The organism is Stenotrophomonas sp. NPDC077420, from assembly GCF_044543385.1.
Classification (GTDB): domain Bacteria; phylum Pseudomonadota; class Gammaproteobacteria; order Xanthomonadales; family Xanthomonadaceae; genus Stenotrophomonas.
Map to the genome: position 1 here is coordinate 1 of NZ_JBITVZ010000021.1, position 57503 is coordinate 57503.

Genomic DNA, 57503 nt, shown 5'->3' on the forward strand with positions numbered 1-57503 from the left:
CTGGGATATCTATCACCCAACGAATATGCCAAACGATTGAAAGCCGCCGGCTGACCACGTGTTTCTTGGCGTCCGATCTCAAGGGGCAGGTTCAGGAGAACGAAAATGCTTGTACAGAGACGGGAGACTCAAGTCGCCTCTATGGGCAAGCTTCAGCGTAGGCAGCGTGGATGGGTAAAATTTGTCCATCGTTAGTGTCCTCCCCGCGTACCGGTCGCCCCACGCATGAGCCATTCGCGCCACTGTGAGTCGTTTACGGCATAATCCATACCTATCGGTCCAAGCAATCGGACGGCCAGGTGTGGCACCAAATGGAACGGTGGACAGAAGAGCAATTGCAGGCCTCGGTTGATGGATACCTTGACATGCGAGCCCAAATCGTCAACGGCATTAAAGTCAACAAGGCTCAGACCTTTCGAGACCTGGCCGAGAAGTACGGCAAGGATGAGGCAGCTTGGGCCCGGAGGTTCGGAAACGTCTCTCAGGTGATGGACGAGCTCGGATACCGCCTTATCCCAGGGGTGCGGCCACTGGCTAACGTTGGCGCCAATGTGTCCAAGGCGCTGGTTGGGATGATTCAGGCGCGCATCGGCTCTAGCGAGGCCGGGCTGGCGGATGCCAGCGTGCGCGCCGAGCTCGTTGAGCGCGAGCGCGAGCTAGAGGCAAACAACGAGTTCTCACCGAGTGGAGCCGACGATCAACGTTGGCGGGTGCTTCGGAGCGTTGTTCAGCGCCGTGGCCAGCCGGCTTTCCGCAAGGCGCTCATTGAGATCTATAGCGGACGCTGCGCCGTGACGGGCTGCGCCGTGGTTGATCTGCTCGAAGCCGCGCATATCTACCCATACCGAGATGGTGCTACCAACCATCCTAGCAACGGGCTCTTGCTCAGGGCGGACCTTCACACCCTCTTCGATCTTCGCCTCGTGTCGGTTGAGCCAGAGACAATGGTTGTGGTCGCGAGCCCTTCCTTGTATGCAACGGAATACGCGCCCTATTTCGGTACGGCGCTGGCCGAGAGATCCGCAGGCGCCGTGGACGTTTCCCTTGAGTCTTTGCGCTGGCACCGGCGACAATGCAACTGGTGACCCGGCCTCATGTCTCACACCACGGGTTGCTCCGATTTGACCCCGACGCGGGGAGCATCGTGAGTGCCACTTCCAACAGGTCAACGGCCTGTCGAATTGTGTCAACCCGCGATACGGGGCACGGGTTACCGGCGCGGGGCTCCATTGCCGTATACAATGCCCGTGCGCAGGGGCAGAAGATCTGAGCTCGCAGCATAACTGAATACTAACCATAACGCGAAGCGGCCGGTCTTCCTTCATTGCCTACATCACCTCTATCTCCAATGCAGGCAGCAGATTCGAACGCCCGACAGTCCTGTGCCTTGGACAGTACGCTTGCCCTCAGCTCCCAGCGATGCAGCGTTTTGACTGCAAGCGAGCTGGCTGAAGACATCATTGCAGCATGGGAGCGCACGCAGCATGCAGTGCGTACGGGCGGAAAGGATGCACTTAGGGCCATGCACGTCAGGGCAAAGCGGAACGACCAAGGTGTGCACCTTCCCGGCCTTATAAAAGACTACGCCGCACTTTCCAGTTATTTCCCAGAGCCGAGCAACATTGATCCGCGGCGGATTGATGTCGAGCTCGTGGAGGTCGGAGAATCTCGAACTCTTGAGGGCAGATTGTTCCGTCTACTGAGAGGATACTGGTCCATGCCATTCTCAAAGGGATACGGACGCCGTCTACGCTTTCTTGTCATGGACAGGTACCACAACGCTGTTATCGGTCTAATTGGACTTCAATCCCCAGCCGCTGACTTAAAGTGTAGGGATGAATATTTACGCGCGGGGGGATATGGGAAGCTCGCGACGATAAATCGAACTTTGGATGCATACACAATCGGCGCGTCGCCATCCTATTCGCAATTAGTTGGGGGGAAGCTCGTCGCCGGACTTGTTCATTCCGAAAAGATTAGACACGCGTACCTTCGAAAGTACTGCAGTCCAACGGAGCATCATGACAACCGAGACGCCGGCCTACTGGCGGTCACCACTACGAGTGCGTTTGGGCGCAGTTCGATCTATAATCGCTTGAAGCACCACGATAGAATTCTTGCTAAACCTTTGGGCTTTACAAAGGGCTTCGGCACTATTCACCTGGAAGAGTTATATCCACATATAGTTTCGCACCTAAAGGACTGCGGCCGCCATGTGCCCGCGGGCTTTGGTAACGGCCCGAAGGTGCGATGGCAAAATGTAGCGCATGCGCTGGATGAACTCGGTATATCTAGACGATACTTGAGCCATGGCGTCGAGCGGCAAGTATTTATCTTTGAGTTTGCCAAAAACCTGCAAGAGGTCAATGCCCATGGCGCGCAGCCGAACCTTTTAAGCTTTGACGATAAAAATTGGGCTGAGTTTTGGCTTGAACGATGGTGCCTTAGGCGGAGCGAGAGTCGTGTCGACACTCAAGAGTTTTCGGTAAAACAGCGCATGGAGACTGCACTGCGCCAGTTTTCCTCAGTACTTACCTCTCAATCCAAAGCTTAGGCTCAAAAATACTAGGACACCAGAAAGGATGGCGGCGATGTTGTTGCTGGATGACCAGTCTTGCCCCTTCCACATGGCAGAAGTGGCAGCGCCAGCGGCAGCAATCGACGCAGCAACTGGCAGGATCCAACCTACCCTTACGGGTATGTCGTGTCTCGAAAGCGTCAGCGGCTTTCTGTCGGCCGCGGCAATAGGAGCGACATTGTCGGCCTGAAAAGTCACGACGCGAATTGATAGATGACCCGGCACTGGTCGAAACGATGCATCGCAGGCTAGCTGCATGGACTTCACGTCGCGCCTTGAGTCAACACGTATGCGGCGAGACGTAATCATGCGCATGGCCGGGCACGACAGCTCCACCAAGACTTCACCAAGAGGGTTGACGAACTGGTCAAACTTTGGATTGCATTTGGTATGAATGTCCCACCCAAGCTTGGCCCCGCCCTCCACCACTAGTTCGCCCGATGCAGCCAGGCGGCCAAATTGACTAGATTGCGACCTCATCGCATACAGGAATGGAACGCGCGCCGACGGGTCAATAGAGAAGAGCGCATCTGCCGCACGCTCCCACCCTTCGACGGACTGATCCACTAAGACACTGCCTGGACAGGAAATTAGTAGCTGAACATAGTGCCCCCCAGCAGACGCGCCAGCTGCCAGAGATGCAGGAAGCTGCTTTGATACCTCCCTTACTGCCGTCCATACATAATTTCCTTCCGCCGCATAGCCATCAAGGCAAACGTCAAGGCTAAGGATTTCACCATCCGCGGAAGCAGAGCAGATGCGAGCGACACGAAGAGGTCGATATTGGGAACTTCCTCCAATCTCAGCACCAAGAACTAGCAACACATGCGCTTCGTTAAGTCCCGAATCCCTAGCCAAGTTCCAGACTTCGGAAGAGGTGTAGCGCTTCCTGTACCTAAGCAAAATCCGTGCACCTCGCGGTAGACCTATCATCTGTATCGCATCATCGACGAAGCGTCGATGGCCAAGTGTAGTTATACACAGAAGCACTTTGGCCTGATCGCGGACTACACGAGACCATGGCAAGCATTTGGTGAGGGACTGCATCATGGGATCCGCAATGAGCCTATGGAGGCAATCGAGTTGAGTGTCGAGCCCAGGTCCACGAAGTGCAGCTGATGTAGCTTACCCACTCCTTTGGAGTACGATTTTGCGTTGAAAGACGCCGGGCGGGCGGTCAGCACGGACACTTCACTCCTCGCAGCCGCTGCGAGTGCGACACCAACCGCCTGCAGTTTGCTTCCCATATGAGCAATTGAAATGTTTCGACCGGACAACGTGTCGATCCTAGAAATCAACAAGCGCACGGTGTCTGCATAGTCCAGGGTATCGCAGACCGCCATATCGTCAGGCCTTATTCCACCTTCCTCACCTGGCTCACCGTCCCTCCCTTGGAGCCTCCTAACCAGATCCTCTACGGCTCTGCGTGTATGCTCCTGTCGCCAAGTGTGCTGAGAAGCTGAAGTTGCGGGGCGCACCCAGAATAGGTTGTCCTCTGATCCCGTGATTGGACCAACGTTGAGATGCGCAAGACAGGCTTCAAGTCGATCGGTATACATGGAGGGAATTGCTATTACCGATGCCGGTAGATGATCATGGTGATGTCCAGTAAAGGAACCGTAAAGGGGGTCACTGCTAACACCAGACTCGCGCTGTATCGTGACCCGCGACTCTCCATCTATCTCCGCCGGGCAGTCATAAATCTCAGCCTCTGCGTAAGTCACTGTAAGAGCAATATGTCCCGCTGCCTTAACGAGGGCCGACATCGCGGCAACGATCATTGTGGAGGAAGCACCACTTATATCAAGCAGCACGCGAGTACTCTCCCGGGACAACTCACGCACTGCGTAGTCGATCGCATAGCTCACGTTATAGGGATCATCCGCGGAGAACTCTACGACTTCGTATCCAATTGAAGTTAAGACTGGCTCCAACTGACAGTATCTCGCAGAGTTGTCGTCCGCGTTCGTCCGGTATCTTCCAACTAGGATCTTCTGAATTCTTCCCACATCACCGCTGGCGATTAGTCCTGGCACAGCGAGCACGCGCTCTTCGAATCCTGCTGCGAGGATTAGAATATCGATTCCACAATCAAAATCCTCGAGTGCAGAAAGCGTCGGCAAGCCGTGAATGCACTCGTCAGCTTTTACGGTGCGAACGGTGAAGCTCTTTCTGTCACGATTCATATCGCCTCAGCCAAAAAGGTCTATTATTTTCGCGGGAGTGCGGTATCGGGCGATAACTGATTCCGCCCAACGTTCAGGCATGGTCAAAAACTCGACAAAATCTTCCACGCGAACAATCTTAAGGTGATTTTCGCGGATTAAGGAAGTGCCAAAGCTGGGAAGTAAGGAGCTTCGCACCTGCAACCTGACGATTCTCCTCCCGGCACCCTCTTTTCCTCTGCTTTCCAGGTTCTCGTGGAAAACGGCACGACGGACGAGTTCTTTATACAGTGAGTAGAGCTCGCCTGTAGCGTCAACACGGCGAAGTTCTGAACTAACCGAGGCCCCTTCCGGAAGAGTCCATTCTATTCGGTACTTCCTATTAGTTGGAGACTCCTCACCTGTCGACTTTGAGTCGAATTCGATCAGCAACCTAGCCGCCAAATCACCAAAGGCCGAGAGAATAGCACCCATCTCCTTTCCATATGGAGAGAAGCTCTGGACACGCGCCCTAAGTCCCTTAGAGACTCTCACAATTGCATTGTGCTGGACCTGATTGGATATCCTCGTCGTTGTCCCCGGAGCAATCCCTGAATCGGCGAACATATTGCTTACAATATGAAGAACGGTAGCAACGTCTCCGCTCCATGCATTGGACAGCACATCCAGTCCATTGTAATGAGTCTGTTTGCCTCTTCGATTGAATTTGATTGCCTCTGCAAGTTTTGGGTCAGTCTTGTAGGAGCTCTCTCCAATCAGAACGGCTGACGTGCCGGCGTACTTCGCGGCCTTCAATCTTCGATCCAGCATATCTGACACAAATTTCTTTCGGCCGGGAGGAAGCATTTCCAGGCAGTCAGTTCCTGCATCGATCTCAGTATACTCGCGCGTGCTGTCTACGCGCGTTCCGTGGAATGTGGATGGATCGAAGCCATAAGGCTCGCTCGACACCTTGAACATCAAGGATGGAACTCTTTGGAAGACGATCTCATTCAAGATTTCTTGAATTGGCCTTGAGATGCGATGTTCAGTGTAGTCATCCAAGAGAAAAGTGATCTTGTAGTGTTGTAGTGGCGGTAACTCTGCAACGATCTTCGAGCAGAGATCTCGGAGAAAAGTCGCGCCCGTACCCAAACCACCTCCCGGGCCTCCGCGCATCTCTTGGGCAAGCGAAAACCTCAGGCGCTCAATACTGTCAGCACATGACTGAAACATCTCCATGCCACTGACGTGTATTCGCCTCAGCTCGGAGCCTAGCGCATTCTCAAGAAACTCTCCTATGCGCCGCTTCGCCTGGTCATTTATTCCAAGGCATTTCGAGAAATCCTCAGCACTCGCGGCGCTGGCGAGGGATCTCATTAGCTCGCGCGCGGCGACCAAATTGAAGTAATCGATGATCCGCGGCACGTACGCTTCAACCCTATCTGGCTCGTGACTAATCCAGATGAGGTCATGACTTAGGTCACTGGAGCAGCCAATGTAGACCCCGAACATCTTAGCCTCAGTCAGTATCTTCGCGGATGAAGTCTTTGACGTGATATGTGTCTTCGTAGCCATGTGACGAAACACCATGGACTTTCCACAACCTCGCGGGCCAACGAGAACGCACGGATTCGGCCTTTGAACCAGCGATATCCACGGAAGATGACGAACAAATAGTTCGAGCAGTATGGCATCGTCTACGAGGTGCTCTGCGCTAATAGCCTCCATAGGATGGAAGACCGTTTCCGCTCGAGGCTCAATTGTGATAAGTGCTTCTGCGCGCTCTATTCTCCTTACGTAGTCACCACGATCAGGGAACTTTCTCGATGGCTCGTCAGCCAGGTCATGAATGAACTCCTTGAAGCTCTTTATAAAGAGCGGGTACTGAGATGCCAGCAGTCGGTTTGAGTGGAGGGCATTGTGAAGCTGGACAAGGCACCTGGCTGACAGGGACCAATCGTCGTCCTGCTTCGTGGTGGCCCGATCGATTTCCTTCATGCTTCCCAGGTCGATAATTCTCAACCTTACGACGGCTTTGGATGGATTAATGGACGCTATGGACTCATCCGGGCTTTCCAGCATTAGATTGCCAAGATTTAGGTCATCGTGCTTATAGCCCTTGTCCTCCATGACGAGCACGGCGGTCAGTAGGTCCTTGGCGACGGCAGCAACCAGCCCAGGAGTGATTTCATTTGGAGAATCCTCGATCATCTCCTGAAGTGTTACGCCATCAAGCCACTCGCTAACGAAGCACACCCACCTAGTGGAATCCCCGTGTCTTGGCTCACCCTCAAAGCGGGAGACACTGCCAAGCAGCTTTGGTAGAAGTATCAACTCGCCGAGACCACGGAGCTCGCGCGCGAACTCCAGCTCCGTAAGAGGAGTGGTTGACTCATAATCCTCTGGAATACATAGCTTCGCGGCGTACAAGTCTCCAGAGTGGATATCCTGGACCTTAAGGACAAAGCCCTTTCGACCTCGTCGCCCTTTCTTTAGAGGCTCGACGACGCCATCGCTATTTCGATCTAGAACAAGGTACTCACGAAAGGTCCCATCGCGCATCTCTACAGCAAGCATCTCGGGAATCACCGCCCCATTTGCAAGCCAGGCAGTAGTTTCTGGATCGAGTTCCGGACCATAGTTATACATGCATGCGCTCCATTTGTTGTTGCTATCCTCAGCGGGACTTAGATCCGCTGTTTTTGTGACCAAACGCAGATAGGCCGGAGTCCGTCTCGCTTAACACGATAGAACAACCCGAAGGCCTTACTCCTCAGCTTCACTAGCCTCCCCCAAAATCGTAGACTTCGTTGCGCCCCGATCCCTACGACTTGATCAGGAGCAAGTGTATTACTTAGTCCGGCGTGCACTCTGGGACTTTAGCGCATCTTTACCAGCTGGATGAAACTAACGTTGGCTTGGCAATATTGCACCCACTCCCGGTAGCCTTGAGTTAAGTGGCGACTGCCATCGCCTGGTGAGCCAGCTGCCCGAGGCTGTTGTCGGCAAAAAAAAGGCGACCTTTAGGTCGCCTTTTTTTGATTTGCATCAAACCCCAACCGGATTAGCCTTCTCAGGATCAATCTTGTACTGCTTGATAGCCCGGGCCACATCCTTCCCGGTCATCTTCCCGTCCTTGGCCAGTGCCGCAATCGCGGCATGCGCGATGTAGTACCGGTCCACTTCGAAGAAGCGACGCAGGTTCGCACGGGTATCCGAACGACCGAAGCCATCCGTACCCAGCACGGTGAACGTAGCCGGCACGAACGCGCGGATCTGGTCCGCATACGCACGCACATAGTCGGTCGCGGCAATCACCGGGCCCTGGCGATCTTCCAGCAGCTCGGTCACGTAGGCCTTGCGCTGGGTTTCTTCCGGGTGCAGGCGGTTCCAACGTTCGGCGTCGAAACCATCGCGGCGCAGTTCGTTGTAGCTGGGGCAGCTCCAGATATCGGCGGTAACGCCGAAGTCCTTCTCCAGCAGCGCGGCCGCTTCAATGGCTTCGCGCAGGATGGTGCCGGAGCCCATCAGCTGCACGCGCAGCTCGTTCTTCTTCGGCTTGCCGGCGTCGGTGAGCAGGTACATGCCCTTGACGATGCCTTCGGCCGCACCTTCCGGCATTTCCGGGTGGGTGTAGTTTTCGTTCATCAGGGTCAGGTAGTAGTACTCGTCTACCTGGTCTTCCATCATCCGCTTGGTGCCGTGCTGCAGGATGACCGTGACTTCGAAGCCGAAGGTGGGGTCGTAGCTGCGCACGTTCGGGATGCCACCGGCAGCCAGATGGCTGTGGCCATCTTCGTGCTGCAGGCCTTCACCATTCAGCGTGGTGCGGCCGGCGGTGCCGCCGAGCAGGAAGCCGCGGGTACGCATGTCGGCAGCCTGCCAGGCAATGTCGCCCACGCGCTGGAAGCCGAACATGCTGTAGTAGATGTAGAACGGCAGCATCGGCACGTTGGACACCGAGTAGCTGGTACCGGCGGCCATCCAGGAGCTGATGGCGCCCGGCTCGCTGATGCCCTGCTGCAGCACCTGGCCGCTCTGGTCTTCGCGGTAGAACATGAGCTGGTCGGCGTCGACCGGCTTGTACTTCTGGCCGAACGGCGCGTAGATGCCGATCTGGCGGAACAGGCCTTCCATGCCGAAGGTACGGGCTTCGTCGGCCACGATCGGCACGATGTGCGGGCCCAGTTCCTTGTCGCGCAGGGTGATGTTCAGGCTCTGCACGAAGGCCATGGTGGTGGAGTAGCTGCGCTCGCCGCTGCTCTTGAGCAGGCGCTCGTAGGCTTCCAGCTTCGGTGCGTTGAAGCTCTTGGTGGCCTTGCGGCGACGCTGCGGCAGGTAACCGCCCAGTGCGGCGCGGCGCTCCTGCAGGTACTGCACTTCCGGCGAGTCCGGGCCCGGGTGGTAGAACGGCACCTGGCCGTCCTTGAGCTGCTCGTCGGTCACCGGAATGTTGAAGCGGTCGCGGAAGTGGCGCACCGCTTCGTCGTCCAGCTTCTTGGTCTGGTGGGTCGGGTTGAGCGCTTCACCGGCGCTGCCCATGCCGTAGCCCTTGACCGTCTTGGCCAGGATCACGGTCGGCATGCCCTTGGTGTTCACCGCTTCGTGGTACGCGGCATACACCTTGTGCGGGTCGTGGCCGCCACGGTTCAGGCGCCAGATGTCGTCGTCGGAAAGACCGGCCACCATGGCGGCGGTTTCCGGGTACTTGCCGAAGAAATGCTCGCGCGTGTACGCGCCGCCGAAGGCCTTGCAGTTCTGGTATTCGCCGTCGACGGTTTCCATCATCAGCTTGCGCAGCACACCGTTGGTGTCCTTGGCCAGCAGGGCATCCCAGTAACCGCCCCACAGCAGCTTGATGACATTCCAGCCGCCGCCACGGAACACGCCTTCCAGTTCCTGGATGATCTTGCCGTTGCCGCGCACCGGGCCGTCCAGGCGCTGCAGGTTGCAGTTCACCACGAAGATCAGGTTGTCCAGGCCTTCACGGCCGGCCAGCGCGATGGCGCCGAGGGTTTCCGGCTCGTCGCTCTCGCCGTCGCCGATGAAGCACCACACCTTGCGGTCGGACTTCTCGATCAGGCCACGGTTTTCCAGGTAACGCAGGAACTGCGCCTGGTAGATGGCAGCCAGCGGGCCCAGGCCCATGGACACGGTGGGGGTCTGCCAGTAGTCCGGCATCAGCCACGGATGCGGGTAGCTGGACAGGCCGCCGCCGTCGACTTCCATGCGGAACTTGTCCAGCTGCTGCTCGTCGATGCGGCCTTCCAGGAAGGAACGCGCATAGATGCCCGGGGCGCTGTGGCCCTGGATGAAGAGCAGGTCGCCGGGGTGGCTGTCGCTGGGGGCGCGCCAGAAGTGGTTGAAGCCCACATCGTACAGGGTGGCACCGGAGGCGAAGCTGGCGATGTGGCCGCCCAGGTCGCCCGGCTTGCGGTTGGCGCGCACCACGGTGGCCATGGCGTTCCAGCGGATGATGGAACGAATGCGCCATTCCAGTTCGGCGTTGCCCGGGCTCTTGGCCTCCAGGTTCGGCGCGATGGTGTTCACGTACTCGGTGGTGGGAGAGAACGGCAGGTAAGCACCCGAACGACGGGTGAGTTCCACCATGCCTTCCAACAGCTGATGCGCGCGCTCAGGGCCCTCGACATCAATAACGGCCTTCAGCGACTCGATCCATTCCTGGGTTTCCACAGGATTCGGGTCGTTGTTCAGCACCTCGTTCAACCAGTTCATTAGCGCTCCCATGACCGCACGCACGCGCGCGACTGTTTTTGATTTCTAGCCGCAAAGTGTAGCGCACCAATGGGTTTGCTTACTTCGCTACGGGTGCGTATGGAAGGGGTGGCGTTGTGTCTTGAGGACATAGGGCGACAGTGGAGCGCGTTGTTTTGGGGGTTCCACGGGGGCTTCAGGTTGATGCGTGGGCGGCTTTTGGGGCGGCTGGGTTGGCTAGCGCTGTCATTGGGGGCGTGGAACCTGGGGAGTGTTCTACCTGGGGGACGAACCGTTGTGGTGGCGGCGGGCCGGTTCGAACGAGGCCAGGTCTGGCTGGGTGCGGTCCTTTCGGGGTCAACGACTGCTGAACGTGCGCGCAGTCACGCATGGCGTGACCCTACACCGGCAGTCTTTTTCGATATATCGTTATCGCACTTCATTCGATATATCGAAATGACTGCTCCGCGTGATCTGGATGGGCCTGCCCGTCCGCTTACCTCCCGCCCGCTCAGCCGGGGCGACCTGCGCCTGCTGGTGCTTTCGCTGCTGGCGGCGCAGCCGCGCCATGGCTATGAGCTGATCCAGTGCATCAGCGAGATGTTCGTGCGGGTGTATACGCCCAGTGCGGGCTCGATCTACCCGGTGCTGGGGCAGTTCGAGGCCGCGGGCTGGGTGACGGCGCTGGAAGAGGCCGGGCGCAAGCGTTATGAGCTCACGGCGTTGGGCCAGGCCGAGCTGGCGGCGCAGCGCGAAGAGGTGGACGCGGCGATGCAGCGAGTGCGGTACAGCGCGCGCATGATCGCCAAGGCCAACCTGCCGCCGGTGGTGCGCGATGCGATGCGTGAGCTGAAACAGGCGCTGGCCCTGCACCACGCGCGTTGGCAGGACGACAACGCGGCGGCGGTAGCGCAGGCGCTGGGCGAGGCCGCTGCGCGGATCCGCGCGTTCGGGCGCTGATCTTCCCCTATTCCTTTCGACCCCGCCCGCTTCGCGCCAGCCAGGTCTTTCCCCCATACGCCGCTGCGGCGGCTTTGAAACAGGTACATCGCCATGGCTTTGCATGAAAACAAACTGGTGCGCCACACCGTGAAGTTCCGCCCGCTGGAGGTGCTGCGCACCGAGGAGATCAGCCCGTGCATGCGCCGGGTGATCGTGGGCGGTGAGGCGCTGGAAGGCTTTGAGTCGCCTTCGCCGGATGACCACGTGAAGCTGTTCTTCCCGAACGAGGAAGGCCAGTTCGTGGTGCCGACGATGACGCCGGAGGGTCCGCGGTATCCGGAGGGACAGCAGCCCTCCCCCGCGCGCGATTACACGCCGCGCTGGTGGGATCTGGAGAGCAATGAGCTGGCTATCGACTTCGTGATGCACGGGGACGGGGTGGCGTCGCGCTGGGCGGCAAATGCGCAGCCGGGCCATGCGATTGCGGTGGGTGGGCCGCGTGGGTCGCACATTACGGCCGATGATTTCGATACGTATGTGCTGTTTGGCGATGAGACCGCGCTGCCGGCGATCGGGCGCTGGTTGGAGACGCTGCCGGCGCAGGCGCGGGCGGAGGTGTATATCGAGATTCCGGAGGCTGAGGATCGGCAGGCGCTGCCTAAGGATGAGCGGATCCGGGTGTCGTGGTTGGAGCGGAATGGGTTTGATGCGGCTACCAGCACGCTGCTGGAGGATGTGCTGACCGATTTCGAGGAGCCGGAGGGCGATACGTTCTACTGGATTGCCGCCGAGTCGCGCCGGGCACGGATGATGCGGAAGTACATCGAGGGACACCTGGGCGTGCCGAAGGAGTGGATCCGGTCGAAGGGGTATTGGAAGGCGCATGCGGGGCATGAGGGGGATTGAGGCGCGCGCCGTTGGCGCCCGCACGACCAACGGTCGTGCGCTACCGCGGTGGGCGGGTTCCCCCGGCCATGGGTGGACCGTTACCGCGAATGCGTGGGCCGGTCCCCCGAACATGGGGGGCCGTTAACGCGAACGCGTGGGCCGGTTCCGCCGAACATGGGTGGCCGCTACCGCGAATGCGTGGGCCGGTTCCGCCGAACATGGGTGGCCGCTACCGCGACCGTGGTGGCCGGTAGCGCCGGCCGTTGGCCGGCCGTGGGAGACCCGACGGAGGGCAGCCCCGCCCGCGCCGCTGTGGTTTCGGTGTTTGGGACGATGGGACCGGCCAACGGCCGGCGCTACCGGGTGGGGGCCGGCCCCGGTGGGTTCCGGCGCTGGGTGGGCAGGCGTTACCCGTACGCTGCAAACATGCGGTTGCCCGCACACCCGGTAGGTCACGACCGTTGGTCGTGACCCGCCCCGTGCGACAATCGCGTTTTGCCCGGCCCACTTTCGATGCAAGCAGCTTCTCTTCCGGCCCTGGCCGACCTGATCGCGCGCCTGGAGCGCGCTGATGCCGCGCTGGATGCCACGCTGGCTACGGCCGCGCCGCAGGCGACGGTGCCGATGCGCGAGGCGGTGCTGCCGCTGGCACGGGCGCAGCTGGCGCTGCTGCAGGCCAATGCGGATATCACGCTGGTGGCCGATGAGCTGCGCCGGTACCAGAAGTACGCGCTGCCGGGGAAGCCGAGCCTGCAGATCGTGCAGCTGCGCAAGCAGCAGGGCGCGGTGAAGCAGACGGCGTTGATTGCGCGGCAGAATTTCGCGCAGGCCACGCATGCGTTCCTGCGGGAAAGCGGGTTGGCCGCGCCGGCGCGGCGGTTGCCTACGGATTTTGCGAGTGGGTGGTTGGCGAGGATTGCGGTGGGTTGAGTTGGTTTTCGTTTTGCATGAAAAAACCCGCCGATGGTTGGCGGGTTTTTTTGTTGTTGCGGGCTTCGGTGGGGTGCCGACTGACAGTCGGCACTACCCCGTCCGTAGCCGTACGCCGTAGCCGTTTGCATCAGCCGGGTGCATCAGCCGCGTGCATCAGCCGCATACGCCGGCTGAGTACCCGCCGCTCAGGCGGCCGGCTTTTCGCCGGTGGCTTCGGTGGTGATGCGGATGTTGACTTCGTCGCTGACGTTCGGGGCGTAGGCGCCCACGCCGAAGTCGCTGCGCTTGAGGGTGGTGGTGGCGTCGAAACCAGCCGCCGGCACCTTGGCCATCGGGTGCTCGCCACCGCCGTTGACGGTCACGTCCAGGGTCACCGGCTTGGTGATGTCCTTGATGGTCAGGTCGCCGGTGACCTTCAGCTTGTTGGTGCCGGCCGCTTCCACCTTGGTGCTCTTGAAGGTGGCAGCCGGGAACTTGGCGGCGTCGAAGAAGTCGGCGCTCTTCAGGTGTTCGTCGAACTTGGCGGTGAAGCTGTTCAGGCCGGTCAGCGGCAGCTTCACTTCCACGGTGCTCTTGGTCACGTCGGCGGCGTCATACACCAGGGTGCCTTCGGCCGAGCCGAAGTGCGCGGTCGGGTGCGAGAAGCCGAAGTGGCTCCACTGGGCCAGCACGTCGGTGTGGCTCGGGTCGAGCTTGTAGGTGCCCGAGGCGATCTGGATGGCGTCGGCAGCCGGGGCAGCGGCCGGCGCAGCAGCCGGTTCGGCCGGGGCGGTGGCGGCAGCGGCCGGGGTGGCGTCGGCAGCCGGGGCGGCGGTGTCTTCAACCGGCTTGGAGCAGGCGGCGATGGCCAGGGTCAGGGCCAACGGCAGCAGCAGTTTGCGGGTCACGGTCATGGCAGGTCTCTCTCTCTCGAATGGGAAGGGAACACAGGAAGGGGTGCAACAGCCCGTCCGCAGGGACGGGCCAAGGATACCGGCCAGGCGGGTGCTCACCCTTCAGGCCGTCACTGCGCGACGTCGAGAACGGCGCCAGGCCGCTCTCTCCGGCGGAAACGCTTAGACGATGCGGGCCGCTTCGTCGAAGGACAGGCGAGGCAGGCGCGGGAACAGGCCCGACGAATCACCGTACCCCAGATTGACCAGGAAATTCGACTTGATGGGGGTGCCCTTGAAGAAGGCGTCGTCCACCTTGGCCGGGTCGAAGCCGCTCATCGGGCCGGCATCCAGGCCCAGCGCGCGCGCGGCCAGGATCAGGTAGGCGCCCTGCAGGCTGCCGTTGCGGAACGCCGATTCGTGGCGGCCTTCGCGCGGGCCGTCGAACCAAGCCTTGGCGTCGGTGTGCGGGAACAGGTACGGCAGCTTTTCGTGGAAGTCTTCGTCGAAGCCGATGATCACGGTGACCGGCGCGGCCAGGGTCTTGTCGTGGTTGCCTTCGGACAGGGCGGGGGCCAGCTTGGCCTTGGCTTCGGCGGACTTCACGAACACGAAGCGCGCCGGGCTGCCGTTGGCGGCGGTGGGGCCCCACTTCAGCAGGTCGTACAGCGCCTTGAGCTGGTCGTCTTCCACCGGCTTGTCGAGGAAGGCGTTCTGGGTACGGGCGGTACGGAACAACTGGTCGAGCGCAGCATCGTTGAGCACGTTGGACATGAAGCCTCCGGTAGAAAGGGAATCCTGTTCACCGTGCGCTACCTTAAAGGGCAGCGGCAGCCGGCGAAGGCTCGCAGTGTAGAGTGTCGCGACTGTTGCAACACCCAGCCTTATTGAAACGAATTAATGCCACACGTGAAACGATGGAGTCCGCCCTGGACGATCACTGACGGCCGCGCCGGCAATGTCCGGCAGGCGGTGGCGCTGGCCACGGCACTGAAGCTGGGGGTGCATCGGCCGCTGGTGCTGGTGCCGCGCGCGCCGTGGAAGTGGGTGGCGCCGCGCTGGCTGCCGGGCATGGCCGGGGGCTATGGCGAGGCATTCGCGTCATTGACTGCGCAGCCGCCGGAGCTGGCGGTGGGCTGTGGCCGCCAGGCCGCCGGGGCGCTGCGCGAACTGCGCCGGCGCGGCAGCACGGTGGTGCAGATCCTGGACCCGCGGCTGGGCACGCGCCATTGGGACCTGCTGGTGGTGCCCGAACACGACCGCCTGCGCGGCAGCAACGTGCTCACCCTGCTGGGCAGCCTGAACCCGGTGGACGATGACTGGCTTACGGTGGGCCGTGCGGCATTTGCCGGTTTCGGCGAGCTGCCGGGGCCGCGCACGGCGCTGCTGGTGGGCGGGCCGACCCCGCACGCGCCGTGGCATGAGCCGGACATGGTGAAGGTGTTCCAGCAGCTGGCCGAGCAGCTGCGCGCGGAGGGCGGCAGCCTGCTGGCCACCACGTCGCGGCGCACGCCGCCGGCACTGGTGGGCGTGCTGCGCAGTGCCTTCGCCGATGTGCCGCATGTGATCTGGGGCGATGGCGGCGACGGGGTGAATCCGTACGCGGGGCTGCTGGGATGGGCTGATCGGGTGGTGGTGTCTCCCGATTCGGTGAACCTGCTTTCCGAAGCCTGCGGCACACGCTTGCCGGTGGCGGTAGCGCTGGAACAGCAGGCGCAGGGGCGCATGGTGCAGTTCCAGCAGGCGCTGCGCGCACGTGGGCGCCTGCAGGAGCGCTGGCTGGACTGGAGCTACCCGGGCCCGATTGAACCGCTGCGCGAAACCGGGCGGATTGCCGGGCAGGTGCGCGAGGCGTTGGGTATCCCTGCCTGACGGCGGTGGGTGCGTGGCTGCTGACGCGGCGACGATGCGGTAGATTCGAGATTCACCAGGGAAGGAGGATGTGCATGCGTAGTGCAGCGTTGGGCGTGATGGTCATGGTGATGGCTGGGTGTTCCAGCATGCCGACCGGGCAGGACGCGGTGTCGTGGAGCTGCCACAAGGAGCTCACCGCGTATCGCAACCAGCCGCCGCGGACGGACGCGCAGAAGAAGGAGCGCTGGCCGGAGGATCCGCCGGTGCCGGTGAGCGAGCCCTGTGCGCGGGAGTTGAGCCGGTGAATGGGGTGATTATGCGAGGGGGTTGGGTCTGCGATGACACCCATGGGGTGTCACTACGCCTCACCCCTACCGTTGGTCGGCACACTGCCTGATACGGCTATGATGCCGGCGCGGCCCCGTACCGCCGGAGAGTGAACTGCAATGGACCTGCCCTGCCCCGCACCGCCCATCAAGCGCATCGCGCTGCCTGCACTGCTGTGCGCCGTGCTGTGGCTGGCCGCGCCATTGGCGCAGGCGCAATCGCAACAACCCGAGTGCCTGCAGCGTCATCCGACCCCGGCCGCGCTGGCATCGATGTTCGATGTGGCGCAGCGCGCCGATGAAGCGCTGGAAGCGCTCGACGACGTCGATGTGGTCATCATCGCTCGCGGCGGCCAGGACCTGAGCCGGTACGGCCTGCGCCACAGCCACCTGGCCTTCGCGGTGCGCGAGGACGATGGCAACTGGCGCACGGTGCATCTGCTCAACCACTGCAAGTCATCCGAATCCACGCTGTACCGCGAGGGGCTGAGCAACTTCATCGGCGAAACCGGCACGCATACCGACCTGCGCGTCGGCGTGCCGACGCCGGCCGTGCGCGCGGCATTGAAAGCGATGCTGACGCCGCCTGCGATCCAGGCCAAGGCGCTGCACGAACCGCGCTACAGCGTGGTGGCCTACCCCTTCAGCGATGCGTACCAGAACTCCAACCAGTGGGTGCTGGAGGTGCTGGCGGCGGCGATCGCGCAATCCCGCGATGGCACGTTGCTGGTGCGACGCGCGCAGGTGCAGACGTGGTTGAAGGAGCAGATGTACCAGCCCAGTTCGTTGCATATCGGGGTGGGCAAGCGGCTGGGGGCGCGGTTCTTCTCGGCCAATGCGGCCACTACCGACCACCCGGCCAGCGAGCGCGTTTCCGGGAATTATTCGGTGGTAACGGTGGAATCGGTGTTTGATTTCCTGCAGGCGCGCAAGGTGCTGGCGCAGGAGCTGGGTGTGGCGCATGTGCCGGTGGCGGGAATGGCGGCGCCCAAGCCGTGACGATTTTTCGCGATGCCGGCATGCTGCCGGTACCGCCTTTGCAGAAGGAGTTGGCATGAAGCGTTATTCGATCCTGGCCGTGGCCCTGAGCGTGGCCATTGCCGCACCGCAGGCCGGTGCGCAGCACTTCACCCCCAGCCAGCAGTCGGTGAGCTACGCGGCGCTGAGCGCTTACGTGAGCATCGCGGTGGTTACCGCGCCGATCTGGCTGACGGCGGCGGGCTTCAAGGGGTCGGCGAAGGGGTCGGAGCGGCGCAGCGCGGCCAAGGGCAAGGGGCCTGGCGCCGCGGGCACGAAGGCCGGTCCGTTGCCGCCGCTCACCGTGGAGACGGTGGAGCGGCAGGCTGATGGTGCCTACCAGGTGGCGTTGAAGAACCCGGAGGCGCCTGACGACCTGGCCGTGGTGCAGTGGCCGGCGCGCGACGACAACCCGGCGCAGGTGCTGAAAACTGGCGATGTGCTGGCCTTCACGCCCACCGAAGCCGGTGCCGGGTGGATGGTGGCCGATGCGCAGGGCACGGCGCTGGCGTTTTTGCCCACGACCGATGCAGCGGCGGGTAATTCCAGCGAGCGGTGGTAGGAGAGCAGCCGGGCAGAGCCCGGCTCTACAAGGGTTCATTGCGTCGGGTTGGTCCGTGAGAGGGTTCGTTGCGTCGGGCCGATTTGTGAGATGAATCATTGGGTCGGCCTGATCCATCATGTGAATGGCGCGGGGTGGCTGCGGGGGCGCGGAGCGGGGATAATCCGCCGCTTCCCTGCCCTGCCCCTGGTACGCCATGACCGCGCGCCCCGACATCGTGTTCGCTCCCTTGACCCCGCGCTCGCTGCTGCTGGCGGTGCTGGCCATGGGCGCGGTGGTGCTGGGCTCGAACGTGCTGGTGCAGTACCCGATCAACGATTGGCTGACCTGGGGCGCCTTCAGCTACCCGGTGGCGTTCCTGGTGAGCAACCTGATCAACCGCCGGTTTGGTCCGGCGGCGGCGCGCAGGGTGGCGTGGGCGGGGTTCGCGCTGGCGGTGGTGCTGTCGATCTGGATCGCGACGCCGCGCATTGCGGTGGCCTCGTGCCTGGCGTTCATTGCCGCGCAGCTGCTGGACATCACCGTGTTTGATCGGTTGCGGCGCGGGCACTGGTGGCGCGCGCCGATGGTGGCGACGACCTGCAGTGCGACATTGGATACGACGATCTTCTGGAGCATCGCGTTCGCTGGCTCCAGCCTGCCGTGGGTGAGCTGGGCAGCGGGCGACCTGGCGGTGAAGCTGGCGATCGGCATGTTCCTGCTGGCCCCGTTCCGGGCGTTGCTGTGGAAGATGGCGCCGCGCACGGCGTGAGCATCCACGCCGGGCGTGGATCTACGGGGCTGGGTTGAACGGCAGTTCGGCCGCTTCGCAGGCCGCGGTGATCACGCGCTGCGCTTCTTCCAGGGCAGGCGTGGGCACTGCCAACCGCGGCCGTCTGTCCAGGGTGCAGGCCAACCCCACGTCCAGCAACGCGGCGTGCGCTTCGTGCAGCGCCTCGCGGGTGCCGCCCGGCAACCAGGCAATGCTGGCGAGCTGGTCGATCAGGCTGGGGGTGTCGCGCGGTTCCACTACCTGCGGGTGGCTGGCGGCGCTGTCGAGCACCCCGGTCTGCAGCAGGAACTCCAGATCCACGATGCCGCCGGCGCCCTGCTTCAGGTCCCAGCGCGCGGCGTCACTGCGGTCCAGTTCGGCGCGCATGCGCCCGCGCATCTTGATGACGTCGGCGTACAGCACCTCGCGTTCGCGCGGTTTGGCCAGGGTGGTGGCGCGGATGCGTTCGAAGTCGGCCAGCAGGCTGGCGTCGCCGGCGATGCCGCGTGCGCGCACCAGCGCCTGGTGTTCCCAGGTCCACGCGCGCTCGCGCTGGTACTCGGTGTAGCTGGCCAGCGAAGACACCAGCGAACCCTTGCCGCCGTCCGGGCGCAGGCGCACGTCGATGTCGTACAGGCGGCCGGCGGCGGTGACCGCGCCAAGCAGCGCCATCACCTTCTGCGCCAGCCGCGCGTACCAGCGGCCCGGATCGAGCGGGCGCGCGCCGTTGCTGCTGTCCTGGTCGGCCGGGTGGTCGTGCAGGAACACCAGATCCAGGTCCGAACCGAAGCCGAGCTCCAGGCCGCCCAGGCTGCCGTAGCCGATGATCGCGAATCGGCCGCCGGGCACCTCGCCGTGCGCGCGGCGCATGTCCGCATCGGCCATCGCCAGCGCGGTGACCACCACCGCCTGCGCCAGCTGCGCAAGCTGGCGCGTGCTGTCGACGGCGCGCTGGCGGCCGTCCAGCGTGGCCAGGGCCATGCGGAAACTCAGGGCGAGGCGGGTTTCGTTGAGCAGGCGCAGCGCGGCCTCCGGGTCGTCCACGGCCAGCGCGGCATCACACTCGGCCTGCATCGCGTCGGCGTCGGGCATGGGGCCGGAGACACGCACGTCGAGCAGTTCGTCCAGCAGCAGCGGGTAGGCGGCGATGCGTTCGGCCAGCAGCGCGCTGCGCGCGAGCACGTCGACCAGGCGCGAGAGCGCGCTGGGTTGTTCGTCCAGCAGCGCCAGGTAGCTGGTGCGGCGGAGGATGGCCTGCAGCAGGCCGAGCACGCGCTTGAGCGCGGCGTCGGGCTGCGGCGAGCGGGTGGCGGCGTGCAGCAGGGCGGGCAGCACGCGGTCCAGGCGCGCGCGGGCGGTGTCGCTGAGCGATTTCACGCCCAGCGACTGGGCGAAGTCGCGCAGGGACTGGTCGGCACCGTGGGGGTCGTGGAAGCCGGCGTTGGCCAGTACTTCGGCATCGCCGCGGTCGGGCATGCCGCGCCAGTAGTTGGCCAGGGCGTCCGGGGCGGCCTGCCCGGCGCGCGGGGCCAGCAGCGCGGCGAATTCGGTGCTCACCCGCTCGCGCTGCACATCCAGCGCGGCCACCAGCGCGTCCCAGTCGGCGTAGCCCAGCCCCACGGCGATGCGCAGGCGGTCGGTGGGATCGGCGGGCAGCGCGTGGGTCTGGGCGTCGCGCAGCATCTGCAGGCGGTTTTCCAGCCGGCGCAGGAAGCGGTAGGCGTGCAGCAGGTCGTCGCCGTCCTGCGCGGCCATCTGGCCGCAGGCGACCAGCGCGGGCAGCGCGTGCAGCAGGCGGCGCTCGCGCAGGCTGGCTTCGCGGCCGCCGCGGATGAGCTGCAGGGCCTGGGCGAGGAACTCGATTTCGCGGATGCCGCCGGGGCCGCGCTTGATGTCGTCGAACATGTCGCGGCGCGAGACTTCGGCGGTGATCGCCGCCTTCATCTCGCGCAGGCCGTCGAGCGCGGTGAAGTCGAGGTAGCGGCGGTACACGAACGGGCGCAGGGACTGCAGCCAGGCTTCGCCGGCGGCGATGTCGCCGGCGACGGCGCGCGCCTTGAGCCAGGCGTAACGCTCCCAGTCGCGGCCTTCTCGCTGGAAGTACTGGTCCATGCCGGCGAACGACAGCGCGACGCGGCCGGCGCTGCCGAACGGGCGCAGGCGCAGGTCGACGCGATGGCTGAAGCCGTCCACGGTGGTGTCGTCGAGCAGGCGCGCCAGGCGCTGGCCAAGCCGGGCGAAGTATTCCTCGGCCGCCAGCGGGCGCGGGCCGTCGGATTCGCCGCCCTGCGGGTAGGCGTAGACCAGGTCGACGTCGGAACTGAAGTTGAGTTCGCCGCCGCCGAGCTTGCCCAGGCCGAACACCACCAGCTGCTGGGCGCTGCCGTCGGCGGCGCGGACCACGCCGTGGCGGGTGGCGAATTCCTGCTCCAGCGCGGCCAGCGCCAGGCCCAGGCAGTCCTCGGCCAGGCGCGTGGCCCCGGCCAGGGTGGCGGGCACGTCGTCCAGGCCTTCCAGGTCGCGCCAGATCAGCCGGGTGGAGCAGGCAGTGCGGTAGCGGCGCAGGCGCGCCGGCCAGTCCGCGGGCTGCTGCGGATCGAGTTCCGGAAGTGGCAGCGGAGGGCAGTCGTTTTGGGTCAATTGCGACAGGAGTGCGGGCTGTCGGCACAGGGTGTCGATGGCGAAGTCGCTGGTGACCGCGAGCAGGCGCAGCTGGGCCAGGACCGGTTCCGGCGGCGGCCACGACCCTGAGTCGTTCAGGCTGAGCGCAAGGCGGGCGATCGCGCGGTCGACCAGGGGGACGAGGGCGGTGGGGACGGCATCGGCGGAAATCGGCATGCAGGGATTATGCATGGGGCCGTGGGGGGTCGTCGGGCGATGATCCGTTCCGTGGGACACGCATGGCGTGTCATCGCGGTGCCAGATACAGGAAAAGCCACGCCATACGTAACTGCGCAGCCCCGGCAACCGCAGATTCCACGAACTCCACCTACACACCGAACGGATCGACGGCAACTGGAACGATGAATAGCCCCTTCCCCAAAATCCAGGCATAAAAAAGCCCGCTTGCAGCGAACTGCCAGCGGGCTCTGCTCCCTCCCCCACGTCGGGATGCAGGGCGATCTTCTAGGCTCCGCGAACAACTTGCACGCTGCACTGCAAAACAATACTGGCGGGTACAGATGCCATCATTTAACTGAATAGGAAGGCATGGTCCCGAATAACGCCATTCCACCTTGGTCGCACCCGGGATCGGGGTGGTATGGCGGATAATGAATATCCCCCACAAAACGTAGCCGTCATGTCCGTTGATCGCATTGCCAACGCGCGTCTGCGCGACCGGGTCGTTTCGGCCGAGGCCGCGGCGGCGCTCATTCAGCCCGGTGAAACCGTGGCCATGAGTGGTTTCACCGGTTCTGGTTATCCCAAGGCGGTACCGGTCGCCCTGGCGCAGCGCATCGAGGCGTTCCACGCCGACAACCTGCCCTTCCAGATCAGCCTGATGACCGGCGCGTCCACCGCGCCGGAACTGGATGGCGCGCTGGCAAAGGCCGACGGCATCGCCATGCGCATGCCGTTCCAGAGCGACCCGGACGCGCGCAACCGCATCAATGCGGGCCTGCTGGATTACATCGACATCCATCTCAGCCACGTCGCGCAGCATGTGTGGTTCGGGTTCTACGGCGAGATCGATACCGCGGTGATCGAAGTGTCGGCGATCCGCGAAGACGGTTCGCTGGTGCCGTCCACCTCGGTAGGCAACAACAAGACCTGGCTGGACCTGGCGAAAAAGGTGATCGTGGAGGTCAACGACTGGCAGCCGGCCGGCGTGGACGGCATGCACGACATCTACTATGGCACCGCACTGCCGCCGCATCGCAAGCCGATTCCGCTGATCCACGGCAATGACCGCATCGGCGAAACCGCGCTGCGCTGCGACCCGGACAAGATCGTCGCGGTGGTGCGCACCAACGGACCGGACCGCAACAGCCCGTTCAGTCCGATCGACCAGACCAGCGAGCAGATCGCCGCCTACCTGATCGAGTTCCTGAAACACGAGGTGGCGCGTGGGCGCCTGCCGGCCAACCTGCTGCCGTTGCAGAGCGGCGTGGGCAACATTCCCAATGCGGTGCTCGCCGGCCTGGCCAAGAGCGGGTTCCGCGACCTGAGCGCGTTCACCGAGGTGATCCAGGACGGCATGCTGGACCTGCTGCGCGATGGCGTGCTGAGCTATGCGTCGTGCACGGGCTTCGCGCTGAGCCCGCAGGCCAATGAGACGTTCAAGGAGCACATCGATTTCTACCGCGAGCGCATCATCATGCGTACGCAGGAGATCTCCAACCATCCCGAGCTGGTGCGCCGGCTGGGCTGCATCGGCATGAACGGGATGATCGAGGTGGATCTGTACGGCAACGTCAATTCCACCCATGTGATGGGCACGCGGATCATGAACGGCATTGGCGGGTCCGGGGACTTCGCGCGCAATGGGTTCCTGTCGGCGTTCCTGAGTCCGTCCACGGCGAAGAATGGCACCATCTCGGCGATCGTGCCGATGGTGAGCCATGTGGACCACACCGAGCACGATGTGTCGGTGATCGTGACCGAACAGGGGCTGGCGGATCTGCGCGGATTGCCGCCGCGCAAGCGTGCGCGTGCGGTGATCGACAACTGCGCGCACCCGGCGTTCCGCGATCAGTTGAATGATTATTTCGAACGCGCCAGCCGGGACAGTTACGGCAAGCACACCCCGCACCTGTTGCCGGAGGCGTTGTCGTGGCACCAGCGGTGGTTGGATACGGGCACGATGAAGGTGTGATGGAGTGAAATGAGAACGCCGGGAATTCCCGGCGTTTTTTTTTTCGCAGCGCACGTTGGCACGAAATCGAGCGCCTGAGGCCATGTACCGACCAACGGTCGGTACCTACCGGGGGTGGCGCGTTGAGGCCATGTACCGACCAACGGTCGGTACCCACCGGGGGTGGCGCGTTGAGGCCATGTACCGACCAACGGTCGGTACCTACCGGGGGTGGCGCGTTGATGCCATGTACCGACCAACGGTCGGTACCTACCGGGTTGGCGTGTTCCGGTAGGCCACGACCGTTGGTCGTGGCGCATGCACGCCATCACCTGCGCAGGCTGTCCAGCGATTCCTGCTGCAGGCGCTCGTAGATGGCGAACTCGTCTTCCACCTTCTTGCCCAATGCCTGCTCGAAGGCATCGCGGTTGGCGTGCGCGGCGTAGGCGCGCTGTTCTTCGCCGCCCAGGTTGGACTGGAAAATACCTGCCGCGCTGACCGGCAGGAAATCTTCGTAGACGATCGGGTCGGCACTGGCCAGGCCGGCGGCTACCAGTGCTTCGGCCGGCAGGTCGGCCACGGCCGACGGATCGGCCCGACCGGCGTCGGTGAGGGCGTAACGGTAGTAGCCCAGCCCTTCGCGGCGCAGGGTGTCGTGGTCGTCCGGGAAGCCGGCGAACGCCGCAGCCAGGCGGGTCGGGTAATCCTGCCCGGTGCTGCCGGCGCCGCCGGCGTCGCGCGCCTGGGCCAGCAGCTGGTCGTACAACGCGCGTCCCTTCGGGGTGAGGGCCAGGCCGCGCTGTTCAATTTCGCCGAAGCGCGCGGTATGGGTGCCGGCATCGCCGCCCTCGCCGTGCGGGAAGTTCACCGCTTCCTCCAGCGCCTTGAAGCTGGTCTGGCGCAGCAGGATCGGGCAGCGACGCGGCGGCGGACCTTCGACCACGGCCTTGGCGTCGATGCCACGGGCGAGCATGCCAGCTTGGGCGGCGTCGATGTCCAGCGTGCGCGGGGTGAGATGGTTGATGTGCGGGCCGCGGAAGCTGACCACGTCGGCCACCAGCCGGTGCGCGTTGCTCAACGCGTTGTAGGTGGCCAGCGAGACGGTGGCATCGCTGTGCCAGCGGAAGGTTTCCAGTGCGGCCAGCACGAAGCGGCGGGCGTCGGTTTCGCCGAGGCCACCGTCGCGCTCGGCCTGTTCGATCAGGGCCAGCGCGTCGTCGGTGAAGATGCGGCGGCGCGCGAGGATGCGTGCGGCCTCCTCTCGCAGCGTTTCGTCTTCGATCAGTTCCAGCCGCAGCAGCGAGGTGAACACGCGGAACGGATTGGCGGCCAGCGCCAAGGCGGTGCGCGGGCGGAACGCGGTGGAATGCACCGGCACGCCGGCCACGGAGAGGTCGTAATAGCCGATCGGGTGCATGCCCATCACCGCGAACAGGCGGCCCAGCGTGGCCAGTTCCTCGGCGGTGCCCACGCGGATGGCGCCGTGGCGTTCCTGGGCCAGCCGCGCGCGTTCGTCATTGCGCTCGAGCTGCGCGGCCAGGGCCGGGTTGTCGGTGAGCACGGCGTCGTTGATCTCGGCCACCAGGTCGACCAGGGTGCCGTACAGCGGCACTTCGGTGCGGTACATGGTGGACATGGCCTGGGCGAACAGGCTGCGGATATCGTCGGGTGAAACGAAACGGTCGGCGCTCATCACGTACTCGGCACTGGAACACGAAAGGGAAAAGCAGGCGCGTATTGTCGCGCAGCGGAGCGGAGCCGGCGAGGTGCAGAGCAACATGCGGGCGGCGTTGGAGACCGGTACCGCATGACCACGATCACAAGCAAAACCCGATCTCGCCGGAGGTCATGCCGTCGTCGAATGCGGGCGCCATGGCGGCGGTGGTGCGGCGGCCTGCGTCAGCGGTCGCGTCGGGTGGCGGCGTCGGTGGCCGCCCGGTCGCGCTTGGCGCGGTCGCCGAGCTGGCCTTTCAGGGTGGCGTCCAGCGTTACCGGGCGGTCCCAGTGGTCGTGGCTGGCCACGATGGCGTGGCGCAGGGCGCGCCAGTGCAGGTTGGTCGGGGTGACCGGCATGTCGGCGACGACGTCGGCCCAGCGCTTGGGCTGCCCTTCTTCCGGGACCGCCTGCGACCACGCTTTGACGCTGTCGCGGCAGGAATGTTCGGTCACCTTGCCCCAGAAGCAGCCGAAGTAGATATCGCCGGCCTGCCAGCCGTGGGTGTAGAACAGCGCGGCGATGTAATCGCGCGATACGCCGGCGTAACGCGACACTTCGTCGAGGAAGCTCTCCGGGTAGCGTTCGGCATAGCGGTTGATGTCCTGCAGCTGGGTGTCGACCCAGGCATCGCCGGTGGCGACCTGGTAGGCGTCCGATTCCTCGGCGGTCTGCTGCGCGGCCGCCAGCAGCGGCAGCCACAGCAGCAGTGCAACCAGCAGCAGGCGCAGGCGCTTCACCTCAGCCGCCTGCCGCCTTGGCTTCGATGGCGCGCAGGGCCTGCGGCCAGTCGAAGGCGGTAGGCGCTTCCACCATGCGCGGCTCGTCGGCGGCCACACCGTGCTGGGTTTCATGCGCCCAGGTCAGTGCATACGGGGTGTGGATACCCCAGCCGCCGAGGGTGACCACCGGTTCGATGTCCGACCGCAGCGAGTTGCCGACCATGACGAAGCGCTCCATCGGCAGGTCGAATTCTTCCAGCACGCGCGCGTAGGTTTCCGGGTCCTTTTCGGACACGATCTCGATGCGCGGGAACAGGTCGCGCAGGTTGGCAACCTTGATCTTGGCCTCCTGGTGGAACAGGTCGCCCTTGGTGATCAGCACCACCGGGTAGTCGCGGGCGATCTCGGCCACTGATTCGCGTACGCCGTCGATCAGCTCGACCGGGTGGCGCAGGGTTTCATGGCCGATGTCGAGGATCAGCTGCAGGTCGCGCGCGGCGATCTTCTGTTCGGTGATTTCTATGGCTGCTTCGAGCATCGAGAGGGTCATGCCCTTGACGCCGTAGCCGAACACGCCGAGGTTGCGCTGCTGTACATCGAGCAGGTGGCGCGCGGTGGCGGTGTCGTGCACGTCGATGTAGCGCGCCAGGATGTTGAGGTATTCCAGCTCGGCCTTGCGGTAATAGTCCTCGCTCTTCCACAGCGTGTCGTCACCGTCAAAACCAACCAGACCAATGGCGCCGTGGGGCGTGGGCAGGGAGGTCATCATCGGGGAAGGATACCAAGCCGAAAAGAAGGAAGGGCGGCCCAAGCCGCCCTTCCTGACCGTTCACCGTTGTGCAGCGGTTTCAAGGTTGCTGCTCGGTTATCGGCTTCGGATGGTTTTGCCGACTGACAGTCGGCACTACCGGGGGCGGCGCCACCCGGGGCGGAGTGACCCGGGGCGGCGTGACCGGGGGCGGCGCGGACGCGTGGTGGGTCAGCGCCCGGGGGGCGTGGACGGCGTCCGCGCCGTGGTTCAACGGCCCGGGGCGGCGTTGCCGCCGGCGGCGGCGCCCTGCTGGGCGGCTACGTAGGCTTTGTACTCGTCCGGGGTGAGCTTGCCGTCCTTGTTGGTGTCGGCCTGGTCGAACACCTGGGCAACGCCGGCGTTCACCTGGGCCTCGGTCTTGCTGATGGCGCCGTCGCCGTCGGTGTCGACGCTGGCCCAGGTCTGGCCACCGCCGCCACCGGCCTGCGCGGAGGCCTGGGCGGCCGCGCCGCTCGCCGCGTCAGCCGCGTCGCTTGCCCGCGCCGCCGACTGCTGGGCCTGCGCGGCCTGGGTCTGGGCCTGCGCTGCACTCTGCTGGGCGGTCTGCGCCATCGCCGGAATGGCCAGCACACTGCCTGCGGCGACGATCAGGGCGATCAGGGGCTTGCGGTTGCGAATAGTCATGTGGGTGGTCTCCTTTGGGGATGGTGCGCGGCTCGTTGTTTTCCGCACGGCCCCACACTGCCAGCCCGTTTGTGAATCGATCTTGCGCGCCGATCGGCGCCCGCACGCGCTCTTAACCACCGCTACGCAGCGCTCCATTACCGCACTGGTTACGTACGGGTGAGCGGTTGGTAAGACGCCCATTCAATGACACCGGATTTAACCGGATGCGAACGAAATCTCACTCGTTGCTGGCGCTTTTTTCGCCTGAGCGCGAACTGAACATAAGCCAGCCCAAGGCCACACCGCCCAATGCCCCGGCCACTTCCAGCACCACGCGCGAGCCCAGTTCGTTCGGGTCGTGGATCGTGGCCAGGTACAACCGCGCGTACAGCGGCGACTCCAGACGCACGATGCCCATGTAGAACAGCTTCCATGCATCGATGACGGTGGAGACCACCACCGCGATGACACTGGCCCAGCCGACGGCATGGCCCAACGACCAGCCCGCCCACCGGCAGAGCCACTGCCACAGCGCGTACACCAGCAGGCCGACCAGCAGGGCGATCAGCCCGGCTTCCAGCGTGCCCAGCAATCCAAAGTGCAGCGGCAGGTTCATCGTGGTCCAGGCAGTCGGTGAGCGCGCATTGTAGCGGCGCACCGGGCCGCGACGGGCGGCAGCTCAGCGCACCGGCACGTCGAAGGCGGTGCGCGGACCCGGCTCGGGGGTGAGGGTGAAGTGCCACCACTCCTGCGGGTAGTTGGCAAAGCCCCGGCGCTGCATGGCCTGCAGCAGGGTATGCCGGTTGCGGTGCTGATGTGGGGTGGCCTCGGGCGCGTCGGTATGCGCGCGCGGACCGAAGAAGTCGAAATCGGTGCCCATGTCGACCGGGGTGCACGGGTCGCTGCGACAGTCGAGCAGGCCGAGGTCGACGGTGGCGCCCCGGCTGTGGCCGGAGGTTTCGGCGATGTAGTCGCCCAGCAGCGCCGGCTTGTCCAGGTCGGGGTAGTGGATGGCCTTGCGCGACTGCTCCCGTGGATCGTGGGCCCAGGCCACGAAGGCGCGTACCGACTGCGCGGGGCGGTAGCAGTCGAACAGTTGCACCGCGTAGCCCTCCGCGCGCAGGTCGGCGTCGACCTGGGCCAGCGCGGTGGCCGCCGGGCGCAGCAGGAAGCACTTGGGTGCGTCATAGCCCGGGACCGGGCGACCGGTGAAGTTGTTGGCGGTGGCGTAGCGCATGTCGAGCCGGATGCCAGGAGCCAGCTGGGTGATGTCGACCAGGCCGGCCTGTCCAGTGGTGCGTGCCGGGGCGATCTTCACCGCCTGCGCGCTGGCCTGCACCGCGCCGAGCAGGCTAAGGGCAATCGCCGATGCGAGTGAAATGCAGGTCCTGGAAGTCATAGCTGAAGTCGATATCCGGATCGATCGCACGCAGGGTGAGCGTGGGCGGGCTGCCCGGCTGCACCTGCAGCCAGGGTTCGGCGTCTGCACCGAGCGTATCCCACTGCACCAACCAGCGCATATCGACCTGCATCACGGTGCCACGCAGACGCGGTGATTTGTCCACGCTGAAGCGCAGGGTGTCGTGCTCCGGGCAGAGACGGGCCTGGCCGAGCCAGGGGTCGCGATACAGGCCTTGTACGGCTAGGCCCTGCGCGGCTGCGGAATGGCCGGCGCCGCTCAGCCACGCAGGGCGTGGCGCTACGCGTTTACGGGCGGTGGTGTCTGGGCGCACGTGGCCGGCGGCGTGGCGGTGGGCCGCTTCGGCCTGGAGCTGTGCGGCGTAGCCGGCGACGGTCTGCTGCTGCGCCGGTGCGGTGAAAGACTTCAGCGCGGTCTGCATGAGCACGGTGCGGGCGTCTTCGCCTTCGCCGTTGATCAGGATCACCACGCCGACCTTTCGGTCGGGCAGCAGCGCGAGCGAGGAATACATGCCCGACAGCGTGCCGGTGTGGGCGACCTTCCACTGCCCGTCCATGTCCGACAGGCGCCAGCCGTAGCCATAGGCGGAGAAATGCGCGTTGTCCCAACGGCGCTGGCGTTCGCCGAGCGGCATGGGCATGTGCGCGGTCCACAGCGCGCGGCGCTGCGTGTCGCTGAGCCAGTCCGGCACCAGGCCGGGATCGAGCAGCACCTGCATCCAGCGGGTCATATCGCGCAGGCTGCAGCGGATGCCACCGGCCGCCAGGGAGGTCAGGTCCGGGGCGATCTCGGCATCCGGGTTGACCACGACGTTGCGCCCCTCGCGCGGTGCGTGTGGCTGGGCGACGTTGCCTACCTGGGCCACCGACCACGTACCGGCCTGGCAGCGGGTCATGCCCAGTGGCTCGAACAGTTCCTCGCGCAGCAGCTGGTCATACGGTTTGCCCCCGGCGGCGGCGGCTACTTCACCGGCCACCACGTACATCAGGTTGTCGTAGGCGTAGCCGCTGCGGAAGCTGGTGACCGGCTTGAGGTGGGCCAGCCCGGCGATGATGTCGGCGCGGGTGAACGCGTTGGGCTCGGGCCACAGCATCAGGTCGCCGGCCCCCAGGCCCAGGCCGCTGTTGTGGATGAGCAGGTCGCGGACCTGCATGTGTTCGGTGACCCACGGGTCATGCATGCGGAACTGCGGCAGGTGCTTGATGACCGGGTCGTCCCACTTCAGCGCGCCGCGGTCGACCAGGCGCGCCAGCACGGCGGCGGTCATCGCCTTGCTGTTGGAGGCGATCTTGAACAGGGTGTCGGCGTCGATGGGCTCGCCGCTGCCGGCGCGGCGTTCGCCCCGCGTGCCGGTGAATACCACCTCGCCGTTGTCGACCACGGCCATGGCGATGCCGGGAAGAGGGTAGTGCTGGACGGTGGCGTGGAGCATGGGGTCGAACGTTGCCGCGGGTGAGGCGTGTGCGGACGCAACGGTGAACGGGAGCAGCAGAAGGAGCAGTGAGCGATGCAGGGTTGGCATGGGGGTTCCAGAGCGTGCCGACCAACGGTCGGCACCTACCGGGGGAAGGCGGGTGGCCAGCACCCGCCTTCCGGTCAGAAGTTCCAGGTTGCCATCAGCTGGGTGTAGCGCGGGGCCTGCCAGCGCGTGCCGGTGTTGAAGGTGGTCTCGCGGTACTGGCCCGGCTGGGCTTCGTAACGCTGGTGCACGTTGATGACGGTCTGGTTGTTGAACAGGTTGAACACCGACAGCCGCACGCTCAGGTCGATGCCCTCCACCGGCAGCCGCCAGGTGACGTTGGCCCCCATGGTCCAGGTCCACGGCAAGCGGCCGTACGCCCCGCGCGGGGTGTATTCGAACTGGCGCTGGTCGTACGGGCCGGAACAGTTGGCCACGCACAGCCAGCCGGTGCCACCGCCACCGCTTTCGTTGGAGGTGCTGCCGCCGGCCACGGTGTCGCCCGGCCACATCACGCCGAAGGCGGTGATCGGGCCGCCGGACTGCACCTGCAGGGTGGTGCCGAACGACCATTGCTCGTTGAGGGCGTACGCCGCGCGCAGCTTGAACTGGTGGCGGAAGTCATTGAACAGCACGCCGTAACGTTCGTTGTTGGACGGGTGGTCCCAGTGCTGGACCATGCCGGTGTCGCCATACCCGGTATCGGAGTTGACCGGCCCTTCGAAGTTGCCGTCGCTGCGCGACCACAGGTAGGAGGCGTTGAACAGCCACTTCTCGTCCCAGCCACGGTCGAGCTGGAATTCCAGCGCCTTGTAGGTGCGCTTGGGCTTGGAATAGCCAACCACTTCGCCACTGCCGCCCTTGCGGTAGCCGCTGTTGGCGGTGTCGATGGTGATCCAGCCTTCGGTGGCGCAGCCGATGCTGGAATCGCCCCAGATGGTCAGGCTTTCACCCGGGTTGGCGATCGGCCACAGGGTGGTGCCGGTCGGGCCGCACGGCGTGTAGTTCAGGCGCAGGTCGTCCAGCGCGCGGTCCATGGTGCGGTAGGTGGCATTGACGCCCCACGACCAGGCCTGGTTGATCATGCTCTGGAAGCCGAGGATGTATTCGTCCTGGTAGACCGCCTTGAGGTCGCGGTCCACGCTCTGGCGCAGGTCGGCCGCACCGGTGTTCATGCGCGTGTCGACCGGGCCGATCTGCTGGCCGATGATGGGCGCCGCGTACGGCGCGCCGGTGACCGGGTTGGCCTGCTGCTGCCAGCCATTCAACACGTAGTAGGAGTATTCGTCGGTGAGCCCACCGGCGAAGTTGACATTGATGTTGTTGGTGACCGGCAGGTAGTAGCGGCCGGCGTTACCGAACAGCTTGGTGGTGGCGTCGCCCTTCACGTCCCAGGAGAAGCCCACGCGCGGCGCGATCAGGTCGTCCATCTTGATGAAGGCGTCGCCATCGGCGGTGCGGTTTTCGAAGCGGTCCCAGCGCACGCCCAGGTTGAGCATGAGGTTGGGGGTGATGTTCCAGATGTCTTCGAGGTAGAAGGCGTTGGCTTCGGTTTCGAAGGTGCCGCCGGACACGCGGTTGCGGGCGCGCAGCATCTCGGTAACGCCTGCTGGCACGTAGGCGCCGGCGCCGTCCCACACTTCATCACCGGGGCGGGCCACGTAGGCGGTGTAGGCGAGCTGGGTCGGGCCCGGGTAGCGGGTGGCCTGTTCGGTGGTCATCAGCTCGCGGTCCACGCCGAAGCGCAGCAGGTGGCGACCCAGCTGCCATTCGAAGTCGAGGCGGGCCACGTCGCGGGTGTCGTCGCGCTCGGCGACGGCCGCACCGGTGGGATGGCAACCGGGGCGCAGGCCGTTGAGCTGGCCCAGACGCGGGGCGTAGCTGGCGTCGGTGAACACCGGGCTGCAGGCTTCATCCAGCGAGGAGAAGGTGAACGCGCGCTGGTTGTTCTGGCCGACCATGGCGCGGGCGGTAAAGGTTTCGCCGAAATGCCCGGTATAGGTGGCCGAGTAGTTGCGGCCGCCGGTCTCGGTGACCGAATCGCCGCCCCAGGCGCCGATCTGGTTCTCGTCCCAGTCGTAGTTGTACGAGCCGTTGGTGACGTCGCCCTCGTCGGAGAACGCCAGCAGCGCCAGGCTGTGGTTGTCGGTGATGTTCCAGTCCAGCTTGGCGCCCCAGAAGCCATTGTCAGCTTCATTCTTGAACCAGGTCAGCGCGTCGTTGGAGGTGTTGTGGCCGCTGTCGTTGCGGTCTTCGTACATCGCAAACAGGAACAGCTTGTCCTGCACCAGTGCGCCGGAGCCCCACACGTTGGTCTTGAAGAACGAGCTGTCGTCGCGGCTCGCGTAGGAATGCAGGGTGCCGTCGCGGTGGAAGTGGTCGCGGCCGCTGGAGCGCCAGGCGCTGGGCTCGGCGGTGATCTCCACGCCGCCCTTGAGCTCGTTGCTGCCCGAGCGGGTCACGGCGTTGATCACGCCGCCGGTGGAACGGCCGAACTCCACCGAGTAGCCACCGGTCTTGACCTGGAACTCGTTGAAGAACGCGAACGGGGCACTGGAGAAGCCGCGTCGGGTGTACATGTCCGTCACGTTGAGGCCGTTGATGAACACGGCGTTCTCGGCCACCGACGAGCCGGCGAACGACAGGCCGCCGAACGTGGAATTGCCACCCACCACGCCGGGGGCGAGCAGCGCCACGGCGGAGAGATCCTGCGCCACCGGCAGGCGCTGCAGCTCCTGGCGGTTGACGTTGAACGAGGTTTCGGTGGTGGACACGTCCACCCGGTTGACCACGCGCGTGCCCACCACCTGCAGCGCGTCGAGGTTGACCACCCCACCGCTGCTGCCCAGGTTCACGGTGGTGGTGCCGCCGATCGCCACGCTGACCGCGACCGGCTCACCGAGCGGCTGACCCTCGCGGCTGAGCTGCAGCTGGTAGTCGCCCACCGGCAGCTGGCCGAGGCGGTAGCTGCCGTCCGCGTTCGCGGTGACCGTGCGGGTCTGCCCCGTACTGGTGCTGACCACGGTGACCTGGTCGCCGGCACTGGCACGGCCGGCGACGGCGCCGCTGACGGCCTGCGCCACCGCCACCGTAGGCAGCAGGCTGCCCAGGCACGCCCCCAACGCGACGCACAGCGCCGCCCGCTTCAAACCGTTCGCTTTCATTCCCTGCTCTCTCCTTCAAGGGTGAAATCACTGATGTTGATGGGCGACGTCACCCCACCAACGGTGGGGTGCTACCGCGCCGTTGCCGGCGCGACGTGCGACTGGAAGTCGTAATTCCATTGATCGAAATACAGGTTGCCGCCGGACCACTCGACTTCACCGCGCTGCGAATCGACGGTGTCCGAGCGCGGATGGCGCTTGGCCGGCTGGAATGGCTGCTGGAAATCGTCGTTGAAGGCGATGCGGTAGGCATCGAGCCCACCGAAGTAGAAGTCGCGCAGCGCCGGGTCGGCGCTCTTCAGGCGGCCGGTGGTGACATCCATCGGCACCCAGCCATACGGGGCCAGGTACAGCGCGCCCCAGTCATGCAGGTTGTTGTAGCCCACCGCGTCATCGGAATAGACCATGCCGGACTGCCAGCGCGCGGGAATGCCGTTCAGGCGAAGCAGCGCAATCAGCAGCAGCGTCTGCTGGCCGCAGTCGGCATGGCCGGCGTGCAGGGCGTAATCGCTGATGTTGGAAATGGTGGAATATTCGCGTGCACCGGCCCACGGGATCTGGTCCACCGCGTCGAACAGCTTCTGGGCGATGCGGTACGGGTTGGTTTCATTGCCGACCACGCGCTGTGAGAACGCACGCAACGCCGGGGTGAACACCACGTGCGGTGGCTGTTCGGCCAAATAGGGTTGCAACGCCGCATCGGCCGGCGTGGGCAGCACCTTGGCCGGATCGATCTCAACGTGGCGGGCGTAGACGGTGACGGCGTAGCGGATCTCGAAGCGGGTCGGCTTGCCGGCCACTGCTTTCTGCTGCAGATGGACGGTGCGCTGCTGGGCTGCTTCGGGCGCGATCAGTGCGCCACTTTTGGGGCCGATCCAGCTGATGTCTTCCTGCTGGCCGGGAATGGCCCGTGGGTAAGGAATCCATGCCTGCAGCAGTTCGTCGGCGGGCACGGCATCGGGTTTGACCGTGATCGACTGGGTGACTTCCACACGGCGCGGCACCACGCTGCGGGCGCCGCTGGCCTTGGCCGCCGCGATCACTTCTTCATGGTGCGGGGCGAGGTTCTCGTACGGGCCATCCACCGGCAGTGGGACGTTGGGTGCGCGGCGTGCCTTGGCTTCGGCGCTGACCCGGAACAGGTTGGCCGGCGCGCGCTTGAAGTAGCGGCGTTCACCGTCGATATCCAGGTGTTCGATCAGCCCGGCGGCATCCCAGCGCGCGAACTCGTCATCGCGCAGGTCCGGGATCTGCTTGCGCACCAGCGCCTTGGCGGCCGCTTCGTCGAGGGTGAAGTCCAGCCGCATGCGGCGCATCCGCTCGCGCTGGAACGCAAAGGCGGCGCGTGCGTCTTCACTGAGCGCGGGGTCGTGGATGGCCGCAGCGATGCGGGCATCGGCAGCGGCAAAGTCGCCGTGGTCGATCTGCGCCACCACCGCATCCAGCGCCGGCCCCTGCGCCCCGGCCGAGGCAATGCCCAGCAGCAGGCACGCCGTCGCGGCGCGCCGGGCGAAGGTCGAGGCAGAACGCGGTTTGCGTATGGGCAGATCCACGGCGACACTTCCCAGGTGCAGGTGGTAATCGCTGTGTAACACGGGCCTGACAGGTGGTCAATAATTTATTCTTGCTTTCGCTGGAAAAAGGAATAAATATTCCTGACGCTTTCGAGGAGGGTGACCGCTCCATGATCCAGGCTTCCCCCCGCCGCCCCGTGCGGCCTGCGTGGCCGGCGCGTGCCCTGCTGGCGGCGCTGATGCTGTTGCCCGCCGGCGCGACCTGGGCCGACGCGCCCTTTGCGCCGCCAGCCGCCTTCGGCGGCGTGACCGGGTTGCGCGAGGCCTACCTCGACCCGGCGTTCTGGGCGGCGCGGCTACCCGATGCCGACCGGGTGATCCTGGATCGCGCCGGCATTGCCGCGCAGAACACGCGGATGCGCGCTGAAGACGACTCCATCCATGACCTGCGCGCGCTCCCGGCCCGGCTGACGCGTGCGCGGGTGCTGGCCGACATCCAGGCGCTGTCGCGCTGGCCGACGAAGCCCTTGTTCGGCGAAGACGAGCAGCCGATTCCCGCCAGCGCGCGCACCGCCATCGAGGCCAACCTGGCCCTGGCGTCCATTCCCGCCGAGCGGCCGCTGCAGTACGGGCTGGTCACCCACCGCGCGGCGCTGCGTGCGTTCCCAACCGCGCTGCGGGTCTTCACCGCGCAGGGCGACACCGATATCGACCGTTTCCAGGAATCGGCGCTGTTCCCCGGCGACGCGGTGGCGGTGCTGCATGAAAGCGCCGACGGCCAATGGCTGTTCGTCACCAGCGAGCGCTATTCGGCGTGGATCGAGAAGCGCTTCGTCGGCATCGGCAGCGCGGACACCGTGTTCGGCTACGGCCAGCACGGTCCTTACCGGGTGGTGACCGGCGCCACCGCCTTCACCGCATTCACCCCGGAAGAGCCGCGCGTGTCGCGGCTGCAGCTGGAGATGGGCGTGCGCGTGCCGGTGCTGGCCGACTGGCCGCTCAACCAGACCGTGAACGGCCAGCAGGCGCACGCCGCGCACGTGGTGCAGCTGCCGGTGCGCAATGCCGATGGCACGCTGGCGCTGGTGCCGGCGCTGCTGCCGCGTTCGCAGGACACCGCCAGCGACTACCTGCCCCTGACCCCACGCAACGTGCTCACCCAGGCGTTCAAGTTCCTGGGCGAGCGCTACGGCTGGGGCCATGCCTACGACACCCGCGACTGCAGCGGCTTCGTTTCGGAGATCTACCGCAGCTTCGGGGTGCTGGTGCCGCGCAATACCAGCGCGCAGGCGGTGAGCCCGGCGCTGGACCGCATCGCCTTCAGCGACAAGGACGGCAAGGCCAGGCGCAACGCGGCCGTGCAGCAGCTGGAAGTGGGCGACCTGGTCTACATTCCCGGCCACGTGATGGTCACCATCGGCCAGCTGGACGGGCAGACGTGGATGATCCACGACACCGCCGGCGGCAGCTGGTTCGGCGCGGACGGCCGCCGCGTGCAGGCCCACCTCAACGGCGTGTCGGTCACCCCGCTGCAGCCGATGATGGCCAGCGACACCGTGAGCTACATCGACCGCATCACCAACATCCAGCGCATCCGGCCAAAGACTCCTTGATGAAAATCACCGACATCGAACTTGGCATGCTGCGCGTGCCGCTGAAGACACCGTTCAAGACCGCACTGCGCACCGTCGACACGGTGGAAGACGTGGTGGTGCTGGTACGCACCGACAGCGGCCATACCGGCTATGGTGAAGCCCCCGCCACCGCGGTAATCACCGGCGACACCCACGGTTCGATCATCGAGGCCATCGACCGCTTCATCAAACCGCGCCTGGTCGGCCAGGAGGTGGCCAACCTCAACCGCATCTGCGCGCTGATCCAGTCGTCGATGGAGCGCAACACCAGCGCCAAGGCGGCGGTGGAGATCGCGGTCTACGACCTGTGGGCGCAGCTGCACGATGCGCCGCTGTACCAGATGCTGGGCGGTGGCGACCCGGTCATCACCACCGACATCACCATCAGCGTGGACTACATCGACAAGATGGTGGCCGATTCGCTGTCGGCGATCGAGCGCGGGTTCGAGTCGCTGAAGATCAAGGTCGGCAAGGACATCGGGCTGGACATCGAACGGGTCAAGGCGATCCACGCCGCGGTGCAGGGCCGCGCGCTGCTGCGGCTGGATGCCAACCAGGGCTGGACCGCCAAGCAGGCGGTGCACGCCATGCGCAGCCTGGAGGAAGCCGGGGTGGTGCTGGAGCTGCTGGAGCAACCGGTGAAGGCGGCCGACATCAGCGGGCTGAAGTACGTGACCGACCGGGTCAACACGCCGGTGATGGCCGATGAGAGCGTGTTCAACCCCGGCCAGGTGTTCGACCTGATCCAGCAGCGTGCGGCCGACATCATCAACATCAAGCTGATGAAGACCGGCGGACTGTCCAACGCGATCCGGATTGCCGACATCGCCGCCATCTACGGGGTGCCGTGCATGATCGGCTGCATGATCGAATCGAGCATCAGCGTGGCCGCGGCGGTGCACCTGGCGGTGGCCAAGAGCGAGATCATCACCAAGGTGGACCTGGACGGCCCGTCGCTGGGGCAGTTCAACCCGGTCACCGGCGGGGTGCAGTTCAACGAGTCGGAGATCACCATCAGCGATGCGCCGGGGCTGGGCATCACCGAGGTGCGGGGACTGGAAATGCTGAAGCCGCCGCGCTGGTAACCTGCTTTCGTGGCGCCACGTCTGTCGTGGCGTTGGTGCACCCGGATTCATCCCAGCCACGCAGGCGTGGCTCTACTGGAAATGATGCGCTGTCCATGCCGCCCCTGGTGAAAATCCGCTCCGAGCGTGACCACATGTCGGCGATCGAACGCCGCATCGCCGACTTCATCCTGGACAACGCACACCTGCTGCGCGACTACTCCTCGCAGCAGCTGGCCAGCGCGCTGGGGATCAGCCAGTCCAGCGTGGTCAAGTTCAGCCAGAAGCTGGGCTTCAAGGGCTACCCGGACCTGAAATACTCCATCGGCCAGGCGGTGGCCCGCGCCGGCAACGGCCCCGGCGCCCACCCGCCCACCGCGGCACCCGCCAACGATTACGACCAGCTGGCCGAACGCCTGCGCCTGAGCCGCACCGCTGCCGACGAGGAAACCCGGCTGGCCAACCCGCAGGCGGATGTGGAAACCATCGTGCAGCTGATCGACGGGGCGCCCAAGCTGTTCGTGTACGGGCTGGGCGACGATGGCCTGTACGCGCGGGAGTTCGCGATGCGGCTGTCACTGCTGGGCATGCTCACGGGGCACCACGCCGACCCGATCCTGATGATGGCCAACCTGTCGGCGGCGCGCCCGGGCGACGTGCTGCTGGTGTTTTCCGAGTTCGGCAAGCTGCCGCAGCTGTTCCAGCTGTCGCGGCAGTTCCAGGACATGGGGGGCAAGGTAGTCTCGATCACCCGCCACAGCGCCAACCCGCTGCGCGCGCACGCCGACGCGGCGCTGGTGGTGTGCGCGCACGACCCGGCGCCGCACGTGGCGCAACTGTTGTACCGTTCTGCCTTGCAGTCGCTGCTGGACTTCGTGTTCGTGCTGCTCTGCCACGCCAACCCGGACCGCCACCGCCAGCTCGGGGTGAACCTGGAACGGATCGAACACCTGATCGACACCTGATTCCCGGAGTGTGCCCGATGCTGTCGTTGCTGCGTTCCGCTGTTGCCGCCGTGCTGGTTGCCGGCACCCTGCCCGCTGCCGCAATGGCCCCGCCGCCCGTGCCGCTGGTGCAGAACACCCGCCAGATGATCGTGGTCACCACCGACGGCTGGGACGCCACCCGCGGCTCGCTGCAGGCCTACACCTATGCCGATGATGCCAAGGGCTGGCAGGCGGAAGGGGCGCCGTTCGCGGTCGCGGTGGGCCGCAACGGCAGCGCCTGGGGCGTGGGCCTGCGGCCCAACCCGACCGACGAAGGCGCGCAGCAGCCCGGCGACCCGATCAAGCAGGAAGGCGACGGCCGCAGCCCGGCCGGCATGTTCTTCCTGGGCACTGCGTTCGGGTATGCCGCCAAGGCGGAGACTGCCCTGCCCTACCAGCCGATGCTGGCCAGCTCCTACTGCATGGATGTCCCGGATTCGAAGTACTACAACCGCATCGTCGATGCCGAGGTGGTCGGGGCGGAGGCGGTGGAAGGCTCCACTGAACCGATGCGGCTGGACCTGCACAACCAGGGGGACGTGCGCTATCGCGAGGGCTTCGTGATCGAGCACAACCCGGGCGGCGAAGCGGGCAAAGGCAGCTGCATCTTCGCCCACCTGTGGCGCTCGCCGGGCGAGGCCACCGCCGGCTGCACGGCGATGCAGCCCGAGCACATGCGCGCCCTGCTGAAGTGGCTGGACCCGGCGCAGAAGCCGATCTTCGTGCTGCTGCCGCGCGCGCAGTACCAGCGCCTGCAGCGTCCATGGGCACTGCCGACGCTGCCGCCGCGGTCCGAGGCGGCGCGATGAGCGCGCCGCCCGAACCGCAGCTGGAACGTGCGGTCAGCCGTTGGCAGATCGTGGGGCTGTCGATCAACGATGTGATCGGCAGCGGTATCTACCTGCTGCCGGCGGCGACCGTGCTGCTGCTGGGACCGTTCAGCCTGTGGGGCGTGGTGGCGGCGGGCATCGTGGTGGCGCTGCTGGTGCTGTGCTACGCGCAGGCGGCCAGTTACTTCGACGAACCCGGCGGCAGTTACCTGTATGCGCGGGAGGCGTTCGGGCGCTTTGCCGGGTTCGAGATCGGCTGGATGATCTGGCTGACCCGGATCAGTTCGGCGGCGGCGCTGAGCAACGCACTGGCCGATGCGGTGGCACGGTTCTGGCCGTGGGCCGGTCACGACCTGGGCCGCGTGGCGATCATCGTGGTGTCGCTGGGGTTCCTGACCGCGGTGAACGTGGCCGGGGTGCGCTCGGCCGCACGCACCGGGGTGGTCCTGGTGGTCGGCAAGCTGGTGCCGCTGCTGCTGTTCGTGGCGATCGGCGCGTTCTACGTGGACACCGACCTGGCGTTCTCCGGCACGCGTCCGGACCCGCACGACCTGCAGCGGATGGGCGAGGCGGCGTTGCTGCTGCTGTATGCCTACGCCGGGTTCGAGAACATCCCGGCCGCCGCTGGCGAGTACCGCAACCCGCGCCGGGATATTCCGTTCGCGCTGATCACCATGATCATCACGGTGACGGTGATCTACGGTGCGGTGCAGTTCATCGCCCAGGGCACGCTGCCGGGGCTGGCGCAGTCGGCTACGCCGCTCGCCGATGCCGCGGCCGGATTTGGCGGTGAAGCGCTGGCGCTGATCCTCACGGTAGGGGCGACGATCTCGATCCTGGGCACCAACAGCAACACGATGATGATGGGGCCGCGCTTCCTGTTCGCGCTGGCCCGCGATGGCTACGGGCCGAAGCTGCTGGCGCAGGTGCACCCGCGCTTCCGCACGCCGGCCGCGGCGATCGTGACCCAGGGCCTGATCGCGCTGGCGCTGGCGTTGTCCGGTTCGTTCGTGCAGCTGGCGCTGTTGTCGATGACCACGCGCCTGTTCGCCTACATCGGCACGGCGGCGGCCGTAATCGTGCTGGCGCGGCGCTTCCGCGACCGGCCCGGCGCGCTGAAGCTGCCGGGCGGCCCGCTGATTCCAATCCTGGCGCTGGTGTTGTGCCTGGCGCTGTTCGCCAGTGCCAGCTGGCAGAACATCGCTGCGGCCCTGATCGCGTTCGCGGTGGGCGCGGTGATCTACCTGTTGCCGCGCAAGCAGGAAGGGTGACTAACGTCACCACGTTCCTTGATCCAGCATTCACCCCACGCGCCCACCGCGTTAACCGGCCCCCGGGTACGTTGATGCCTCACCCAACCGGAGCCCCACATGAGCCCTGACTACCAGATTCCCGGCCGGGTGCCGGAAGACGGCGTGCCGCGCGAAGCGGTCTCGGATTACTGGCGCGAGCGCTTCAGCGCCGAGCCGTACTACGAAAGCACCCTGGCATTCGAAGACTACGAGCCGGCCTATTACCTCGGCTACAGCTCGCGCCACAGCCGTACCCGCGCCGATGAAGTGATCGACGCCTACGAGCAGGTGGAGGCGGAGCTGGAATCGCGCTGGGCCCGCGAACAGGCCACCAGCAAACTGACCTGGGCCCAGGCCCGCAACGCGGTCCGCCGCGGTTGGGACGAATCCACTGCCCTGCACCAGGCCCACCTGGACAAGGGCGTCCCGCGCGGTACCTGACCCAGCGCGCGCGTGGGTTACTCCGCGCGCGGAATCGGCGGAACCTCACGACCACCCGCGGCCATCAGGTCGCGGGTGTTTTTCTGCACCGCGACCGCGCCGAACAGGCTGAGCGCGAAGGCCATGCCGTAGAACCCCTTTTCGCTGAGCAGCAGGGTGGCGTTCCACAAGCCCACCAGCAGCAACAGCAACGACACCAGCAGCGCGAACCAGCACAGCGCGTAGTACAACCCGCTGACCGGAATGCCTTCCACGCGGTCGCGCACGCTCTTCTGCAGCGATACAGCCGCGAACAGGCCAAACAGCAACAGGGTGAGGTAGTAGCCCTTCTCGTTCAGCGCCATGTCGGCGTTGAACAGCCCGACCAGATACGCCACGGCGCCCAGCAGCAGTGCGGTCCACGAGGCGGCGATGAACGCCGGAGACGGTTTGGTGACCTGGTCTTTCATTGTTCAAACTCCGTTTTGATGGCGCCGTGCGCCAGCCGTCCCCCGGACAGCTGGCGCCTACGGTAGCCGATCCTCGGGCACCCGCCTACCGGGGGTGACGTATGGTCCACGCCCCGTTGATGGCCATGGTGTACAACACCGGTTGGCCATTCGCGTCCCCTTTCGGAGATTTCCCATGACCCGCCGCCTGCTGCTCACCCTTGCCCTCGCCGCCACCCCGGCCCTGTTCACCACCGCCTGCGTGGCCGCCGATGCCCCCGGCGCCGCTGCCGCGCCCGCGCTGGAGAAGGCGCAGTGGCCGTTCACCGCCACCGCGTTCGCCACCTTCGACCAGCCCTGGGCGATGAGCTTCCTGCCCGACGGCAGCCTGCTGGTGACCGAAAAGGAAGGCAGGCTCAAGCATTTCGACGTCGCCACCCGCAAGAGTGCGGAGATCACCGGCGTGCCGAAGGTGGCGTACGGCGGCCAGGGCGGTTTCGGCGATGTGCTGCCGCACCCGCAGTTCGCCACGAACAAGCTGGTGTACCTGAGCTACGCCGAGGAAGGTGAGAACGACACGCGCGGCGCCGCCGTGGCCCGCGCCAAGCTGGTGCTGGCTGCCGATGGCAGCGGCACATTGGAAGACTTCAAGGTGATCTGGCGCCAGACGCCCAAGGTGGAGGGCAAGGGCCATTACGGCCATCGGCTGGCGTTCGGGCCGGACGGCAAGCTGTGGATCACGTCCAGCGAACGCCAGAAGTTCGATCCGGCGCAGGACATGTCCGGGAACCTGGGCAAGATCATCCGCCTCAACGACGACGGCAGCGTACCGGCCGACAACCCGTTCGCGTCGAAGGGAGGCGTGGCGGCGCAGGTGTGGTCGCTGGCCCACCGCAATGCGCTGGGCATCGCCTTCGATAAGCGCGGCAAGCTGTGGGTGCATGAGATGGGCCCGGCCGGCGGCGATGAGTTGAACCTGATCGAGCGCGGTGCCAACTACGGTTATCCGATCGTGTCCAACGGCAACCATTACGACGGGCGTGACATTCCGGACCACAGCACGCGCAAGGAGTTTGCGGCGCCGAAGGTGACCTGGACGCCGGTGATTTCGCCGGCCGGGTTCATCATCTACAGCGGCACGCTGTTCCCGCAGTGGACCGGCAGCGGCTTCATCGGGGGGCTGTCGTCGACCTCGCTGGTGCGGGTGGCGTTCGACGGTGACAACGCGCGGGAAGCCGAGCGCTTCCTGATGGGCGAGCGTATCCGCGAAGTGGAACAGGGCCCGGATGGTGCGATCTGGCTGCTGGAAGATGGCAGCAAGGGCAAGCTGTTGAAGCTCACTCCGAAGGGGTGAGGAGCGTGCCGACCAACGGTCGGCACCTACCGCGTTGTCATGCGGGGTCGGGGTGCCGACCAACGGTCGGCACCTACCGCGGTGGCATGCGGGGTCGGTGTGCCGACCAACGGTCGGCACCTACCGCGGTGGCATGCGGGGTCGGGGTGCCGACCAACGGTCGGCACCTACCGCGGTGGCATGCATGGTCGGCGTGCCGACCAACGGTCGGCACCTACCGCGGTGGCATGCGTGGTCGGTGTGCCGATCAACGGTCGGCACCTACCGCGGTGGCATGCGGGGTCGGTGTGCCGACCAACGGTCGGCACCTACCGCGGTGGCATGCGGGGTCGGCGTGCCGACCAACGGTCGGCGCTACCGGTTGCGGTCACCTTGCGGTCATCTGGTAGTGCCGACCGTTGGTCGGTACGCTCTTGGCATCAGGCGCCGATATTGTTGACCTTCACCTCGGTCTTCGTGCACTCCTTGTCCAGGCACTTGCCGTTGATCCACACCTCGCCCTGGCCCAGCATCACGCCCTGCCAGTTGACGAACAGGGTGTCGAACGTCTGTTCGGCGATCAGCTTGGCCAACGCCGGGGTCACGATCCTGTCGTAGTCGCGCTGGAAAGCGGCGGCATCAGCCACCTGCTGGTTCTTGCCAGCAATGGTGACCCGCACCGGGTAACGCATCAGGCCGGCCACCGCGGCGCGGTCCCCTGCGGCAACACCGCGCTGCAGTTCGTTGAACACACTTTCGTACGGGGCGGCATCCCCCAGCAGCTTGGTGATGCGCTCGCGTGCGCCACCCTCGGCGTCGGCAGATGCATCCACAGGCGTCGCCGCCGAATCGGTGCCCGCTACCGGGGGAGCCGTATCCGGCGTGGTCGCCGTGCCCGGTTCCACCGCATCAGGTGACAATCCGGCCTGCGGCGCATCCTCGGCGGCCGTGGGCGTAGTGACCGGCGGCGATGTCGAGGGCGCCGCCGCTTCGTTGGCCGGCGGCGTGGGCTGGCTGCACGCCGCCAGCATCAACGTGGGTAGCAGGATCTTGATCAGGCGCATGCACGGCTCCGTCGATATCTCGAAGATGCCAGCGTAGCCCGTAGGGCGTGCAGCACCCATGACGGCAGTGCCAGGCCCTGCCTGGCCACCGCGCGGTGTTGGATCGCCGGGCAGGGCCCGGCGCCAGGTCACTTGGCCAGCAGCTCGAAGATAACCGGCTCACCGGCGGTGGACGACGCACACACCCACACATCGAACTGGCCCGGCTCGGCGCGGAACACGCCGTCGCGGCCGGTGAAGCCGAGCGCGTGGCGGTCCAGCGTGAAGCGCACGTCGGTGCTTTCGCCCGGCTGCAACGCCACCTTGCGGAAATCCTTGAGTTCACGCACCGGCCGCACGCGGCTGGCCACGCGGTCGTGGATGTACAGCTGCACCACTTCCTCGCCGGCCACCGCACCGGTGTTGGTCACGGTGGTGGTGATCTCCAGCGTGTCATCCCAGCCCAGCGTGGCACTGCCCAGCTGCGGGACGCCATAGGCAAACGTGGTGTAGCCCAGGCCGTGCCCGAATGGGTACAGCGGCGCGTTCGGAATCTCGCGCCAGCGCGCCTTGAATTCCGACATCGTCGGCAACTCCGGGCGACCGGTGCGCGGGTGGTTGTAGAAGAACGGCTGCTGCCCCGACACCTGCGGGAAGCTCACCGGCAGGCGCCCGGACGGGTTGTAGTCGCCGAACAGCACGTCGGCCACGGCCGGGCCGGTCTGGGTGCCCAGGTACCAGGTGACCGCCACCGCGTGCGCGTTGCGCACCGCGCCCTGCAGCGCCAGCGCGCGACCATTGCGCAGCAGCACCACCAGCGGCTTGCCGGTCATGGCCACCGCTTCGGCCAGCGCCTGCTGCGCGGGCGGCAGGGTGATTTCCACGCGCGACTGCGCTTCACCGCTGTAACGCTGCGGTTCGCCCAGCGCCAGCACCACCACGTCCGCACGCAGCGCGGCTGCCACAGCCTGTTCGATACCGTCCTGCACGGCTGCTTCAAGATCACAGCCCGGCACGATTTCAAGCAGGCTTTCGTCGCTGATCGCCGCGCGCACGCCGGCTTCCAGGGTGACGTAGCGCTCCTTGTCGCCGAACAGCGTCCAGCAGCCTTCGATATTGTCGCGGTCCTGCACGAACGGACCGATCAGCGCGATCTTCTGCCCGCTCTTTCGCAGCGGCAGCACGTTGTCGTCGTTCTTCAGCAGCACGATGGAACGGCGCGCGGCATCGCGCGAGAGTGCATCGTGCGCGGCCAGGTACGAGGTGTCGGCTTCGCGGGCCAGGTCCAGCGAACGGTACGGGTCGTCGAACAGCCCGATCGCTTCCTTCAGCGTGAGGATGCGACGCACCGATTCGTCCAGCGTGGCCATCGGGACCTCACCGCGTTCGACCAGGTCCGGCAGGTGCACGGCATAGAAGCCGCTCTGCATGCTCAGGTCCAGGCCGGCGGTGAATGCCTTGGCGGTGGCATCGCGGTCATCGGCGGCGTAGCCGTGCGCCACCAGCTCCATGTCGGCGGTGTAATCGGAAATCACCACGCCCGGGAACTTCCACTCACCGCGCAGGATGTCGGTCAGCAGCTCGGCGTTGGCACTGGCCGGCACGCCGTTGATGTCGTTGAAGGAGGACATCACGGTGATCGCACCGGCGTCGAACGCAGCCTTGAACGGCGGCAGGTGCACGTCGCGCAGGGTCTGCGGCGAGATGTCCACCATGTTGTATTCCATGCCGGCCATCACCGCGCCGTAGGCGGCGAAATGCTTGGGCGTGGCCAGCAGCGCGTCGGCCGCGCGCAGGTCCGGGCCCTGGAAGCCGCGCACCCGGGCGGCGGCGAACGCGCAGCCCAGCACTACGTCTTCGCCGGCACCTTCGGCACCGCGGCCCCAACGCTGGTCGCGGGCGATGTCCACGGCCGGTGCGTAGGTCCAGTGCAGGCCGGCAGCGGTGGCTTCCACGGCGGTGGCGCGCGCGGTGCGCTCGGCCAGGTCGGGTTCGAAGCTGGCCGCTTCACCCAGCGGGATCGGGAACACGGTGCGCATGCCATGGATGACGTCGGCGGCCAGGATCACCGGGATGCGCAGGCGGCTTTCTTCCAGTGCCACCTGCTGGATGCGGCGGCCGGCTTCCACGCCCACGCCGTTGAACAGCGAGCCCACCTTGCCTTCGCGCACCTGCTGCAGCACCTGGTCGGCGTTGCTGACGTTGGCTTCCGGGTTCACGTCCGGCGCGAACGGCCGGACCATGTCCGCGAACACACCCAGCTGGCCGACTTTTTCTTCGACGGTCATCTGGGCAATGAGGGTTTCGATGCGATCGGAGGCCACCGGCGGTCCTTATGAAAACGTTTACAAGGCCGGGATTCTAGCGTTCCCACGCCCCTTGTGGAGGATTTTGGCGTTCATTTTTCATCCCCGAGGGGAAATTCCGGTGCCGACCAAGGCAGCACCGGAGGGCACAGGAGCTTACTCCGAGGCGACCCGCTGCTGCTGGGCCGCCATCAGCATGGCATCGCTGGAGGCCTGGAACACGCGCAGCCCGAACGCCGGCAGGATCGCCAGCAGGTGGTCGAACACATCCGATTGGATGCCTTCGTACTCACCCCAGGCGGTGGTGCGGGTGAAGCAGTACACCTCCAGCGGCAGGCCTTCGGTGGTGGGCTGCAGCTGCCGTACCAGCAGCGTCATGTCCGTATGGATGCCCGGATGCTGGCGCAGGTAACGCTCCACGTATGCACGGAAGGTGCCCAGGTTGGTCACCCGGCGCGCATTGACCGCGGCCATGCCCCTGGCCTGCAGGCCGGTGTTCCACTGCGCCAGTTCGGCCTGCTTGTCGCGCAGGTAGTCGCCCAGTACCGCGAACTGCTGCAGCCGCGCCAGCATGTCCTCGTCGACGAATCCCACGCTGTGCTGGTCCAGGTACAGCGCGCGCTTGATCCGGCGTCCGCCGGCTTCCTGCATGCCGCGCCAGTTCTTGAACGACTCGGTGACCAGCTTCTTGGTCGGAATGGTGGTGATGGTCTTGTCGAAGTTCTGCACGGTGACGGTGTGCAGGGCGATGTCGATCACGTCGCCGTCGGCGTTCTGGCTGGGCATTTCGATCCAGTCGCCCAGCCGCACGCGGCCATCGCCGCTGATCTGCACGCTGGCCACCAGCGACAGGATGGTGTCCTGGAAGACCAGCATCAGCACGGCGGTGGCGGCACCCAGGCCGGTCACCAGCGGCCCCAGCTTGACCCCCAGCAGGGTGGCGACGATGGACAGGCCGGCAACCACGAAGACCACGATCTTCACGACCTGCAGGTAGCCCTTGATCGGCTTGTTGCGGGCATCGGGGCGGCGCTCGTACAGCTCGTTGGCCGCATCCAGCGCGTGCGAGACCGCCAGCGCGACGGTCAGCACCGCCCAGGCCCGGCAGGCGCCGATGACGAAGTCCACCAGCTGCGGCGGCAGGTCCGGCACGATCCGGATGCCGGCGGCGATGACCATGCTGGGCACCACGTTGGCCAGCCGCGAGATCACCCGCAGGTTGCTGCCGCCCTCATGGCCGGCGCCGTGGCCCGGCAGTCGCCGCACCAGCCGGCGCAGGCCGCGCAGCAGGATGCGCTTGGTGACGAAGTTGGCCAGCCATGCGGCCAGCGCCAATCCGCACAGCACGATGGTGGTGTAAGCCCAGGGCCAGGGTGCGAGGGTGTCCTGCAGGTTTTCCAGGAGTTGTACTGCGATCACGGCGTCTATCATCGTTTATGGGGTCTCTTGTGAATGCGGGGGCCGACTGACAGTCGGCGCTACCGGGGCGCGGCCCGTGCGACAGCTGCGCGGTCAGTGCCTGGCAGCGGTGCCTCAGGCGGCGCTGCGCTCGATGATCACGCCGACCGCTTTTGCGCCGCGGACGGCGCCGGGCTTGCTGAGCTTCAGGCGCAGCCACTGCACGTTGAATTCGCGCAGCACGATCTCGGCGATGCGCTCGGCCAGGGTTTCAACCAGGCCGAAGTCGGATTCGCGTACGAACTGCTCGATGCGCTTGCTCACGGCCTTGTAGTTCAGGGTGTCGGCGATGTCGTCGCTGGCCGCCGGCCTGCGGTTGTCAAAGCCCATTTCCAGATCGAAGCGCAGGGTCTGGCGGATCCGCCGTTCCCAGTCGTAGATCCCGATCAGGGCATCGATCTCAAGCCCTTCGATGAATACCTTGTCCATAGGAGTGCCACGTAGAAGATGGCGACCATGGTAACGGGACGGCCCCGAACGTGCCTCGAACCGGTGCCTGACGGCGCCCGATGTGAAATGCGGGCCGAAAAAGACAAAGGGCCCCGCGCGGGGCCCTTTGCTTACTGCCAACGTCCCCGGGGGAAATGGGTCTCCCCATGAACTGGCCCCGGCGGCACACGAAACGACCGTAGCTGGCTGCGTTTGCGCGGTCAAGCACCGAGGTTCATTTTTGAGACGCGGCGCGCGTTGCCTGTACGAGCCGGAGATGCCCACACCATGAAGGCAGCTTTCCTGATTGGGCCAAGCGACTGCTGTTAACAAGATGAGGCAATGTAGATCCAATGGAGCACGGGATGCGTGACTGGCACCTCATTCGACGATCGTTCTCGGCTGAGCGCATGCAGACGTACGAGGCTGCGGCAGCACGGGATGCGGCCTGTATCCATCCTTTCGAACTCTATCAATGGAACATGCAGATCAGCGGTGCTTTCATGCTTCCGCTGCATACCTGCGAGATTGTCATCCGCAATGCCGTGGCCGAAGCCATTGCGCTGAGACATGGATCGGCGTGGCCTTGGCGGGAAAGCTTTCGGCTGAGCCTGCCGAGCAGTGTCCACGGGTACAGCGCGCGCGAGGAACTACGTCGTGCCGCGAGTGGGTGCTCCTCCACAGCAGGTGTCGTGGCTGCGTTGCGCTTTGCATTCTGGCAACAGATGTTCACTCAGCGATTCGATCAGTCGCTGTGGTCAGGAACACTACAGAGTGTGCTCCCTGGCTCTCAAGGCGATGCGCATCGAACGCGGGCCGGAGCGTACGCTGACCTTGAGCGGGTACGCCAATTGCGCAATCGCATCGCGCACCATGAGCCGATCTTCGCGCGGGACCTCCGCGAAGACCTGAAGACGATCATCCGCGTAGTGGGGCTTCGCTGCCCACACATCGGCACATGGATGCAGGATCACCAATCGGTCACAAGCGTGCTCAGGCAACGCCCTGACCGCGCTACACCGCCGGCAGCGTCGCCATGTCCCAGCGCGGGGTGACCTGCACCTGCGGCGGGTTGTGCTGGCCGGCTTCCAGGCGCAGGGCGCCGGCGAAGGCGATCATGGCGCCGTTGTCGGTGCACAGCGAAGGGCGCGGGAAGCACGCCCGGCCGCCACGGCGTTCGGCCATCTGCTGCAGCTTGGCCCGCAGGCGCTTGTTCGCGCCCACGCCACCGGCCACCACGATCACGTCGGTACCGGCCGCATCCAGCGCGCGGTCGCATTTGATCGCCAGGGTCTCGACCACCGCGTCTTCAAAGCCACGGGCGATGTCGGCGCGGGTCTGCTCGCTCTGGTCGCTGTCGCGCCAGGCCAGCAGGACCTGGGTCTTGAGGCCGGAGAAGCTGAAATCCAGCCCGGGCCGGTCGGTCATCGGCCGGGTGAACCTGAACTTGCCGGGCGTGCCGCGTTCAGCCAGCGCGGCCAGCTGCGGGCCGCCGGGATACGGCAGGCCCATCAACTTGGCGGTCTTGTCGAAGGCCTCGCCGGCGGCATCGTCCAGGGTCTCGCCCAGCAGGCGGTACTGGCCGATCCGGTCCACCGCCACCAGCTGGGTATGCCCGCCGGAGACCAGCAGGGCCACGAACGGGGCCTGCGGCGGGTCGTCTTCCATCAACGGCGCCAGCAGGTGGCCTTCCATATGGTGGACACCCACCGCGGGTACCTCCAGCGCCCAGGCCAGCGAGCGGGCGACGCCCGCCCCCACCAGCAGCGCGCCGACCAGCCCGGGGCCGGCGGTGTACGCCACCCCGTCGATGTCGTTCACGCCCAGACCAGCCTCGGCCAGGGTCTGGCGGATCAGCGGCAGCAGTTTGCGCACGTGGTCGCGGCTCGCCAGCTCGGGCACCACCCCACCGTATTCGGCGTGAAGGGCGATCTGGCTGTACACGGCATGGGCGCGCAGGGCGTCAGGGCCGGCCAGGGCGGTGTCGTACACCGCCACGCCGGTCTCATCGCAGGAAGATTCGATACCAAGGACTCGCATGGCTGCTATTATGGACCTCTTGAGGCCTTGGCAGACGTACCGCCAGCGCGCCCTTCACTACCCAAGGCCAGGAAGTTTGCCGGGGTGGGTTGCAAGTTCTTTTCTCGCCGCTATAATGTGCGGCTCTCACCGGGCGTGACCCGGTTCTACTGTGTCCCGGAGATTCCATGCCCAGCGTTAAAGTCCGCGAGAACGAGCCCTTCGAGTTTGCGCTCCGTCGCTTCAAGCGCACCTGCGAAAAGGCCGGCGTGCTGGCCGAAACCCGCAAGCGCGAGTTCTACGAAAAGCCGACCCAGGAGCGCAAGCGCAAGGCTGCTGCTGCTGTGAAGCGTCAGCTGCGCCGCTCGTCGCGCGACGTCACCAAGCGTCAGCGCCTGTACTGATCGGACGCAACTTCGATGCGGCAGGCATGGCCTGTCGCGGCGGAGCCGAAGCCGGAACGCGCGAGCGTTACCGGCTTTTTGCGTTTCCATCGATCCAGTTCCCGCCCCACCCTTTCACCGAACGAGGTGTTCCATGAGCATGAAGCAGCAGCTCACCGACGACATGAAGGCCGCCATGAAGGCGGGCGAAAAGCACAGGCTGGGCGTGATCCGCCTGATCAACGCCGCCATCAAGCAGCGCGAAGTGGACGAGCGCATCGAGCTGGACGACGCGGCGGTGATCGCCGTGCTCGACAAGATGGTCAAGCAGCGCAAGGACTCGGTCAGCCAGTTCGAGGCCGCCAACCGTGAAGACCTGGCGCAGATCGAGCGCGACGAACTGGCAGTGATCGACACCTACCTGCCGGCCAAGATGGGCGAAGCCGAGATCCAGGCCGCCATCCAGGCCGCCGTCGCCGAGACCGGCGCCAGCAGCGCGGCCGACATGGGCAAGCTGATGGGCGCGCTGAAGCCGAAGCTGGCCGGCCAGGCCGACATGGGCCTGGTGTCCAAGCTGGTCAAGGCGCACTTCGCCGGTTGAGTGAGAGAGGGACACGACCAACGGTCGTGTCCTACCGGTAGGCACCGACCGTTGGTCGGTGCCCGTTTCACCCGGTCCTCCACCGCAGCGGTAGGCACCGACCGTTGGTCGGTGCCCGTTTCACCCGGTCCTCCACCGCAGCGGTAGACACCGACCGTTGGTCGGTGCACGTTTCACCCGGTCTTCCACCGCAGCGGTAGGCACCGACCGTTGGTCGGTGCCCGTTTCACCCGGTCCTCCACCGCAGCGGTAGACACCGACCGTTGGTCGGCGCCCGTTTCACCCGGTCTTCCACCGCAGCGGTAGGCACCGACCGTTGGTCGGTGCCCGTTTCACCCGGTCTTCGACACGGGCCTGCTAGAAAACAGGCATGTCTTCGCTGCCGCCTTCCCCTGCGCCCGAGCCGGCGCACGACACGTCCCACGTTCCGCTGCGCCTGCGCAAGTACGTGGACCGCCTTGAACGCAGCTTTCCGGTCGCGGTGGGTAAACGCTTCGTCGATGTCGACGTGCTGACCCAAGCCGCCTCGGTGTCCTTCTATGCCCTGCTCTCGATGGCGCCGTTGCTGGTGCTGCTGCTGTGGCTGACCGCGTCGCTGTATCCGCCGGCACAGCAGGCGCTGATCGGCCAGATCAACGACGTGGCCGGCAGCAGCGCGGCCACCGTGGCCGATACCGTGCTCAAGAACGCCGACAACCAGCCCTCGATGGGCTCGCTGGCCGGGATGTGGAGCACGCTGCTGCTGTTCATCGGCGCCACGGCGGTGTTCGCGCAGCTGCAGAACGCGCTGAACCTGATCTTCAACACCAGCGGCGAGCGACTGGACGGTATCGTGGCGTGGCTGCGCAAACGCGTGTTCTCGTTTGGCGTGGTGCTGGCGCTGGGCTTCCTGCTGATCCTGTCGATGACCGCCACCACCATGCTGCAGGTGGCCTTCGCGCAGCTGCCCTCGGTGCTGCCGGCGGTGGGCTACCTGACCAGCCTGGCGCTGTACGCGGTGGGCTTCGCCTTCCTCTACCACTACCTGCCCGACCGCCGCGTGGCCTGGCGCCAGGCGTTCATCGGCGGGGTGATCACCTCGGCGCTGTTCGCACTGGGCCGTTATGCGATCGGGCTGTACATCGCCACGGTGGCGCCGGGCAGCGCCTACGGCTCCATGGGCGCGCTGGTGATCTCGCTGGTGTGGATCTACTACGCCACGGTGGTGTTCTTCGTCGGCGCGCTGATGACGGCGGTGATCGACGAACGCCTGCGTGCCCGCACCCACCTGGCCGACGCCGGCATCGTGCCGCCGAAACCGGGCGCGGGCAGCGCCAGCTAGTAGACTAGCGGGGTCCCCCGCTACCGCGCGTGGCCGTTACCGGCCCTGCCCCAGCCTGCTGCCCATGGCCCGTATCCCCGACGCATTCATCGACGACCTGCTGGCCCGCTCCGATATTGTCGAAGTGGTGGGCAGCCGCGTGCCGTTGAAGCGCCAGGGCAAGGAGTATTCGGCGCGCTGCCCCTTCCACGACGAGCGCTCGGCGTCGTTCACCGTTTCGCCGACCAAGCAGTTCTACCACTGCTTCGGCTGCGGCGCGCACGGTACCGCGATCAGCTTCCTGATGAACTACGACCGCCTGGAGTTCCTCGACGCCGTCGACGAACTGGCCAAGCGGGTGGGCATGGAAGTGCCGCGCGATAGCCAGCCGCGCACCGCCCAGCAGCAGGACGACAGCCGCGAGCTGTATGCGGCGCTGGATGCGGCCACGCGCTTCTTCCAGAAGTCGCTGGAGGGCAGCGACACCGCGCGTGCCTACCTGGACCAGCGTGGCGTGGACGAGGAAAACCGCGCGCGCTTTGCCATCGGCTACGCGCCCGATGGCTACAGCGCGTTGAAGGATGCGCTGGGCAAGGACGAGCGGCGCATGAAGCTGCTCGACCGCGCCGGGCTGTTTTCCAAGAACGACCGCGGCCATGTCTACGACAAGTTCCGCGACCGGGTGATGTTCCCGATCTACGACCGGCGTGGGCGGGTGATCGCCTACGGCGGCCGGGTGCTGGAAAAAGATGACGGCCCCAAGTACCTGAACTCGCCCGAGACCGCGCTGTTCCACAAAGGGCGTGAACTCTACGGCCTGTGGCAGGTGCGCCAGGCCAACCAGAAGATCGAACGCCTGATCGTGGTCGAAGGCTACATGGACGTGGTCTCGCTGTTCCAGTTCGGGGTCACCCAGGCGGTGGCCACGCTGGGCACGGCCACCACCCCGGACCATGCCGAGCTGCTGTTCCGCAACGCGCCGGACGTGTTCTTCTGCTTCGACGGCGACGCCGCCGGCCGCCGCGCCGGCTGGCGTGCGCTGGAATCGGTGCTGCCGCGCATGAAGGACGGGCGCCAGGCGTTCTTCCTGTTCCTGCCCGACGGCGAAGACCCGGACACCATCGTGCGCAAGGAAGGCAAGGAAGGTTTCGACGAGCGCCTGAAGCAGGCCACGCCGTTGTCGCAGTTCTTCTTCGATGAGCTCACCCGCGAAGTAAACATGGCCACGCTGGATGGCAAGGCGCGCCTGGCCGAACGCGCACGACCGATGCTGGCGCAGATTCCCGATGGCGCCTTCGGCGACCTGATGAAGCAGCAGCTGGCCACGTTGACCGGGCTGGGCAGCGCGCCTGCGCCGGCACCGGCCGCGCGGCCGCCGCAACGCGCGGTGGCGCCGGCGCAGCGGCGCAGCCTGGTGCGCGCGGCCATTGCGATCCTGCTGCAGCAGCCGTCGCTGGCGATGACCCTGGACGGGCATCACTTCGGTGGCCTGCGCCTGCCGGGCGTGGAACTGTTGATCGAGCTGCTGACCCTGGTGGAACAGCGCCCGGACATCAGCACCGGCGCCTTGCTGGAGCACTTCGACGGCCGCGAGGAGCAGGATGCGCTGCAGAAGCTGGCTGCGCAGACGCTGCCGGGCGATGAAGCGATGTGGAACCAGGAACTGCACGATGCGGTGGCGCAGCTGGAAAAACAGCTGCTGCTGCAACGCCTGGAGGAGCTTCAGGCAAAGCAGCGCCAGCAGGGTCTGGACGATACTGACAAGTACGAACTGCGCGAGCTGTTGAAGGCGCGTGCGACGCTGCGTTGACTGATGACGGAGGAAGGTGGAGTGATGCGACGTTGGAACCGCCCTGCCTTCTTCAGTGCCTTCCTGCTGTGTCTGGTTACCTTGGCTCCGGTGCGCAGCGAGGCAGGGCCTCGCGCTACCGGGGATGGCTCTGTTGCTGGCGGCAGTGACGCAGGGCGTCGCGCTACGGGTGCTGGCCTGGTAGAGCGAGGTCCTGCCTCGCTGGCCGAAGCCAACCTCGCCCGGACCTTCAAGCATCCTGCCGAAGACCTCTACACCGGCGGGCAGCCGACTGCGGAACAACTCCAGCAGGCCGCCACGGCAGGCATCACCACCGTGATCGACCTGCGCCACCCCACCGAAGACCGTGGCTTCGACGAAACCGCCACGGCGGCATCGCTCGGCCTGCACTACCTCCGCATCCCGGTCGCCGGTGCTGCCGGCCTGACCCCCGCCAACGTGCAGGCCCTGCAGACCGCACTGGCCCAGGCCAACGGCCCGGTCCTGCTGCACTGCGCCTCCGGCAACCGCGTCGGCGCGCTGCTGGCCCTGATGAAAGCGCGACAGGGCGCATCCACCGAACAGGCCCTGCAGTTCGGCCGCGACGCCGGCATGACCTCGCTGGACGCCGAAACACGCACCCGGCTCGAGCAGGACGCCACGCGTTGATCCGGCCCGTGCGTCACCCTCATTCCCCCAGCTCTACAGGAGCCTGCCCACCATGACCCGCTGGTGGTCGCGCCTGCGACCGGACAACTTCACCCTCGCCCTGCTCGGCACCGTGCTGCTGGCTTCCTTCCTGCCAATGCACGGCGCCGCCGCCATGGTGCTGGACGATGTCACCGACGTCGCCATCGCCGCGCTGTTCTTCCTGCACGGTGCGCGCCTGCCGCGCGAATCGATCGTCGCCGGTCTGCTGCACTGGCGCCTGCACCTGACCATCCTGGCCTGCACCTTCTTGCTGTTCCCGCTGCTGGGGCTGGGCTTCAAGCCACTGGACGGCTGGCTGCTCACCCCGGAGCTGTACATCGGCGTGCTGTTCCTGTGCGCGCTGCCGTCCACCGTGCAGTCGTCCATCGCGTTCACCTCGCTGGCGCGTGGCAACGTACCGGCCGCGGTGGTCAGCGCGTCGCTCTCCAGCATCCTCGGCGTGTTCCTGACCCCATTGCTGCTGGCCCTGCTGGCCGGCACCGCAGGCGGCATGCACAACCCTGGCGAGGCCATCCTGGGCATCATGCTGCAGCTGCTGGTGCCGTTCGTGGCCGGCCACCTGCTGCGGCCGTGGATCGCCCGCTGGGTGGAGCGGCAGCGCGCGCTGCTGCGCTACACCGACCAGGGCACCATCCTGCTGGTGGTGTATTCGGCCTTTGGTGAAGCAGTGAACGAGGGGTTGTGGAGCAAGACGCCGGTGCTCTCGCTGCTGACCGTCGCCGTGGTCGCCGCGGTGCTGCTGGGCATCGCCATGCCGCTGATCAACCTGCTGGCCAGGAAGCTGGGCTTCAACCGCGAGGACCGCATCACCATCCTGTTCTGCGGCTCGAAGAAGAGCCTGGCCACCGGCGTGCCGATGGCCAAGATCCTGTTCGCCGGCGGCAGCCTGGGCGCGATCGTGCTGCCGATCATGATCTACCACCAGATCCAGCTGATCGTCTGCGCGGTGGTGGCGCAACGGTATGCGCGCGATCCGGTCAACCCGCAGTAGGGTCGCTCGCTGGACGACCGCCCATCCACGCGCTTGCCGCGCGTGGCAGGGGTCAGTCCTTTATCGCCCCTGCAATCCCATGCAAGACGCGTGCTTTGTAATGCACGTCACCCTCGCCTGTCGCCGTCAGTGTGTAGACCTTGTCGTTGCCCGCCCAACTCAGCACCGCCTGGCTCCGCCCTTGGTCGTCCGCCGTCATCTCGATCTGGCCCGGAGTGCCATGGATGGTAGTGTTCTGCGCCTCGACAAAGGCTTCAATCACACCGTCTGGAACGCGGAAGTTCTCTTCGTTGAACTCGACGATGCCAATCCGGGCGACGCGGTAGAACCTGGAGAGTCCAGAGGACGTCACGCCCGAGATCGCTCCCGTGGGCTCCATCCCGATGAGCTCTGCGGCACCCAGCAGTGTTCCCTGCAGTGTGCTGGGAGGATTGGGCAACCGTTGACGCAGCACGGCGTCCGAGCGCCGTGCCCTGGGCAGCGACCAGAGCAACCTCTGCTCCGAGGGAATGGAGCCACGCTCCACCGGTATCACTCCCGCGCGACTGCGCTGGATCTGCTCCCGGAAATGTTGCTTGACCGCCTCCGGTGCGTCCAGCTCGGCCAGTGGGATCAACCTGTAGACGCCCTCCGCAGGTTCCTGCGCGGCGCCGTGAATGGCATCGCGCTCGGCTGCCTTCATCACGCGATCGGTCAGCCACTGGCCTACGGCATCGACGGCATCGACGGCGTCGCGGGGCGGCGGTGCGGACCCGGCGGGCAAGGCCAAGGCCAGCAGAGTCAGTACATGCTTCTTGTTCATCGCGATCACCCCTCAGTCAGCGCACAGTAGGCGGCAGCGAGCGCCGCACCTGGTCTGTATAAGAGAGTGCGCGATTCCGGAATGGGACGCCGGTCTGCTTCTGGACCGTGAGGGCTGATTGGGGACGTTGCAGCGGGGCTTTCTGACACCAGCTACGTGGTGGATGCGTCAACCGTCACTTGCTGTCATGCAGGCAGGTTGACGGAGCGCCCCGACGCTACGGACCGGTCAGTGTGGCGCTGCTCTCCACGCCCGTTGCGGGCGCAGCAAGGGCGGTGCCGCACATCATCGAAGCCAGCATCACGGCCATCCAGAGCCATCGCTTCATGCCATCACGTCCTGTTGGGGTCATGGAAGCAATGGCGACGCGATGTCTGGATTCAAGGCCGGGCACACGCAATGGCCGACCCGTCAGTAGCGCCGGGCTCTGCCCGCCCGCCGTTCGATCACAGGAACGGCAGCATCCAGTGATCCACCATCAGGAACGCGAACAGCGCCATCAGGTAGACGATAGAGTAGCCGAACATCTTCATCGAGAACAGCTCGTCCGGCGGGTTCAGCATGCGCCAGGCATACCAGACGAATACCGCGTTGAGCACCACCGCGCCGCCAAGGTAGAACAGGCCGCTCATGCCGACCACGGTGGGCAGAATGCTCACGATGGCCAGCACGATGGAATAGACCAGGATCGATTTGCGGGTGTACGCCACGCCGTGGGTCACCGGCAGCATCGGGATCTTGGCCTTGGCGTAATCCTCGCGGCGGAAGATCGCCAGCGCCCAGAAATGCGGCGGGGTCCAGATGAAGATGATCAGCACCAACAGCGAGGCATATACCCAGTCTCCCGGTCCCTGCATGCCGGTGATCGCCGCC

At 65.6% G+C, this 57503-nt stretch carries 49 protein-coding genes (1 of these 49 running past the window's edge); 25 read left to right on the top strand and 24 right to left on the bottom strand.

Features of this window, described 5'->3' with window-relative positions; all coding sequences use genetic code 11:
* Window positions 1-365: 365 nt before the first annotated feature.
* Both ACIGII_RS17000 and ACIGII_RS17005 read left to right on the top strand, forming a co-directional pair.
* Window positions 366-1085, top strand: coding sequence for an HNH endonuclease (locus tag ACIGII_RS17000; RefSeq protein WP_399640102.1), 720 nt, complete (start codon window positions 366-368; stop codon window positions 1083-1085).
* Window positions 1086-1348: 263 nt separating this feature from the next.
* Complete coding sequence (locus ACIGII_RS17005) at window positions 1349-2554, top strand: Druantia anti-phage system protein DruA (protein WP_399640105.1); 1206 nt, start codon at window positions 1349-1351, stop codon at window positions 2552-2554.
* Here the strand turns inward: ACIGII_RS17005 and ACIGII_RS17010 are convergent.
* From ACIGII_RS17010 to aceE, 4 genes are all read right to left on the bottom strand, one after another.
* Window positions 2525-3145: a hypothetical protein gene (locus ACIGII_RS17010; RefSeq protein WP_399640107.1), complete on the bottom strand. Its 621-nt coding sequence runs from the start codon at window positions 3143-3145 to the stop codon at window positions 2525-2527. The two genes, ACIGII_RS17005 and ACIGII_RS17010, sit on opposite strands and share 30 nt — an antisense overlap.
* A 479-nt stretch (window positions 3146-3624) precedes the next feature.
* Entirely contained in the window at window positions 3625-4764 is a 1140-nt protein-coding gene (locus tag ACIGII_RS17015) for a hypothetical protein (protein WP_399657588.1), read from the bottom strand.
* A gap of 6 nt (window positions 4765-4770) precedes the next feature.
* Window positions 4771-7374 carry a hypothetical protein gene (locus tag ACIGII_RS17020; protein ID WP_399640113.1) on the bottom strand — a complete coding sequence of 868 codons (2604 nt, stop codon included), beginning with the start codon at window positions 7372-7374 and terminating at the stop codon, window positions 4771-4773.
* Window positions 7375-7773: 399 nt separating this feature from the next.
* Window positions 7774-10461 (bottom strand): pyruvate dehydrogenase (acetyl-transferring), homodimeric type, encoded by a 2688-nt coding sequence (gene aceE, locus ACIGII_RS17025; RefSeq protein WP_399657591.1) that lies wholly within the window; start codon window positions 10459-10461, stop codon window positions 7774-7776.
* 435 nt (window positions 10462-10896) lie between these two features.
* Here aceE and ACIGII_RS17030 point away from each other — a divergent pair, with 435 nt between their 5' ends.
* From ACIGII_RS17030 to ACIGII_RS17040, 3 genes are all read left to right on the top strand, one after another.
* Window positions 10897-11400, top strand: coding sequence for a PadR family transcriptional regulator (locus tag ACIGII_RS17030; protein WP_399640118.1), 504 nt, complete (start codon window positions 10897-10899; stop codon window positions 11398-11400).
* 93 nt (window positions 11401-11493) lie between these two features.
* Window positions 11494-12288, top strand: coding sequence for a siderophore-interacting protein (locus tag ACIGII_RS17035; protein ID WP_399640121.1), 795 nt, complete (start codon window positions 11494-11496; stop codon window positions 12286-12288).
* 495 nt (window positions 12289-12783) lie between these two features.
* The gene (locus tag ACIGII_RS17040; RefSeq protein WP_399640124.1) at window positions 12784-13200 is read left to right on the top strand and encodes a hypothetical protein; all 417 of its coding nucleotides are present in this window, start codon (window positions 12784-12786) and stop codon (window positions 13198-13200) included.
* Between the two features lie 188 nt (window positions 13201-13388).
* Here the strand turns inward: ACIGII_RS17040 and ACIGII_RS17045 are convergent, their stop codons facing one another.
* Both ACIGII_RS17045 and ACIGII_RS17050 read right to left on the bottom strand, forming a co-directional pair.
* Window positions 13389-14096, bottom strand: a complete 708-nt coding sequence (locus tag ACIGII_RS17045; protein ID WP_399640126.1) for a YceI family protein — start codon at window positions 14094-14096, stop codon at window positions 13389-13391.
* Window positions 14097-14258: 162 nt separating this feature from the next.
* Complete coding sequence (locus ACIGII_RS17050) at window positions 14259-14849, bottom strand: malonic semialdehyde reductase (RefSeq protein ID WP_399640128.1); 591 nt, start codon at window positions 14847-14849, stop codon at window positions 14259-14261.
* A gap of 126 nt (window positions 14850-14975) precedes the next feature.
* Here ACIGII_RS17050 and ACIGII_RS17055 point away from each other — a divergent pair, with 126 nt between their 5' ends.
* The 5 genes from ACIGII_RS17055 (at window position 14976) to ACIGII_RS17075 (ending at window position 18585) form a co-directional block, all read left to right on the top strand.
* Window positions 14976-15947: a mitochondrial fission ELM1 family protein gene (locus ACIGII_RS17055; RefSeq protein ID WP_399640129.1), complete on the top strand. Its 972-nt coding sequence runs from the start codon at window positions 14976-14978 to the stop codon at window positions 15945-15947.
* Window positions 15948-16021: 74 nt separating this feature from the next.
* Window positions 16022-16234 carry a hypothetical protein gene (locus ACIGII_RS17060; RefSeq protein ID WP_399640133.1) on the top strand — a complete coding sequence of 71 codons (213 nt, stop codon included), beginning with the start codon at window positions 16022-16024 and terminating at the stop codon, window positions 16232-16234.
* A 141-nt stretch (window positions 16235-16375) separates the two neighbouring features.
* Window positions 16376-17254 (top strand): DUF2145 domain-containing protein, encoded by an 879-nt coding sequence (locus ACIGII_RS17065; RefSeq protein ID WP_399640135.1) that lies wholly within the window; start codon window positions 16376-16378, stop codon window positions 17252-17254.
* A gap of 55 nt (window positions 17255-17309) precedes the next feature.
* Complete coding sequence (locus tag ACIGII_RS17070) at window positions 17310-17834, top strand: hypothetical protein (RefSeq protein WP_399640138.1); 525 nt, start codon at window positions 17310-17312, stop codon at window positions 17832-17834.
* Between the two features lie 196 nt (window positions 17835-18030).
* Window positions 18031-18585, top strand: a complete 555-nt coding sequence (locus ACIGII_RS17075; protein ID WP_399640141.1) for a queuosine precursor transporter — start codon at window positions 18031-18033, stop codon at window positions 18583-18585.
* 21 nt (window positions 18586-18606) lie between these two features.
* Here ACIGII_RS17075 and glnE read toward each other — a convergent pair whose 3' ends face one another.
* Window positions 18607-21423, bottom strand: coding sequence for a bifunctional [glutamate--ammonia ligase]-adenylyl-L-tyrosine phosphorylase/[glutamate--ammonia-ligase] adenylyltransferase (gene glnE / locus ACIGII_RS17080; RefSeq protein ID WP_399640144.1), 2817 nt, complete (start codon window positions 21421-21423; stop codon window positions 18607-18609).
* 463 nt (window positions 21424-21886) lie between these two features.
* On the opposite strand from glnE, the gene ACIGII_RS17085 reads away from it, so the two are divergent.
* Window positions 21887-23401: an acetyl-CoA hydrolase/transferase family protein gene (locus tag ACIGII_RS17085; RefSeq protein WP_399640147.1), complete on the top strand. Its 1515-nt coding sequence runs from the start codon at window positions 21887-21889 to the stop codon at window positions 23399-23401.
* A gap of 307 nt (window positions 23402-23708) precedes the next feature.
* Here the strand turns inward: ACIGII_RS17085 and ACIGII_RS17090 are convergent, their stop codons facing one another.
* The 9 genes from ACIGII_RS17090 to ACIGII_RS17130 form a co-directional block, all read right to left on the bottom strand.
* Window positions 23709-25073, bottom strand: a complete 1365-nt coding sequence (locus ACIGII_RS17090; protein ID WP_399640149.1) for a VOC family protein — start codon at window positions 25071-25073, stop codon at window positions 23709-23711.
* A 206-nt stretch (window positions 25074-25279) separates the two neighbouring features.
* The gene (locus tag ACIGII_RS17095) at window positions 25280-25834 is read right to left on the bottom strand and encodes a hypothetical protein (RefSeq protein WP_399640152.1); all 555 of its coding nucleotides are present in this window, start codon (window positions 25832-25834) and stop codon (window positions 25280-25282) included.
* Window position 25835: 1 nt separating this feature from the next.
* Window positions 25836-26585, bottom strand: coding sequence for an HAD family hydrolase (locus ACIGII_RS17100; RefSeq protein WP_399640155.1), 750 nt, complete (start codon window positions 26583-26585; stop codon window positions 25836-25838).
* A gap of 249 nt (window positions 26586-26834) precedes the next feature.
* Window positions 26835-27251: an EF-hand domain-containing protein gene (locus ACIGII_RS17105; RefSeq protein WP_399640158.1), complete on the bottom strand. Its 417-nt coding sequence runs from the start codon at window positions 27249-27251 to the stop codon at window positions 26835-26837.
* Window positions 27252-27471: 220 nt separating this feature from the next.
* Window positions 27472-27849 carry a hypothetical protein gene (locus ACIGII_RS17110; RefSeq protein WP_399640160.1) on the bottom strand — a complete coding sequence of 126 codons (378 nt, stop codon included), beginning with the start codon at window positions 27847-27849 and terminating at the stop codon, window positions 27472-27474.
* 63 nt (window positions 27850-27912) lie between these two features.
* On the bottom strand, window positions 27913-28632 hold the full coding sequence (locus ACIGII_RS17115; RefSeq protein WP_399640163.1) for a M15 family metallopeptidase: 720 nt from the start codon (window positions 28630-28632) through the stop codon (window positions 27913-27915).
* Window positions 28586-30175: a serine hydrolase domain-containing protein gene (locus tag ACIGII_RS17120; protein ID WP_399640165.1), complete on the bottom strand. Its 1590-nt coding sequence runs from the start codon at window positions 30173-30175 to the stop codon at window positions 28586-28588. The genes ACIGII_RS17115 and ACIGII_RS17120 overlap by 47 nt, the downstream gene beginning before the upstream one ends.
* A 74-nt stretch (window positions 30176-30249) precedes the next feature.
* Complete coding sequence (locus tag ACIGII_RS17125; RefSeq protein WP_399640168.1) at window positions 30250-33276, bottom strand: TonB-dependent receptor domain-containing protein; 3027 nt, start codon at window positions 33274-33276, stop codon at window positions 30250-30252.
* Between the two features lie 71 nt (window positions 33277-33347).
* On the bottom strand, window positions 33348-34829 hold the full coding sequence (locus ACIGII_RS17130; RefSeq protein ID WP_399640170.1) for a transglutaminase-like domain-containing protein: 1482 nt from the start codon (window positions 34827-34829) through the stop codon (window positions 33348-33350).
* A 131-nt stretch (window positions 34830-34960) separates the two neighbouring features.
* Between ACIGII_RS17130 and ACIGII_RS17135 the strand changes: the two genes are divergently transcribed.
* The 6 genes from ACIGII_RS17135 to ACIGII_RS17160 all read left to right on the top strand — a co-directional run bounded on the left by ACIGII_RS17135 (window position 34961) and on the right by ACIGII_RS17160 (window position 41037).
* Complete coding sequence (locus tag ACIGII_RS17135) at window positions 34961-36403, top strand: SH3 domain-containing protein (RefSeq protein ID WP_399640173.1); 1443 nt, start codon at window positions 34961-34963, stop codon at window positions 36401-36403.
* Complete coding sequence (locus tag ACIGII_RS17140; RefSeq protein WP_399640175.1) at window positions 36403-37509, top strand: dipeptide epimerase; 1107 nt, start codon at window positions 36403-36405, stop codon at window positions 37507-37509. The genes ACIGII_RS17135 and ACIGII_RS17140 overlap by 1 nt, the downstream gene beginning before the upstream one ends.
* A gap of 95 nt (window positions 37510-37604) precedes the next feature.
* Window positions 37605-38453, top strand: a complete 849-nt coding sequence (locus ACIGII_RS17145; protein WP_399640177.1) for a MurR/RpiR family transcriptional regulator — start codon at window positions 37605-37607, stop codon at window positions 38451-38453.
* Window positions 38454-38470: 17 nt separating this feature from the next.
* Window positions 38471-39283, top strand: a complete 813-nt coding sequence (locus tag ACIGII_RS17150; protein WP_399640180.1) for a L,D-transpeptidase — start codon at window positions 38471-38473, stop codon at window positions 39281-39283.
* Window positions 39280-40575 carry an APC family permease gene (locus ACIGII_RS17155; RefSeq protein WP_399640262.1) on the top strand — a complete coding sequence of 432 codons (1296 nt, stop codon included), beginning with the start codon at window positions 39280-39282 and terminating at the stop codon, window positions 40573-40575. Before ACIGII_RS17150 ends, ACIGII_RS17155 begins: the two co-directional genes overlap by 4 nt.
* 99 nt (window positions 40576-40674) lie before the next feature.
* A complete protein-coding gene (locus ACIGII_RS17160; RefSeq protein WP_399640183.1) occupies window positions 40675-41037 on the top strand; it encodes a hypothetical protein in 363 nt (120 codons plus the stop codon).
* A 17-nt stretch (window positions 41038-41054) separates the two neighbouring features.
* Here the strand turns inward: ACIGII_RS17160 and yiaA are convergent, their stop codons facing one another.
* A complete protein-coding gene (gene yiaA, locus ACIGII_RS17165) occupies window positions 41055-41486 on the bottom strand; it encodes an inner membrane protein YiaA (protein ID WP_399640186.1) in 432 nt (143 codons plus the stop codon).
* 175 nt (window positions 41487-41661) lie between these two features.
* Between yiaA and ACIGII_RS17170 the strand changes: the two genes are divergently transcribed.
* The gene (locus ACIGII_RS17170; RefSeq protein WP_399640189.1) at window positions 41662-42819 is read left to right on the top strand and encodes a PQQ-dependent sugar dehydrogenase; all 1158 of its coding nucleotides are present in this window, start codon (window positions 41662-41664) and stop codon (window positions 42817-42819) included.
* A 419-nt stretch (window positions 42820-43238) separates the two neighbouring features.
* On the opposite strand, the gene ACIGII_RS17175 is transcribed toward ACIGII_RS17170, so the two are convergent.
* From ACIGII_RS17175 to folB, 4 genes are all read right to left on the bottom strand, one after another.
* Entirely contained in the window at window positions 43239-43862 is a 624-nt protein-coding gene (locus ACIGII_RS17175) for a hypothetical protein (protein ID WP_399640192.1), read from the bottom strand.
* Between the two features lie 128 nt (window positions 43863-43990).
* A complete protein-coding gene (gene bglX / locus ACIGII_RS17180; protein ID WP_399640195.1) occupies window positions 43991-46165 on the bottom strand; it encodes a beta-glucosidase BglX in 2175 nt (724 codons plus the stop codon).
* A gap of 138 nt (window positions 46166-46303) precedes the next feature.
* On the bottom strand, window positions 46304-47578 hold the full coding sequence (locus ACIGII_RS17185) for a mechanosensitive ion channel family protein (RefSeq protein WP_399640197.1): 1275 nt from the start codon (window positions 47576-47578) through the stop codon (window positions 46304-46306).
* A gap of 102 nt (window positions 47579-47680) precedes the next feature.
* Window positions 47681-48034 carry a dihydroneopterin aldolase gene (gene folB, locus ACIGII_RS17190; protein ID WP_093532979.1) on the bottom strand — a complete coding sequence of 118 codons (354 nt, stop codon included), beginning with the start codon at window positions 48032-48034 and terminating at the stop codon, window positions 47681-47683.
* 365 nt (window positions 48035-48399) lie between these two features.
* Here folB and ACIGII_RS17195 point away from each other — a divergent pair, with 365 nt between their 5' ends.
* On the top strand, window positions 48400-49089 hold the full coding sequence (locus ACIGII_RS17195; RefSeq protein ID WP_399640200.1) for a hypothetical protein: 690 nt from the start codon (window positions 48400-48402) through the stop codon (window positions 49087-49089).
* Here the strand turns inward: ACIGII_RS17195 and tsaD are convergent.
* Window positions 49049-50074: a tRNA (adenosine(37)-N6)-threonylcarbamoyltransferase complex transferase subunit TsaD gene (gene tsaD, locus ACIGII_RS17200; protein WP_399640202.1), complete on the bottom strand. Its 1026-nt coding sequence runs from the start codon at window positions 50072-50074 to the stop codon at window positions 49049-49051. The genes ACIGII_RS17195 and tsaD overlap by 41 nt on opposite strands.
* A gap of 167 nt (window positions 50075-50241) precedes the next feature.
* On the opposite strand from tsaD, the gene rpsU reads away from it, so the two are divergent.
* The 6 genes from rpsU (at window position 50242) to ACIGII_RS17230 (ending at window position 55828) form a co-directional block, all read left to right on the top strand.
* Window positions 50242-50457: a 30S ribosomal protein S21 gene (gene rpsU, locus ACIGII_RS17205; protein ID WP_002808376.1), complete on the top strand. Its 216-nt coding sequence runs from the start codon at window positions 50242-50244 to the stop codon at window positions 50455-50457.
* A 133-nt stretch (window positions 50458-50590) separates the two neighbouring features.
* On the top strand, window positions 50591-51037 hold the full coding sequence (locus tag ACIGII_RS17210) for a GatB/YqeY domain-containing protein (RefSeq protein WP_399640205.1): 447 nt from the start codon (window positions 50591-50593) through the stop codon (window positions 51035-51037).
* 370 nt (window positions 51038-51407) lie between these two features.
* The gene (locus ACIGII_RS17215; protein WP_399640207.1) at window positions 51408-52358 is read left to right on the top strand and encodes a YihY/virulence factor BrkB family protein; all 951 of its coding nucleotides are present in this window, start codon (window positions 51408-51410) and stop codon (window positions 52356-52358) included.
* 64 nt (window positions 52359-52422) lie between these two features.
* Window positions 52423-54147: a DNA primase gene (dnaG, locus tag ACIGII_RS17220; RefSeq protein WP_399640209.1), complete on the top strand. Its 1725-nt coding sequence runs from the start codon at window positions 52423-52425 to the stop codon at window positions 54145-54147.
* A 24-nt stretch (window positions 54148-54171) separates the two neighbouring features.
* Window positions 54172-54795 (top strand): beta-lactamase hydrolase domain-containing protein, encoded by a 624-nt coding sequence (locus ACIGII_RS17225; protein WP_399640212.1) that lies wholly within the window; start codon window positions 54172-54174, stop codon window positions 54793-54795.
* A 52-nt stretch (window positions 54796-54847) separates the two neighbouring features.
* A complete protein-coding gene (locus ACIGII_RS17230; protein WP_399640215.1) occupies window positions 54848-55828 on the top strand; it encodes a bile acid:sodium symporter family protein in 981 nt (326 codons plus the stop codon).
* Window positions 55829-55880: 52 nt separating this feature from the next.
* On the opposite strand, the gene ACIGII_RS17235 is transcribed toward ACIGII_RS17230, so the two are convergent.
* Together ACIGII_RS17235 and cyoE are read right to left on the bottom strand one after the other, a co-directional pair.
* The gene (locus tag ACIGII_RS17235) at window positions 55881-56630 is read right to left on the bottom strand and encodes a hypothetical protein (protein WP_399640218.1); all 750 of its coding nucleotides are present in this window, start codon (window positions 56628-56630) and stop codon (window positions 55881-55883) included.
* Between the two features lie 446 nt (window positions 56631-57076).
* Window positions 57077-57503, bottom strand: the final stretch of a protein-coding gene (gene cyoE / locus ACIGII_RS17240; protein WP_399640221.1) for a heme o synthase. It continues 467 nt past the right edge of the window; 427 of the gene's 894 nt are visible here — the last part of the coding sequence; its start codon lies beyond the right edge, outside the window; its stop codon occupies window positions 57077-57079.

Bases quoted from the DNA above. Each gene is read 5' to 3' on its own strand.
- ACIGII_RS17000 (WP_399640102.1), top strand. From the start codon at position 366: ATGCGAGCCCAAATCGTCAACGGCATTAAAGTCAACAAGGCTCAGACC.
- ACIGII_RS17030 (WP_399640118.1), top strand. From the start codon at position 10,897: ATGACTGCTCCGCGTGATCTGGATGGGCCTGCCCGTCCGCTTACCTCC.
- ACIGII_RS17210 (WP_399640205.1), top strand. From the start codon at position 50,591: ATGAGCATGAAGCAGCAGCTCACCGACGACATGAAGGCCGCCATGAAG.
- yiaA (WP_399640186.1), bottom strand. From the start codon at position 41,486: ATGAAAGACCAGGTCACCAAACCGTCTCCGGCGTTCATCGCCGCCTCG.
- ACIGII_RS17055 (WP_399640129.1), top strand. From the start codon at position 14,976: ATGCCACACGTGAAACGATGGAGTCCGCCCTGGACGATCACTGACGGC.
- ACIGII_RS17005 (WP_399640105.1), top strand. From the start codon at position 1,349: ATGCAGGCAGCAGATTCGAACGCCCGACAGTCCTGTGCCTTGGACAGT.
- ACIGII_RS17170 (WP_399640189.1), top strand. From the start codon at position 41,662: ATGACCCGCCGCCTGCTGCTCACCCTTGCCCTCGCCGCCACCCCGGCC.
- ACIGII_RS17065 (WP_399640135.1), top strand. From the start codon at position 16,376: ATGGACCTGCCCTGCCCCGCACCGCCCATCAAGCGCATCGCGCTGCCT.
- ACIGII_RS17035 (WP_399640121.1), top strand. From the start codon at position 11,494: ATGGCTTTGCATGAAAACAAACTGGTGCGCCACACCGTGAAGTTCCGC.
- ACIGII_RS17225 (WP_399640212.1), top strand. From the start codon at position 54,172: ATGCGACGTTGGAACCGCCCTGCCTTCTTCAGTGCCTTCCTGCTGTGT.
- ACIGII_RS17185 (WP_399640197.1), bottom strand. From the start codon at position 47,578: ATGATAGACGCCGTGATCGCAGTACAACTCCTGGAAAACCTGCAGGAC.
- ACIGII_RS17155 (WP_399640262.1), top strand. From the start codon at position 39,280: ATGAGCGCGCCGCCCGAACCGCAGCTGGAACGTGCGGTCAGCCGTTGG.
- ACIGII_RS17100 (WP_399640155.1), bottom strand. From the start codon at position 26,585: ATGATGACCTCCCTGCCCACGCCCCACGGCGCCATTGGTCTGGTTGGT.
- ACIGII_RS17125 (WP_399640168.1), bottom strand. From the start codon at position 33,276: ATGAAAGCGAACGGTTTGAAGCGGGCGGCGCTGTGCGTCGCGTTGGGG.
- ACIGII_RS17020 (WP_399640113.1), bottom strand. From the start codon at position 7,374: ATGTATAACTATGGTCCGGAACTCGATCCAGAAACTACTGCCTGGCTT.
- ACIGII_RS17075 (WP_399640141.1), top strand. From the start codon at position 18,031: ATGACCGCGCGCCCCGACATCGTGTTCGCTCCCTTGACCCCGCGCTCG.
- ACIGII_RS17195 (WP_399640200.1), top strand. From the start codon at position 48,400: ATGCGTGACTGGCACCTCATTCGACGATCGTTCTCGGCTGAGCGCATG.
- ACIGII_RS17110 (WP_399640160.1), bottom strand. From the start codon at position 27,849: ATGAACCTGCCGCTGCACTTTGGATTGCTGGGCACGCTGGAAGCCGGG.
- ACIGII_RS17160 (WP_399640183.1), top strand. From the start codon at position 40,675: ATGAGCCCTGACTACCAGATTCCCGGCCGGGTGCCGGAAGACGGCGTG.
- ACIGII_RS17040 (WP_399640124.1), top strand. From the start codon at position 12,784: ATGCAAGCAGCTTCTCTTCCGGCCCTGGCCGACCTGATCGCGCGCCTG.
- ACIGII_RS17050 (WP_399640128.1), bottom strand. From the start codon at position 14,849: ATGTCCAACGTGCTCAACGATGCTGCGCTCGACCAGTTGTTCCGTACC.
- ACIGII_RS17070 (WP_399640138.1), top strand. From the start codon at position 17,310: ATGAAGCGTTATTCGATCCTGGCCGTGGCCCTGAGCGTGGCCATTGCC.
- ACIGII_RS17120 (WP_399640165.1), bottom strand. From the start codon at position 30,175: ATGCCAACCCTGCATCGCTCACTGCTCCTTCTGCTGCTCCCGTTCACC.
- tsaD (WP_399640202.1), bottom strand. From the start codon at position 50,074: ATGCGAGTCCTTGGTATCGAATCTTCCTGCGATGAGACCGGCGTGGCG.
- ACIGII_RS17140 (WP_399640175.1), top strand. From the start codon at position 36,403: ATGAAAATCACCGACATCGAACTTGGCATGCTGCGCGTGCCGCTGAAG.
- ACIGII_RS17060 (WP_399640133.1), top strand. From the start codon at position 16,022: ATGCGTAGTGCAGCGTTGGGCGTGATGGTCATGGTGATGGCTGGGTGT.
- ACIGII_RS17150 (WP_399640180.1), top strand. From the start codon at position 38,471: ATGCTGTCGTTGCTGCGTTCCGCTGTTGCCGCCGTGCTGGTTGCCGGC.
- ACIGII_RS17115 (WP_399640163.1), bottom strand. From the start codon at position 28,632: ATGACTTCCAGGACCTGCATTTCACTCGCATCGGCGATTGCCCTTAGC.
- ACIGII_RS17235 (WP_399640218.1), bottom strand. From the start codon at position 56,630: ATGAACAAGAAGCATGTACTGACTCTGCTGGCCTTGGCCTTGCCCGCC.
- ACIGII_RS17105 (WP_399640158.1), bottom strand. From the start codon at position 27,251: ATGACTATTCGCAACCGCAAGCCCCTGATCGCCCTGATCGTCGCCGCA.
- ACIGII_RS17145 (WP_399640177.1), top strand. From the start codon at position 37,605: ATGCCGCCCCTGGTGAAAATCCGCTCCGAGCGTGACCACATGTCGGCG.
- folB (WP_093532979.1), bottom strand. From the start codon at position 48,034: ATGGACAAGGTATTCATCGAAGGGCTTGAGATCGATGCCCTGATCGGG.
- ACIGII_RS17215 (WP_399640207.1), top strand. From the start codon at position 51,408: ATGTCTTCGCTGCCGCCTTCCCCTGCGCCCGAGCCGGCGCACGACACG.
- dnaG (WP_399640209.1), top strand. From the start codon at position 52,423: ATGGCCCGTATCCCCGACGCATTCATCGACGACCTGCTGGCCCGCTCC.
- glnE (WP_399640144.1), bottom strand. From the start codon at position 21,423: ATGCCGATTTCCGCCGATGCCGTCCCCACCGCCCTCGTCCCCCTGGTC.
- ACIGII_RS17045 (WP_399640126.1), bottom strand. From the start codon at position 14,096: ATGACCGTGACCCGCAAACTGCTGCTGCCGTTGGCCCTGACCCTGGCC.
- ACIGII_RS17015 (WP_399657588.1), bottom strand. From the start codon at position 4,764: ATGAATCGTGACAGAAAGAGCTTCACCGTTCGCACCGTAAAAGCTGAC.
- ACIGII_RS17230 (WP_399640215.1), top strand. From the start codon at position 54,848: ATGACCCGCTGGTGGTCGCGCCTGCGACCGGACAACTTCACCCTCGCC.
- aceE (WP_399657591.1), bottom strand. From the start codon at position 10,461: ATGAACTGGTTGAACGAGGTGCTGAACAACGACCCGAATCCTGTGGAA.
- ACIGII_RS17135 (WP_399640173.1), top strand. From the start codon at position 34,961: ATGATCCAGGCTTCCCCCCGCCGCCCCGTGCGGCCTGCGTGGCCGGCG.
- ACIGII_RS17175 (WP_399640192.1), bottom strand. From the start codon at position 43,862: ATGCGCCTGATCAAGATCCTGCTACCCACGTTGATGCTGGCGGCGTGC.
- rpsU (WP_002808376.1), top strand. From the start codon at position 50,242: ATGCCCAGCGTTAAAGTCCGCGAGAACGAGCCCTTCGAGTTTGCGCTC.
- ACIGII_RS17090 (WP_399640149.1), bottom strand. From the start codon at position 25,073: ATGAGCGCCGACCGTTTCGTTTCACCCGACGATATCCGCAGCCTGTTC.
- ACIGII_RS17085 (WP_399640147.1), top strand. From the start codon at position 21,887: ATGTCCGTTGATCGCATTGCCAACGCGCGTCTGCGCGACCGGGTCGTT.